Raw genomic sequence first — 55,989 nt, forward strand, 5'->3', positions numbered from 1 at the left:
GATCGCGGCGTACCGTGTGCGCCATGACGTTCGATCCGAATGCCGACATCAGTGGTGGCAAGGTGCGCCGACGCGGGCGCACCGCCGGGATCGCGGCGGGAGGTGTCGGCCTCGGAGCGGTGGTCATCCTGCTCGTCTCGCAGCTGTTCGGCGTCGACCTGACCGGGATCGTCGGCGGGGATGCGGGCGGCAGCACCCAGCAGATCGGCACGGGCGACCAGGCGGTCGACTGCTCGACGGGCGCCGAGGCGAACGCCAGCGTCGACTGCCGCATGAAGGGGGCCGCGGCGTCGCTCGAGGCGTACTGGTCGAGCGAGCTTCCGGAGCTGGGCGCCACGTACTCGTCGCCCGAGTTCATCCTGTTCGAGGGCCAGACGGGAACGGGATGCGGCTCGGCGACGAGCGCGGTCGGCCCGTTCTACTGTCCGCCCGACCGCACACTGTACGTCGACACCGGCTTCTTCGACGAGCTGCGCTCGCGCTTCGGCGCGAGCGGCGGGCCGTTGGCCGAGATGTACGTGGTGGCGCACGAGTGGGGACACCACATCCAGAACATCGGCGGCATCATGGAGCAGCACAGCAGCAGGCAGACCGGTCCGGCGTCGGACAGCGTCCGCACCGAGTTGCAGGCCGACTGCTTCGCGGGCAGCTGGGCGGGCGCCGCATCCACCACCGACGACCCGAGCGGCCGGCCGTTCCTGGAGCCGATCACGGACGAGCAGATCGCCGACGCCCTGAGCGCCGCTGCAGCCGTGGGCGACGACCGCATCCAGCAGGCCTCGACCGGACGCGTCGACCCGGAGGGCTGGACGCACGGCTCGGCCGAGCAGCGGCAGCGCTGGTTCACCACCGGTTTCCGGCAGGGCGCGGCGGCGTGCGACACGTTCTCCGTCCCGGCGTCGCGGCTCTGAACCGCTACCCTCAAGCCATGCGGAGCCTGTACCCCGAGATCGAGCCGTACGACAGCGGAATGCTGGACGTCGGCGACGGCCAGCAGCTGTACTGGGAGGTCAGCGGCAATCCCGAGGGGAAACCGGTCGTGTTCCTGCACGGCGGCCCGGGCGGCGGCACGACGCCGGCCCACCGACGGCTGTTCGATCCGGAGCGCTACCGCATCGTGCTGTTCGATCAGCGAATGTGCGGCCGCAGCCTCCCGCATGCCAGCGAGCCGGAGGCCGACCTCAGCGTCAACACGACCTGGCACCTGGTGGACGACATCGAGCGTCTGCGCGAGCACCTCGGCGTCGACCGTTGGCAGGTGTTCGGCGGTTCGTGGGGCAGCACCCTGGCGCTGGCGTACGCGGAGACGCATCCCGAGCGGGTCACCGAACTCGTGCTGCGCGGCATCTTCACGCTGCGAGCGCACGAACTGGACTGGTTCTACGAGGGTGGCGCGTCCGCGCTGTTCCCGGATCTCTGGGAGGGGTTCCTGGAGCCGGTTCCCGAGAGCGAGCGGTCACGTCTGATGCGTGCGTACAACCGCCTGCTGTTCGACACCGACCCGGCCGTGCACCTGCCCGCCGCCGTCGCCTGGTCGCGCTGGGAGTCGTCCACGATCACCCTGTTGCCGCGGCCGGAGCTCGTCGAGGCGTTCACCGAGCCGACGCATGCCGTCGCGTTCGCGCGCATCGAGAACCACTTCTTCGTCAACGGCGGTTGGTTCGAGGAGGGGCAGTTGATCCGGGATGCGGAGAAGCTCGCCGGGATCCCGACCGTGATCGTGCAGGGCCGCTACGACGTGTGCACTCCGCCGATGACCGCGTGGGACCTGCATCGTGCGCTTCCGGAGGCGGACCTGCGGATGATCCCGGATGCCGGGCACGCGTTCGACGAGCCGGGCATCCTGGATGCGCTGATCGAGGCGACCGACCGCTTCGCCGACGAGGATGGGGACTCAGCCGGCTAGGACCGCGAGCGCCTTCCGCAGCTGGGTGGATGACGTGGTCATCGTGTACGGGAAGTACACGACCTCGACGCCGACGGCCGCGAACTCGCGCTCGAGCCGCATCCCCTTCTCGGTGCCGCGCCAGTCGTCGCCCTTGAAGAACACGTCGAACCGCAGTTCGCGCCAGGTGTCGAGCTTGTCGGGGACGGTCTCGGCGACCGCCTCGTCGACGTAGTCGATGCTCTGGACGATCTCCAGCCGCTCGGCGAGGGGGATGACCGGGGTGATGCCCTTGGTGAGCTCCAGCATCTCGTCGGAGACGACGCCCGCGATCAGGTAGTCGCACTGGCTCTTGGCGTGTTTCAGGATGTTCAGGTGTCCGATGTGGAACAGATCGAACGCCCCTGCGGCGTAGCCGACGCGTCGGGTCACGGGCTTCCCCCCTTGGTTTGAGATTTCCTCACCTATTCTGGCGGATTAGTGAGGATTTGTCACCAAGTGATCTCGGGGTGCGCTGAATGTGCCCTGTGCGGGTGTCAGGCGGTCTGTGCGGCCTCCAGGAGCGCAGGTGCGATGCGCTGTACCAGCGGGTCGATCTGGCCGAGTGCCGCCTGATACGCGGCCTCGCCCCGGCCGTACGGATCGAGGATGTCGCCCTCGTCGTATCCCCGGCGGGTAGGGGCGCCGAGGGAGCGGATGCGGAGGGCCGGACGGTGTGCCGCCGCCCACGCGACGAGCTCGCGCACGTCCGAGCCCTCCGGCGCCCCGACGATCGCGTCGGCGAACTCCGTGAGGGTGAACGCGCGGCGCACGATCCGCGGCTCGTGCTCGGTCACCCAGGCGAGATGCTGCTGCGTCGCGGTGAGGACCAGGTCGGACCCGGCGAGCAGCTGCCGATCCGCCTGCCGGGCGACGAACTCGGAGACGTCGATCCCGCGGTCCTCCAGCAGGCGGTCCATGGGCGGGTTCACCGGCCAGCCGCGCTCCGCGTGCGTCCCGGCGGAGTGCACGTGGAAGCGCGGATCGGACTCGAGCGCCTGAGCCAGCAGGAACTCCATCGCGGGGGAGCGGCAGATGTTTCCCGTGCAGACGGTGAGGATGCGGAAGGTGTCGGAGCCGGGCATACCGCCATTCTTCCGGAAAGGCCCGGGATGGGTCCGGCGGCCCCGAAGCGCCTGGCTGGGCCACCCGAAAGGGGGGGTGTATCGCCATAGCGTGTCGACAGGGACGCGCGATAGATTTAACGGTTTTGGTTCGCGGTCTTGCAGGAGCTCGTGCTAGCTTTCTTCTCAGCTCCGCGCAGAAGGCCTGGTCTCACCTCTGTGTTTTTCTGTTCGCGAACTATCAGTATTGGAAGACAGTCCATGGTCCGCAAGGCCAGACACCGCCTCACCAACACCCAAAAGTCCCCCGCTCCCCGCATCTTCACCCGCAACATCGTCGTCACCGCTGTGGCGACGGTCGCCACCGCCGGTATCGCCGTCTTCGGCCTGCCGGCGATCACGGCGTCGGCTGCACCCTCCAATTACGTCGTCGGCAGCCAGCTGGTCTCCGACGACTTCTCCCGCGTCACAGCGGGTGGATGGGGCAGCGCGCCGGTCGGCGGCGCCTACCGGACCACCGGCACGACGCCCTTCTCGGCGACCGGCGACGCCGGCAGCATGACACTGCCGCGTCCCGGCTCGTCGCTCACGGCGACCCTGCCGTCGGTCACCGCCGGTGACGTCACGACGTCGGCGACGATCGACGTCCCGCGCATCCCCTCCGGGGGCAACGGCATCTTCGCCGGTGTGCAGACCCGCGTCGCCGCCGGCTCGTACTATCAGGCCAACATCCGGGTGAACGCCGCAGGCGCCCTCACCCTCACGATCCTCCGCATCAACGGCTCCACGGCCGACCAGACGACGGTCGGCAAGGAGATCCGGGTCGCGACCGGCCTCAAGGCCGGGGCATCGGTGCACCTCGAGTTCCAGGCGACCGGGTCGAACCCCGTCCATCTGCAGGCTCGCGCCTGGCCCGAGGGCCAGGCGAAGCCGGACTGGCAGTCCGTCGCCGACGACTCCAGCGCGAAGCGGCTGACCTCCGCGGGCAGCCTCGCCGCCTGGTCGTACGTCTCCGGCTCGACCGCCGCTCAGCCTGTCGCGTTCGACACGCTCGCCGCGTCGACGCTGAAGCCGGTGGAGGAGACCCCGACGCCGACTCCGACGCCGACCACCACTCCGACGCAGACGCCGACCCCGACGCAGACGCCGACCCCCCAGCCGAGCGAGCCGACCGCACCGGTCGACCCCGCGCCGCCGGTCACCCCGCCGACGCAGCCGCAGCCCGCTCCGACCGGCGACCCGTCGATCGACACGTCCGGCACCCGCTTCCCGACGGGCGCGGCCGCCATCGGCAGCACCGCGTACGCGGTTCCCGCCGGCGCCCTGCTCGTGGCCCCGAACGGCTCCGACACCGGAGCGGGGACGGCATCCAGCCCGTTCCGCACCGTGCAGCACGCCATCGACGTCGCCGGGAACGGCGCGACGATCGTCCTGCGCGCGGGCAGCTACCACGAGTCGCTGACCGTGCCGGCGACGAAGAAGCTGACCATCCAGTCGTACCCGAAGGAGGCCGCCTACCTCGACGGCAGCTCCGTCGTGAAGGGCTGGACGCAGAGCGGCACCACCTGGGTCGCCGGAGGCTGGAACCACGTCTTCGACTCCAGCCCGACCTACACGCGCGGCGCCGGCGACGGCTCCACGCCGGGCTGGCAGTGGCTGAACCCGTCGTACCCGATGGCCGCGCACCCCGACCAGGTCTGGATCGGCAATGCCGCCCAGCAGCAGGTCGCGAGCCGGTCACAGGTCCGCCCGGGCACCTTCTACTACGACACCGCGGGCAAGACGCTCGTGCTCGGAACCAACCCGGGCAGCCAGGAGGTGCGCGCAAGCGACCTGCAGAAGGCGATCAGCGTCCAGTCCGCCGGCTTCGTCCTGAAGGGCGTCGGGGTGCGCCGCTACGCGCCTTCGGTCCCCGACATGGGTGCGGTCACCGCGTGGAAGGGCGGAGCGCTCTTCGAGAACGTCTCCTTCACCGACAACGCCACCACCGGTGTCTCGCTGGGCGGCGACGGCAACACGCTGCGCTCCGTCACGGCGGCCCGCAACGGCCTCCTCGGCGTCCACGCGAACTCGTCCGATCACCTCACCCTCGACGGCGTGCTGGCGGCGGACAACAACTCCGAGCACTTCAACACCTCGCCCGTCTCCGGAGGCGTGAAGATCACGCGGTCGCGGGTCATCGAGGTCCGCGACAGTGCGTTCCTCCGTAATCAGGCAGCCGGACTCTGGTTCGACGAGTCGGTCTACGGCATGACGATCGCGCACAACGACGCCATCGGCAACGCGGGCAACGGCATCTCGCTCGAGATCTCGTCGACCGCGACCCTGGTGGACAACGTCGCGTCGCGGAACACCTCCGCCGGCATCAAGCTGAACAACATCAGCTCGGCCAAGGTGTGGAACAACACGCTCAGCGACAACGCGCGCAACCTCGACATCACGCAGGACTCGCGTCGGGGCAACAACGCGTCGGACGCTGGTCACGACCCGCGCCAGGCGTTCCCGGACCCGACCATGACCTGGGTCACCGGGCCGGTCACCATCCGGAACAACGTCATCTCCGGCGGGACGGGCAACTGCCTGCTGTGCGTCGAGGACTACTCGCACCAGCTGTCCGCCGAGCGGATGCAGATCAGCAGCGATTACAACCTGTACCGCAGGGCCTCGGCTTCGTCCCCGTCGTGGGCCGTGATCTGGTCCCGCGGCGCCGGTGACCCGGCCGTGTACTCCACGTTCTCGGCGTTCACGTCGGCGACCGGGCAGGAGGCGCACAGCACGATCGCGGAGAACGCACCGTCGCTCGCGCCCTCGCAGCTGATCGCTTCGGTGGTCGGCGCGGCCACGGCCCTCCCCGGCGACATAGCGTCGCTCATCGGAAAGCCGGCCGGCACCGTCCACGTCGGCGCCTGGTAACACCGGGGCGCCCGCAGCGCGGGTTCCTCTAGAGCACGTCCTCTCGGCCGTCGTCGGGCACTTCCGCCCGACGGCGGCCGAGGTCGTGTGTGACGTACCAGAGGTTGGGCAGCACCTGGCAGACCAGGACGCTGATCGCGGAGCCGATGATCGGTCCGCCGGCACCGATGACGCCGATCAGCCACCAGGAGAGCACGAGGTTCAGGGGCACGCTGGCGAGGATCGGCCACACCTGGAAGGTGAGGCCGCGCTTGTCCGTCATGTACATCCCCGCCGGGTACTTGGCGGCCTGCAGGGCGACGAACACAACGAACCCGCCGACCAGCCACGGGTCGAGGGTGAACCTGTCGCCCGCGATGAAGTGGGTGAGCAGCGGCGAGAGCGCGGCGAGCAGGAGCCCCAGTCCGAGGCCGCCGGCGAGGAACCACATCGTCGGCTTCATCGGCGACTCGATGCGCGACTCCGACCGGGCCCTCGCGTAGATCGGCCAGAGCGCGACGCCCGCGGCGGCGATGGTCTGCACGACCAGGCCGAACAGCTGGGAGGCGAGGTTGTACTGCGCGAGCTCGGTGCCGGTGGTCAGGTGGCTGAGCAGGAGGCGGTCCGTCTGCATGGCGATCGGGAGGGCGACCATCTGCACGAGCATCGGCCACGCGACGCCCATGGCGGGAACGCCCGGGTAGCGCCGGGGGAACGGCACCTCGCGGAGGGCCTTCCCGATCTGCGGACGGATGAGGCGCGCTGCGACCAGGAGGCAGATCAGCGATGCGAGGCCGTTGGCGATGTACGAGAGAACCGCGAGGAAGCTGCCCGCCGGAGCCGACAGGGCCACCAGGGTCGCGAGCCCGAGGAACATCGCCGGGGCGACGACGGCCTGGCTGGCGGTCTGGGTGCTGGTCCGGCCGAGCCCGACGAGCACGCGCGAACCGACCGTGAGCGGCAGCACCAGCGCGAACGTGCCGAGGCACAGGAACGCGGCGAGGCTCCCGCCGTCCGGCAGCAGCGCACCGCCGAGGATGGCCGGCCACCAGCCGAGCAGCGAGATCACGAGGCCCACGCCGACGATGGCGGCGGCGGAGCACAGCAGTATGCGGAAGGCCGTCACGATCGTGCTGCGGACCAGGCGGTCGGATGCCGGTTTGTCGGAGCCGGCCACCGCGTTGATGACGACGGCCGCGATCCCGAGGTCCGCGAAGGGCAGCAGGGCGGGAAGTGCCGCGAGCAGGCCGTATTGGGCGTAGGCGTCGGTGCCGAAGTTCTGGATGATGAGCCGGCTGTTGACGATGCCGATGAGACCGGAGATGCCCATCACGACGACCTTGATGACCGCCGTCGACCCGACGGCGCGCACCATCCCGGTCCGCTGCGGCTTCAGGGTCGTCATGCCGGTACCTGCTCTTCGAACAGGGCGCGACCGGCGGCGATGCGGCCGTCGACGGCGGGGAGGGCGGAGCGGATGTCGGCGGCGGTGCGGTGGCGGGCGAGCGCCGCATCCACCCCGTCGGCGATGCGTGCGGCGTCGGCGTCCCCCGGAAGGACGAGGTGGCCGGCGTCGATGAGGAACTCGGCGATGCCGGTCTCCGACGTGGTGACGACCTCGCAGCCGTGGGCGAGCGCCTCCACCAGGGGAAGACCGATCTGCTCGCGCCAGTCGCCGACCCGTCGTGACGGCAGCACGAGGACGTGCGCGCGCAGCAGTTCGGTGTGGATGACGTCCCTGGGCGGATCGACGAGGAGCCGGATCGAGGGGTCGGCGTCGGCCGCGGCCCGTGCCTCGTCGAGCATCCCGCCCGACCCGATCAGCGTCAGCGTCGCCAGCGGGCGCCGGGAACGGATGGCCGGCCACGCGGCGAGCACGTCGCCGAATCCCTTGCGAGGCGAGAAGGCGCCGAGGAAGACGACGCCGTCGGGGTCGCGCTGGACCGTCCGCTCGGCGTCGCAGCGGCACGGGCTCGGGAGCGCTTCGACCGTCAGCTGGCGGCGGGGGCGGCGGGCGAAGGTCTCGCCGTAGAGGTCGCGGGCGCCGGGCGTCCCGTAGACGACGGTGTCGAGACGGTGCCAGACGTAGGCGCTCAGCATCCGCTCGACGGCGCGACGCAGGCGGCTGCGGAGGCGAGGCGGGCGGGCGGCGAAGGGGTCGAGGTTCTCGATCGCGTACGTAGCGACTTCGGCGCGTGGTGCACCGAACAGGCGCTTGAGCCCGAGCGCGGCGAGCACGGCGGCGGTCCGGGGGAGGGAGTCGAGGTAGAGCGGCTCGTCGACCTCGACCCGGGTGATCCTGCTGCGGAGGGCCATCCGTGCCGCCGCGATGCTGCCGGCCTGCGCCAGCTCGATACCGGACGCGAGCTCAGGATCGAAGTCGTAGCGCTTCACGCGGTACACGATCGCCGCAGGGTCGAGCTCGTGGGCGCGCTCGAGGTGCACGCTGCGCACCTGGTCGTACAGGCGGACGTGCTGGTGGTGAAGTGTTGGCGCTTCGCTGGCCACGGGCAGCTCCGGGGTCTGGTCGGGGCCCTCGAGTCGGGTGTCGGGCCTCTGCTGAGCGAGTCTAGACAGGCGGAGGCCAAATAACGAGATATTCTCAAAAATGCACCCAGTCTTGGGGGTCGGCGCTGGCTCTGACCGCGGAACGGCCCCTAGGGTGGATCGCACCATGACCGAGCCCGAGCGAATCGTCGTCCAGCAGTCCTTCCCGGATCCGCGGCCCACCACCAACCCGTACATCGTGATGCTGCGCGACGCGCTCACGTCGACGCCGGGACTCGAGGTGCGCACGTTCTCGTGGCGGCGCGCGCTGCTCGGCCGGTACGACGTGTTCCACGCGCACTGGCCCGAGATCCTGGTTTCGGGGCAGAGCCGGATGAAGGCGCTTGTCCGCCAGGCGCTGACGGTCGTGCTCATCCTCAAGCTCCGCGTGACGCGGACGCCGATCGTGCGGACGGTCCACAACCTGCACCTGCCGGACGGCATCTCCCGGCGCGAGCGCGCCATCCTCCGCTGGTTCGACCGGCGGACGACGCTGCGCATCCGGCTCAACCCCACCACACCGTTCCCGGACGGCACGGCTTACGAGACGATCCTGCACGGCGACTACCGGGAGTGGTTCGGCCGCTATCCGCGTCCGGCGCGCGAGCACGGCCGGCTGGGCTACTTCGGGCTCATCCGCCGCTACAAGGGGGTCGAGCAGCTGCTGGAGGTCTTCGCCCGGGTTCCAGGAGACGACCTGCGGCTGACCGTCGCGGGCAAGCCGTCCACCGAGGAGCTCGCCGAGACGATCCGCGCGCTCGCCGACCGCGACGAGCGTGTCCGGGTGCAGCTGAGCTTCCTGCAGGACTCCGAGCTGGCGGACCTGGTCGGACGCAGCGAGCTGATCGTGCTGCCCTATCGCGACATGCACAACTCGGGAGGGGTGCTCACCGCGCTGTCGCTCGATCGTCCGGTGCTCGTGCCCGACAACGAGACGACGGCGGCGCTCGCCGAGGAGGTCGGACCCGCGTGGGTGAGCCGGTACGCCGAGCTCACGCCGGAGGTGATCCGCGACGCCGCCGAGCACGCCCGCGGCGTCGAGGGCCGGCCCGACCTGAGCGCGCGTTCGTGGGCGGACGCGGGGCCGCAGCACGCGACCGCGTACCGCCGGGCGATCGACCTCGTGCGCGGCGGCCGGGGTCGGCGCCGCAGGCGGGAGCAGACGGTCAGCTCCTGAACCGGGCCTCCCGCACCAGGCGGCCGTTCGCGGCCGCTGCGCCGAGCGAGGTGAGTCGCAGCCCGCGCGCCGCGTAGCCGGCCACGACCTCGGGGAGCAGCGTGGCGTGGTCGACCGTGGGGGCGGGCCCGTCGTCGACGCCATCGACCGCATCCGCGTGCCCGTCGTGGCCGAGGATGATGGCGCCGCGTTCCGCCGACAGGGCAAGACGGAGCCGCTCGTCGTGCGGGGCGTCGCGCCAGTCCGCCAGCGTCGGTCCCCAGAGCACCGGCTCCATGCCTGCGGCCTTCACGGCACGCCAGGAGCGCAGACTCTGCGCGCCGTACGGCGGCCGGAACCAGTGGATCGGGCGCCCGGCGAGGTCCTCCAGCTCGGCGCGCGCGTCGCGCATCCGTCCGGCCAGTGCGTCGGGCGGCAGCGTGGTGAGGCGGCGGTGGTCGGGGCCGTGCAGGGCGAGCTCGTGGCCGCCGCCGAGGATGTCGTCGAGCAGGCCCGGATCGCGACGGGTGCGGCTCAGCAGCACGAAGAATGTCGCCGTTGCGCCCGCGTCCGCGAGGGCCGACAGCACCGTGGAGGTCCGGAACGACGGGCCGTCGTCGAACGTCGCGACGACCACCGGCTCCTCGGTGCGGACCCGCATGACGGACCCCACGGGAGCTCCGGCGCGGCGGACGAGGGCGATCGCCCGGTCGCGGACGCTCACTGCGGAGTGCCCTGCGTCGTCCGCGCGTACTCCTGGTAGACGCCGCCGAACGCCGCCCACACCATCCCGGCACCGCGGTAGGCGGCGCGGGATCCGCGCGCCTGGTGGCCGGGGGAGCGGAGGAGCAGACCGAGTGCCGTCCTGGCCACGCCGAGTACGACACGCGCGGCCCCGCCGACCGCAGCGCGGACCCGCGCGACGGCGCGACCGGTCGCGCCGCTCGCCAGGCGCACGCTGACGACAGCGGTCGAGTTGCCGTGACTCCACGCCCGTCGGAGCACCCAGCGGCGGCTGATCCGCGCGGACGGCACAAGGTCGGTGATCACCGACTCGTTGCACCACACCATCCGGTAGCCGGCATGGGCGAGCTGACGGCTGAACAGGGTGTCCTCCCCGCCGCTCAGACCGAGGTCGAGCGCGAACCGCACGCCGCTCTCGCGCACCTGGTCGAGGTCGAGCAGGAGGTTGCCGGCCGCGGCGACGTGGAGCGGCGTGCCCGTCGGCAGGGAGCGCCGCACGAAGAACCGGCCCTCCTCGATCCACCGTCCGGGCGGTCGCTCGAACTCCGCGACGACCCGGCCGGAGACCAGAGCCGGCTCCGAGATGCGCCACACCCGGACGAGCTCGCGCAACCAGCCGGCGTGGGGGTGCTCGTCGTCGTCGATGAAGGCGAGCAGCCGCGACCCTGTGCTCTCGTCGAGGGCGCGGTTGCGCGCGGCCGCGATGCCGGGCTGCGGCTCGACGACGTACCGGACACCGGCCTCCTCGGCCGCCGTGCGTCCGCTCGCACCGGGGTCGTTGTCGACCACCAGGACGTCCGTGGTCGTGGTGCCGGCGGCATCCAGATCGTCGGCCTGCGCCTTCAGCAGGGGCAGCAGCACCCGCAGTTCCTCGGGCCGATGGAACGTCGGAACGGCGATCGTCACGGGCAGGCGCTGGTCGGTCATCGAGTTCTGGTCCTCGCATCGGGTGGCGGAGTCACCATGCTCACACAGGTATAGGCTTCACGCCAGCGCCCGGACGGGGGCGGTCGGCAGGAGGGGAGCAGGATGGCGTTCGAGGGGTTGGCCGTGATCGTCGTCGGCTACGGCTCCTCCGGACTGCTCGCCGAGAACCTCGCCCCGCTGACCCGTCGGCTGGAGGGCGCGCGCACGTTCGTCGTCGACAACCGCACCTCCGACGCGGAGCGCGAGGCCATGCGCCGGCTCTCCGCGGCGGAGGGATGGGACCTGCTCGAGCCGGCGGAGAACCTGGGCTTCGGGCTCGGGATGAACGCGGCAGCGGAGCGCGCCATCGCCGCCGGCGCCGCCCACCTGCTGCTCCTGAACCCGGATGCGACGATCGAGCCGGCGGACATCTCGGCTCTGCTCGGCGCGGCCGGTGACGACCCGCTCGTCCTGCTCGCGCCGCGCGTGCTCCGGCCGGACGGGTCGGTGTGGTTCGACGGCTCCGACCTGCATCTCGGCGACGGGCGGATCACCGCGACCCGCAACCGCGAGCGCCTGGGCGTCCGCGACGCCGAGGAGTGGCTGAGCGGCGCGTGCCTGCTGGTGAGCGCGGAGCTGTGGACGCGGATCGGCGGGTTCGGCGACGGCTACTTCCTGTATTGGGAGGACGTCGAGCTGTCGTACCGCGCGCGACGCGCGGGAGGCCGCGTGGAGGTCGTGGAGGCCGCGACGGCGGTGCACGCCGAGGGCGGGACGCAGGGCGACGGCCACGCGACGAGCGGCGAGGCGAAGTCCACGACGTACTACTACTTCAATATCCGGAACCGCCTGGTCTTCGCGGCACGCAATCTCGACGCCGCGTCGGTGAAGCGGTGGCGGCGGGCCAGCATCCCGATCGCCTACGAGGTGCTGCTGCAGGGCGGGCGGCGCCAGTTCCTGCGGTCGGCGGCCCCGCTCGCGGCGGCGTTCCGGGGGGTGCGGGACGGTCTGCGGGCCTCCCGGCGTACACGCTCCCGGTGAAAGTCCCCCGAACAGGGGAGCAACAGTTGAGGATTTCTCGTCATAGACTGTGAGGGCAACAGAGACCCGACCCTGGTGCACACCGAAGACCGAGATATGCGGATTCTCGCCCGCCCGTCACGGTCGACGCTTCCGTCGTCGGGTTTCTCCGTACCGACCGACGAGAACGAGAGAAGCCGATGCAGAGCAAGGCGAGGCGATCAGGGGAACCGCTCAGCATCGCCATGGTCGGAACGCGTGGCGTGCCCGCCCGGTACGGCGGCTTCGAGACCGCCGTCGAGGAGGTCGGCTCCCGGCTGGCGGAGCGCGGTCACCGCGTCGTCGTCTACTGCCGTCCGGCCGACGGAGAGCGCCCCGACGAGTACCGCGGGATGGAGCTCGTCCACAAAGGCGCGATGCACCGCCGCTCGCTCGAGACGCTGAGCCACACCGGCCTCTCGGTCGCCCACCTCCTCCGCCACCGCACGGATGTCGCCCTGGTCTTCAACGCGGCCAACTCGCCGTACCTCCCGCTGATCCGCGCCGCGCGCATCCCGGTCGCCACCCATGTCGACGGCCTCGAGTGGAAGCGCGACAAGTGGAAGGGGACGGGCCGCCGCTACTACCGGCTCGCCGAATCCGCGGCCGTCCGCTGGTCCGACGGGCTCATCGCCGACGCGCAGGGCATCGCGGACTACTACCGCGACGAGTTCCACACGCCGACCCGGCTGATCGCCTACGGCGCTCCCCGCGTGGCCGACGAGTCCGACCTGCTGGCGGGTCTCGGACTGGAGCCGCAGGGTTACCACCTGCTGGTGGCCCGCTTCGAGCCGGAGAATCACGTCCACACCATCGTCGACGGGTATCGCCGCAGCGGCGCGCGGCTCCCGCTGATCGTCGTCGGGTCCGCCCCCTACGCGGACGCCTACACGGCCCGGGTCCACGAGCTCGCGGACGACCGCGTGCGGTTCCTCGGCGGGGTCTGGGACCAGCGCCTCCTCGACCAGCTCTACGCCAACGCCTTCAGCTACCTGCACGGACACTCGGTCGGCGGGACGAACCCGTCGCTGCTCCGCGCGATCGGCGCCGGAGCGCCGACGCTCGCCTACGACGTCGTCTTCAACCGCGAGGTGCTCGGCGACAGCGGCGCGTACTTCACCACCGAGGGGGATGTCGCCCGCGTCGTCGAGGCGGCGGAAGCCGACCCCGATGGGCACCCCGGCCGCCGAGCTGCCACCCGCGCCCGCGCCGCCGGATACGACTGGGACGACGTGGCCGACAAGTACGAACTCCTCTGCCGCGACCTCGCCGACCGCGTGCAGGTGCGCGCGAGGCGACCGCTCACCGTCCAGCGCGTCGGCTCCGCCCCGCGCCTCACCGGCGAGGCGGTGGAGTCGTGACCGGCGGAACGCTCGACGGCGCGACGACCCGCGAGACCTACGGCTCCGTCCTCCGCCGGCTCGCCGCCGCGCAGAAGCCGGCCGCCCGCAGCGCTCCCGCCTACTCCCGGTTCGTCAACCGCCGGCTCGGCCGGTACCTGACGGCCTGGGCGTACCGGGCCGGACTCACCCCGAACGGCGTCACGGCGATCAGCGCCGCGTGGACGTTCGCGGCCCTCATCCTGCTCGTCGTGTTCCCGCCGTCCTGGCTGCTGGGCATCGGCGTCGCGCTCATGCTCCTCATCGGCTACGCCTTCGACAGCGCCGACGGCCAGCTCTCGCGGCTGACCGGGCGCAGCAGCCCGGCCGGCGAGTGGCTCGACCACATGGTCGACGCCACGAAGGTCGTCAGCATGCCGCTGGCGCTCGGCCTCGGCCTCTACCTGCACGACGCGGTCCCGGTCGCCTGGCTCGTCGTCCCCCTGTTCTCCGCGGTGATCTCCTCCGTCCTGTTCTTCGGGATGATCCTCACCGAGCAACTGCGGCGCCAGCACGGCCGGGTCTCCCTGGCCGCCGATGCGCCCGGCCGTCCGTCCTGGATGCGCGCGGTGCTCGTCCTTCCCATGGACTACGGGGTGCTCTGCCTCTCGTTCGTCCTGCTCGGCTGGCTTCCCGGCTTCCTCGTGCTCTACACCCTCATCGTCCTCGCGACGACGCTCTTCCTGTTCGCCGCAGCCGTCACCTGGTTCCGCGAGCTCCGTTCCGAAGGAGGCCGGCCATGACGTCGGACGACAACACCACCCCGCTGCCCACGCCGGACGACCAGACCCCGGAGAACCAGACGCCGGAGCAGAAGGACCGCTGGACGCGCAAGCGCATCGGGCTCGTCGCGCTCGCCGCTGTCGGCGGTCTCGCCATCGTGGCCGCGATCGTCATCGCCTCCGTGTACTCGTTCTCGCGGCCCGCGGGCGGACCGGTGCCGGACGCGCTCAAGCCGGCGGCGACGCAGCTGCCGCGGCCAACGGACAGCGCGGACTCCGCGCCGTCCACCTCCACGCCGTCCGACGCACCGAAGGGGTCGCCGGCGACGGCCTCCCCGGCGAAGAAGGGCGAGATGGATGCGCGCTTCGGCGGCGTCGTCGCCCAGACCGCCGAGGTCAAGCAGGATGTGAAGACCCCGTCCGGTCTGACCGCGAACGTCGTCTCCGTCGAGTCCTACACGGCGACCGCCACCCGCCCCGGCGAGGTCAGCGGACCGGCCGTGAAGGTGACCCTGCGCCTGACCAACGGGACGGGCGGCGCATTCCCCCTCTCGACGGCGACCGTCAACGCCTACTACGGTTCGAGTGCGACGCCCGCAGCACCGGTCGCCGGCGACTCCGCCGCCAAGCCCTTCACCGGATCCCTCCAGCCCGGAGCATCCGCGACGGCGGTGTACGTCTTCACGGTGCCGGCGGACGACGACAAAGCGGTCACCGTGACCCTGAGCGACCAGGCGGGCGCCCAGCTCGTGGTGTTCCAGTGAGGGCGGCGGACGACCGGGTGACCGAGGGGGAGAATCGATGAGCTCCAAGCAGTACGCGCAGGCGTTCCGGCGATTCTGGTACGTCGTCGTCATCGCGACGATCGCCGGAGCGCTGCTGGGCTTCGGCCTGTCGCAACTGGCGGTCAAGAGCTACACCGCGACTTCCGGGCTGTACTTCTCGCTCAATTTCGGCGGGTCCGCGAACGACCTGAGCCAGGGGTCCACGTACACGCAGAACCAAATGCTGTCGTTCGCGCAGTTGGCCGAGTCGCCGGTCGTGCTCACACCGGTCGTCGACCAGCTGGACCTGTCCATCACGCCGAGCCAGCTCGCCGACTCGATCTCGGTGAGCACGCCGCAGAACACGGTCATCCTGGAGCTCGCCGTGACCGACACCAACCCGCGCCAGGCGGCGGACATCGCGAACGCGGTAGCGGCCAGCCTGTCGAGCACGGTCGAGCAGATCGCGCCGAAGACGGCGCAGGGCGCGGCGACGGTGTCCGTCCGCGTGATCGAGCACGCCGCCGTCCCGAAGTTCGCGTCGTCGCCGAACACGCGGCTGAACGTGCTCTCCGGCCTATTGCTGGGGCTCATCGTCGGCGCCCTCATCGTGGTGCTGCGCGCGACCTTCGATACGGGCGTTCACAACGCCGAGACCGCGACGGAGGTCGCGAAGGCTCCGCTCGTCGGGTCGATCCAGCGGGAACGGAACAAGGACGGCGTCCCCGTGCTCGTCTCGGCGCCGCTCTCCAATGCGGCGGAGGCGTATCGCCAGCTGCGGTCGAACCTGGAGTTCGTCACGCTCGGCTCGCCGACCCGGTCGTTCGTGATCACATCGTCGATCCCGTCGGAGGGCAAGTCCCTGATCTCGTCCAACCTGGCGCTCGCCCTCTCCGAGACCGGCCAGCGCGTCCTGCTGATCGACGCCGACCTGCGTCGCCCCGCCATCGCCGGGTACACGTCCCTGTCGGGCAACGCCGGGCTGACGTCCGTTCTCGCCGGCCGCGCCGACTTCGAGGACGTGGTGCAGCGCTGGGGCGCGGGCGACCTGGATGTGCTCGCCGCCGGTCCCATCCCGCCGAACCCGAGCGAGCTGCTCTCGTCGCGGGCCATGAGCGATCTCCTGGAGCGCCTGCGCGCCCGCTACGACGTGATCGTCATCGACACCGCGCCCCTCGGATCGGTCGCCGACGCATCCATCCTCGCCCGCCAGGTGGACGGCGCCCTCGTGGTCGTCGACCGCACGCGGGTGCGCAAGCAGCAGCTCGCGCAGACCGTCGACTCGCTGCAGAAGTCGGGTGCAGCCGTGCTCGGCATCGTGCTGAACCGCGTCGCGGCGGGCAAGGAGCGCAACGCGTACTACATGGCGGAGCAGCCGCCGCGCCGGCTCGGCCTGCCGGGTCGTCGTGGCGGAGCTGCAGCGGAGTCTGCCGACACGACGGAGGCTGGAAGCACGGCGAAGCGCTCCGCGAAGGGCAAGGCGGCGGAGGGCGAGCCGGCCGAGAACGCCGCCGCGCCCGATTCCCCCTCGGACGCGGCGCGCAGTCACAGCGCCTCCTGACCCATGAGCTTCCTCAGCGGCGCGCTCGTCGACCGGCTGCTCCTGCTGGCCGTCGCGCTGGGTGTCGCCGTGCTCGGCTTCCTCGTGCTGCGCCGCGCGCCGCGCCTGGCGGTCGCCACCTGGATCGTCGTGCTGTGCTTCGTGCCGATCTGGCTCGGGTTCGGCATCGGCTTCAACGGCAACTACTACCTGCCGCCCGCGACCGCGGCCGCCCTGCTGGTGGTCGCCGCGCTTCTCCCCGTCCGCCGCTTCCGGCTGAGCTGGATGGATGCGCTGATGACGCTCGTGGTCGTGGCGGCGCTCGCCTCCATCCTCGCCGGGAATGCGGGAATCGCCCTCGGCGCCGCGATCATCGTGGTCACGTACTTCGTCGCGGGCTACATCGTGGGCCGCGTCGCCCCGCTGCGCGTCGACCCGGCCTGGGTCCACGGCGCCATCGCGGTCTGCTTCACGATCGTCGCGGTCCTCGCCATCATCGAGGGGCTGACGCACTGGAACCCGTTCGTGCTGATCAAGTCCGGCAACTCGCTGTACTCGATCTGGGGCACCATCCAGGAGCGCGGCGGCGTGCCGCGGGCGGAGGGCGCTTTCGGGCACAGCATCGCGCTGGGAGCGAGCCTCGCGATGGCCGTCCCGATCACCCTGGCCGCCCCGTTCCGCCTCTGGGTGCGCGGCCTGATGGTGCTGACGATGCTCGTCGCGACGGTGTACACGTTCAGCCGGATCGGGATGATCTGCTCGCTGCTCGGCGTCGCCCTCTCGGTGCTCTTCATGCGGGATGCGATCTCGCGTCGCGCGCGCATCGCCATCACCACGATCGTGGTCGTGGCCTCGGCCATCGTCTTCCCGCTGGTCTCCGCCGTGTTCGACGACGCCGGTGCCGAGGCCTCTGACAGCGCGGACTACCGCGGCGACCTCGTCTCCCTGTTCGGGACGATGAACCTCGTGGGCGTCGCAGGCTCGGCTCAGAAGAACTCGGCCGGCTCCCTCTACTTCGGCAACTTCCGCTCGATCGACAGCCAGCTCATCCTGACCGGGCTGACGAACGGGATCATCGTGCTGATCGCGATCGCCGTCGCACTCGCCTTCGGCATCCTGCTCGTCCTGCGGGGGAAGGCTTCGCCGGCGACGATCGCCCTCGTGGCGCAGATCCCCGCGTTCGCGACGGTCGCTCTGATCACGCAGTACTCGATCTTCGTCTGGTTCGTCGCGGGCCTCGCGGCCACGACGCAGCTCGCGCCGGATGCCAGCAGGCCGCTCGTGCTCGGCCGGCCGACGCGTGTGCCGCAGCCGGAGCCGGATGCGCTCCCTGCCGGTCGCGGCTGATCGGCCGAGCGCCTGATCGGCCGAGTGCCTGATCGGCGCTGCAGGTGATCGGCGCTGCGCGTGATCGGCGCTGCGCGTGATTGGCGCTGCGCGTGATCGGCGCTACGCCTGATCGGCGCTACGCCTGATCGGCGCTACGCCTGATCGGCGCGACGCCTGATCGGCGCTACGCCTGATCGGCGCGACGCGTGATCAGTGCCGGGCGACGGCCCGGACGAGCTCCGCGATGCGGCGGCGGTACGACTCCGGGCTGTGCTTGCGCCGAGCGGTCTCGGCGTCGTCGTCGAGGAGCGGCGCCGACGTCTCCCACTCGGCGATGGTGCGCTCGAGCGCGTCGGCCAGCGACGTCGCGTCGCCCGGCTCGACGGTGACCGTGGTGCGGTAGCCGTCGGTCGCCTCCAGGAGCCCGCTGGTCGCGCTGGCGATCACCGGACGTCCGCTCAGGATGCCCTCGACCGCCGTGTTGCCGAACGGCTCGTCGGCGACCGACGGCACGAGGACGACATCACCCGTGCTCAGGAAGTCCCAGACGGACGGCTGAAAGCCGCGGAAGGAGACGCGCGACTGGAGGCGCTTGGCCTCCACCTTGTCGCGCAGGTCGCGCTCGTACCACTCGTAGCCGGGGAAGACCGCGCCGACGAGGTCGAGGCGGGCGGGGATCCCGCGGGCGTCGAGCTCGGCGATCGCGTCGATGGCGACGTCGACGCCCTTGCGGGGAGAGAGACGCCCGATGTACGTGACCCGGAGGTCGCCGTCGAGCTCCGGACGGGCCGGGCTGCGGGTCTCGGGACCCGGCACGGCGTTGTAGACGATGTGGGTGCGGCGGCCGAGAGCGGGGAAGGCGCTCTCGAGCACGCCGACGCTGAAGCGGCTGTTCGCGATGACGCTCCCCGCCAGCAGCAGCGGCGCCGAGAGGACGCGCTTCACCAGGCGGGATGCGGCGGCCTCGCCCTCGTGGACGTGCGCGACGACCGGCACGCGGGCCAGCCGGGCGAGCCCGATCCACAACGGGATGGTGACCGTGTTCACGTACACCGCCGCCGGCCGCTCACGGCGGAGCAGCGCGGAGCCGGATCGGATGCCGCGCACCGTCGTGGCAGCGAAGCGGAGGAAGCCCCGCGGCCGCAGGACGCTCTTGCGGAGGACGGGCGAGGCGCACAGCTCCACCCGTGCGCCCCTCCGCCGCAGTTCGGAGACGAGGGGGCCGTCACCGGGGACCGCCACCACGACGTCCCAGCCGTCGTCGACCAGCCCGCTCACGGACTCGAGGAGCACCCGGTCGGAGCCGTAAAGCTCCGAACCGGGGTGCGCCACGAGGATGGTGCGGCGAGCTCTGCTCGCTGCGCTCACGGGACCGGAACCACCGCGAAGTTGTCGAACCGGGTGGTGACGGGGATGTCGGTCGCGGTGCCCGAGACGTAGGTGCGCAGCCCGGTCGTACCGGCCACCTGGAGGGCGGCGGTCGTGTCGGTGGCGCTGAGCATCCAGTTCGCTGGCTCGGTTCCGCCTGCGGCCCACACCTTGGCGCGGATGGTGGTCGGCGAGGTGCCGAACACCTGGACCCGCACCTTGAGCTGGTCGCCCGCGAGAGCGGTCAGCCCGGTGATGTTCGCGGCCTGGAGGGTGGTGGAGCCCTGCAGCAGCTGAAGCTGCACGGCGCCTCCCGCCTTCACCCAGACACGGCCCTCGTAGTCCGTCGATCCGACCATGCGGCCGATCGCCGAGTAGTAGATGCCGCCGCCGGTCGCCGCCTTGTCGGCGGAGATGGTGACCGTGACATCCGACCGGGTCGAGGTGACCGAGTTGAGAAGTGCCGTCTTGGTGGTTCCCGCTGCCGCCACCTGCTGGCCGAGGCCGTTGGTGGTGTTGAAGCTGGTCGCGCCGCCCGAGAGCGTCCACGCCCCGCCGATGTCGGCGGTGCCCCATCCGTTGGCCGTCGTCCGCTCGAAGCCGTCCTGAGCGATCGCGTTGGGCGCCGGCGCGGTGGCCGTCACGGTCTTGGTGGCCGTGGCGGTCCCTCCGCGGTTGTCCGTCACCGTGAGCGTGATCGTGTAGGTGCCGGCCGCCGCGTAGGTGTGGCTGTCGGTGGCTCCGGTGCCGGTGGCGCCGTCACCGTACGCCCAGGCGTACGAGGCGATGGTGCCGTCCGGGTCGGCCGATGCGCTGCCGTTCACCGACACCTGCAGGTTGCTGGCCGTCGCCGTGAAGGAGGCGGTCGGCAGCTGGTTCGGCGGGACGGTGGTGGTGACCTGGTGCTGGACCTGGTTGGTCGCACCCTTGTCGTCCGTCACCGTCAGGGTCACGGTGAACGTGCCGGCCGCTGCGTAGGCGTGGGTCGTCGTCGCACCGGTTCCCGTCGCTCCGTCTCCGAAGTCCCAGGCGTAGGAGGCGATGGTGCCGTCCGAGTCGGTCGAGCCCGAGCCGTCGAACGCTGCCGACAGGTTGGTCACCGACGAGGTGAACGCGGCCGCGGGCGGCTGGTTCGGCGGCGGAGCCTGCACGGTGATGTCGTGCTGGACGCTCGTCGGCGTTCCCTTGTCGTCCGTCACCGTCAGCTTCACCGTGAAGGTGCCTGCGGCGGCATAGGCGTGGGTCGCGGTCGCGCCGGTCCCCGTCGCTCCGTCTCCGAAGTCCCAGGCGTAGGATGCGATGGTGCCGTCCGGGTCGGACGAGCCGGATGCGTCGAACGAAGCGTTCAGGAAGGTCGCGTTCGAGGTGAAGGCGGCCACCGGGGGCTGGTTCGGCGGCGGTGCGGTGACGCCGACGTTCTGCGTCGTCGCGTTGGTCGCGCCCTGGTTGTCGGTCACCGTGAGCGTCACGGCGTAGACGCCGGTTCCGCTGTAGGTGTGCGACGCGGTCGCTCCCGTGCCGGTCGAGCCGTCACCGAAGTCCCAGACGTAGGAGGCGATGGTGCCGTCCGGGTCGGACGACGCCGACGCATCCACGTTCACCGTCAGCACCGAGGTGCTCTGGGTGAACGAGGCCACCGGGGTCTGGTTCGGCAGGGTGCCGGTCGTGGCCAGGCTGTAGTGGTTGGCCACATCCTGAGCCGACAGGACCGTGGAGTACACCGCGGCCTCATCGAGCGTTCCGTTGAAGTACGGGCCGGTGGAACCCCAGGTGTTGTCGCCGCCGATGCGCCAGTATCCGTTGTAGGCCTGCGCGCCCGTCTGCGGGTTGGTGCCCACGAGCTGGCCGTCGATGTACAGCTTCATGCCGTCGGCGCCCTGCGAGGCGACCACCTGGTGCCACTGGTTGTTGTTCAGCGGATTCGGGGTGGTGATGGTGTTCGCCTGGCCGGTCCAGGTGCCGAACACGATCCGGCCGTCATCCTGCATGTAGACGTGACGGTCGTAGTTGCTCGACAGTCCGGTCTTGGCATCGCCGAACCCGATCAGCTTCCCGCCCTTGGTGGTGCTGGTCTTGAACCAGACCTCCTCGGTGTAGGTGGTGGGGTTCGCGAACTGCTGGTTGCTGGTGACGATGCCGCCGTTCGAACCGTTGATGTTCGTGTTGAACTTCACCGCCTTGTCCGCGGTGCCCGGGAGGACACCGGACTGGTTCTTCGTGGTGGCCGTGCCGGAGTACGTGCCGTTGTTCGTGTAGGCGTCGGCACTGTTGGCCGTCGATCCGCTGGTCTCGTCGAGACGCCAGAAGATGTCGGGGTTGCCGTTGTACACCGCGGCGCCGTAGGCGTCCGCCGGCGCCGGCGCCAGGGGCGACGGGCGTCCGGAGGCGACGTACTGGTTCACCACGGTGGTGCGGTCCAGCACGGTCGGGTAGATCGCGACCTGCCCGATGCTGCCGGCGAAGAAGTTGCTCGCCGGCTGGCTGGGCCAGCCTCCGATGTTGTCTCCGCCGACCCGCCAGTAGCCGGTGTAGCCCTGGCCGCTGGTGACGTCGGTGCGGGAGCCGGCCAGCTTGCCGTCGATGTACAGCCGCATGCCGTTGGCGCCGAGGGAGGCGGTCACCTGGTGCCACTGCCCGTCGTTGAGGCCGGCGGCACTGTTCAGCGTCTGGACCGATCCCGGGTAGACGCCGAAGTAGATGCGTCCGCTGTTGTCCATGTAGACGTGACGGTCGTAGCTGCCGGAGGTGCCCGTGTTGGCGTTGCCGAACCCGATGATCTTGCCGCCGCTGGTGGATGTGGTGTTGAACCAGGCCGAGACGGTGAACGTGTCCGGTCCGGTGATCGCGGTGGGCGTCACGGCCAGACTGGTGCTGCCGTTGAACGTGCTCGCCGTGACTCCGGAGATCGGTCCCGCGGCGCCCTGGGTGATCGCGGTCTCCTGCAGGTCGTTGAAGCCGATGTGGTCGAACGCGGTGGTGCCGCTCGCCTCATCCAGCGGCCAGTAGGCGGAGGCGCCCGCCTGCGTCACCGAGTCGGCGTAGGGTCCGCCGCTGTTGGTGGCGGCGACCGTGACCGCGTTGGTGTCACGCGATGTGGTGTTGTTGAACGGGTCGTAGACCTTCACGTGGTAGATCGGGTGACTGCCGGGCGTGAGGCCCTTGTCGGTGAATCCGATCATCGGCCGCGTGTAGAAGTTCGAGCGCACGGTCGTCTGGTAGACGGGCGTGGTGCCCGCGTCACGGTAGACCTTGTACGTCAGGTAGCCGTTGTCCATGTCGTAGGTGGCGGCGAAGCTGACGCGCACCTCTCCGGCGTTGAACGACGCTGCCGTCGGTGTCAGCGGGATGCCCTGCGGGCCGACCTTGTTCGGTGCGGACGACGGGACGGCGAAGCGGGCGAGGCCCTGCTGCGCGATGCCGTTCACGGTCGGGAACTCGCCGCCGTAGACGACGTACTTGCTGTTGCCCGAGACGCTCCAGGTGGCCTGGCTCTGACCGGTGAAGGTGCCGACGGTCCACTTCGGGAACCAGTCGAGCAGCGACGGGGACGGCGTGCCGGCCCAGTTGTAGTAGCCGTACGGGTCAGCGGTGATCGTGCCGGTCGCGGCCTTGCTGAACGCGATCGAGTTGTAGAACGTCCACTGCGGGCTGGTCTGCGGGAAGCCGCCGATGTTGCCGCAGTAGTGCGGGTGGCCGGCGACGTAGAGCGGACCGTTGTCGCCCTGCGGGTAGATGGAGTACGTGTCACCGTGGCAGTCCTCGACCCAGTTGATCGACCCGGTGTTCGGGTCGGCCGAGAAGCTGCCCTCGAGGTTGCCGCCCTGGCCGAAGACGTAACCGGAGCCGTAGATCCGGTCGCTTGTGGCGTAGAGGGCGGTGATGCTCGCCTGGGTTCCCGCGTTGCGCACCGTCTGGTTCGCAGCGAACGGGAGGATGGCGGCGGTGCTGGCGTCCACCGCGGCGAGGCCGTAGTTGGCGACGCCGCCGATGTTCTGGAAGCGGCCGCCGACGATCAGCTTGGAGCCGTCCTTGGTCAGCGTCAGCGCATCCACCGGGGCGTCCGCGTTGGCCTGCCAGTTGAGGGTCGATCCGTCGGTGGCGCTCACCGCTCCGACGTACGCACGGGCGACGCCGTTGATGGTGGATGCGTCGCCGCCGGTGTAGACCACCGTGTTGGACGCCGCGACAGCGCGCGTCTGCGACTCCATGATCGGCTTGAACGCGCTGATGATCGTGTTCGTCGCGGTGGAGAACGCGGCCAGGCGGTAGTAGCCCTTGCCGTCGATCGAGGTGAAGTCGCCCACCACGTAGATGCGGCTGCCGTCAGGCGATGCAGTGATGCCCAGCGCCTGCGCGTTCAGGTTCGGCGCGAACGGGAGGAGCGCGCCCGTGGTGATGTCGTACGCGAGGAGGTTGTTGCGGGGAACCTCGTTCGTCCCGGCCGGCGACCCTGCCGGACGGGCGGAGGTGAACTTGCCCGCAACGTAGACCGTGTTGCCCACGACCGTCTGCGCCCATGCGACGCCGTTGATCTGCGGCGTCGGGAGCACGTCGTCGCTGACGGTGATCGGCGTCGCCGGGTTCGTCGGGTCGGGTGGGGCCGTGTCCGCTGCGGCGGGCTGCGCGATGGCGAGTCCGCCGAAGACCAGGCCGATCGCCGTGAGGACGGCGGTCAGGATGCCCAGTGAGCGAGAGCGTGGGCGTTGTGTTGTGCTCATGACAACCTCGGTGTCTTTCGGTCGGGGGAGGGAGCGAGGAGGTTGGGCGTGAGGGCGCATCAGTACGCCCCCACGGGATGTGTCAGCACCTTCACGGTGCGCCACATGATGACGAGGTCGCCGGTCAGCGACCAGTTCTCCACGTAGTAGAGGTCCAGGCGGACGCTCTCCTCCCAGGAGAGATCGGATCGACCGTTCACCTGCCACATCCCGGTGAGTCCCGGCTTGATGTAGAGGCGGCGGTGGACGTGGTTCTCGTAGCCCGCGACTTCGGCGGGCAGCGGCGGACGCGGGCCCACCAGGCTCATGTCGCCGAGGAAGACGTTGACCAGCTGCGGAAGCTCGTCGAGCGAGAACTTGCGCAGGTAGTGGCCGACGCGGGTCACGCGGGGGTCGTTCTTCATCTTGAAGAGCAGTCCCTGGCCGTCGTTCTTCTCCTGCAGGGCGGCGAGGCGCGCCTCGGCGTCGGTGACCATGGAGCGGAACTTGTACATCGTGAAGCGCTCGCCGTTGCGGCCGACGCGCTCCTGCGCGAAGATGACCGGCCCGTTGTCGTCGAGCTTCACCAGCAGGGCGATCGCCAGGAAGAGCGGCGAGAGCAGCAACAGCGCGAGGCCGGAGGCGAAGAAGTCGAAGGCGCGCTTCAGCACGTGCTTGCCGCCCTCGAACTGCGGGATCTCCACGTGGATGAGCGGAAGGCCCTCGACGGGACGGAAGTGGATGCGCGGACCCGCGACATCGGTGAGCGGCGAGGCGAGCACCAGCTCAGTTGCCGTGCCCTCCAGCTTCCACGCCAGCTTGCGGACGAAGTCCCCGCTGCTGAGGGCGCGGCCGGCCACGATCACCGTGTCCGCGCCCAGCCGCGCCGCAGCGTCTGCGACCCCCGACAGGTCGGAGACGATCGGTACCTCACGCTCGGGGCCGGCGATCCGGCGCCGCATCTCGGCGTCCTTCTTCGCCCCCTTGCGCTTTCCTGTGTCGAGAGCGGCACCCACGACGTTGTAGGCCGCTCCCGACTTCTGGTGGATCTGGCGGACGACGTAGTCGACGTCGTCGAAGCGCCCGACCACGAGCGCACGCGAGAGGTAGTGGTCGAAGATGCGCTGGCGGATGAGCCAGTGGCGCCACAGCCAGCGCGAGAACAGGACGCCGGCGAGGCCGGCGGGCAGCGCGACGATGAAGTAGCCGCGCGCGATGTCGACCTTGGCGACGAGAAAGAGGATGGCCAGCAGGCCGAAGGTCGTCGCGGTCGCGGAGACGACGCGGCGGTATTCGGCGACGCCGAGCCCGACGACCCGCGCGTCGCGCGTGTGGTAGACGGAGAGCGTGAAGAGCCAGGTCGCGGCGATGATCAGCGACAGGTAGAGGTAGTCGATGTGGAACACCGACGTCGGCGCCGCCGCGTCGTCGAAGCCGAAGCGCACGAAGACCGCGCCGATCGTGGCGACCAGGATGATGGTCGTGTCGGTGGCGAGCAGACGGTAGCGGTAGAGACGGGCCCAGTTGCGCTCGGAGCTCAGTCCGCGCAGCGCGCTGGGGGCGACCGGCGCGTGGAGGCGCGGGCGGATGACAGTCATGCCAGGACCTCCACGAGACGGCCCACCGGGGAGCCGACGGCGGCTGGGGGGAAACCGTGGTCTCGAACGGCTTCACCGCCGCCGACTCCGCTCAGGGGGTGACGGTCGTGGAATCGCGCGCGCCGAGCGCTCCCCGTTCGGATGGGGTTGAGTGCGGGAAGCGCTCGGCGTGGCGAAATCGGGTACACGTTTGTCACCTGCGGGTCGGGTTGGTGCATCTTCGGGTGGTGTGGACGATCGGAGTTCGGGTACCGTTAAGTGACTGTTCCTCACCTATCCACAAAAGTGAGAATACATCGTTTTCTCAGCTTCGCGTCACCCGCTTTTGGGGGTGAAAATTCCTCAACTTCGGTCGGCGAACATCCTTTCGGGTCACATGTCGGTCGTCGCGCCTAAGCTGGCGGCATGTGCGGCAGGTTCGCGATGGACGACAAGGTCAACGCCGAGATCACGGAATTCGTGGAGGCGACCGGTCGCCGGCCCGAGGAGTGGACGGCGAACTGGGAGGCCGACTACAACATCGCGCCGACCGACGACATCCCCGTCCTCATCGATTCCCCGAAGACTCGGGAGCTGCGGTTCGAGCGCGCACACTGGTCGCTCGTGCCGTCCTGGTCCGACACCCTGAAGCTCAAGTTCCCGACGTTCAACGCCCGGGCGGAGGAGATCGCCGAGAAGTCGACGTGGAAGAAGCCGGTGCAGTCGCACCGCGCGATCGTCCTGGCGCGCGGCTACTACGAGTGGCAGGGGCCGAAGGGCAGCAAGACTCCGTTCTTCATCCGCTACCCGGAAGGCCGTCTGATGGGCTTCGCGGGGCTGTACTCCTGGTGGCGCGACCACAGCAAGGCCGACGACGACCCCGACCGCTGGGTGCTGACGGCCACGATCCTCACGTCGGACGCCGTGCAGACGCTCGCCGACATCCACGACCGCAACCCCGTCATCCTCCCCGAGGAGATGTGGCAGCACTGGATCGACCCGTCGATCGTCGGCGACCAGGCGCTCGTCGACGAAGCGGTCCGTGCGGGGGTCGCCGAGGCGGAGACGCTGCACTTCGACCAGGTCGCGCCGTTCAAGACGTCCGACGACGGGCCGCAGCTCATCCAGCCGGTCGACGCGGCCTAGGTCGATGGAGGAGATGCGGGCGATGGGGGAACTGCGGGCGGTGGAGGCGGGCTGGCTCCCGGGCCGGCCGGACGACGGCTCCGATCAGTGCGTCCACGGCACGGTGTCGTTGACGGTCGGGGACCAGACGCTCGTGGACCCGTCCGATGGCGAGTTCACGCTGTCGGCCGCGGGGCTGTATCTGCTGCGCACCCTCGGCGATGATCACCGTGCCGGAGATGCTCTCACCGACGGGAACTTCCTCTTCCCCTGCTGTGGACACACCGTGTTCGAGAGCGCCGGCCGCTGCATCGTCCTCGGCTGCCCCTCCGGTGTGGACGTGTCGGTGACGACGGCCGGCGAGACGGTCACCCTCGCCCGCGAGGGCCGCACGGCCGCACTGACCCGTTCGCGCTGGCGTGAGGCGGTCCTCGCGTTCGTGGGGCAGGTGGAGGCGGTGTACTCCCGCTCCGTGCCCCGGGCCGCGCCTTCGGACGCCGCGGATGCCGCCGGGTGGAGGCTGTTCTGGGAGGAGTGGCACGCGCGCGTTCGCGCTGCCGCGGAGGAGGACGGCGGAGCGGGCGCTACCGGGTCAGCTCGATGATCGCGCTCCGGTGCGTCTCGATCCGGCGTCCGGTCTCTGCGAAGCCGAGCGACTCCAATTCGCCCAGCCCCCAGGTGTCTTCGACGCCTTCGATGTCCACCTCGATCAGCCACACCCGTTCGACGCCGTCGAACCGGCCGCGCTTCGCCGCCTGGTCGACCGAGTAGGCGCGGTCCGCCCACCAGGTGTTGCGGTCGTACGGCACGTGGAGCGTCAGATCCTTGAGGCCGCGGAAGCCGTCGGGGTAGGTGCGCATCGCCAGGCGGGGCCGCTGGGACGGCTTGGCCGACTCGTCGAACACGACGGCGTCGCCCGGCCCCGCGTTCGCGGCCATCGCCGCACTGACCTCCGCCCAGTCGCTGTCGTTCTTGGCGTACGGCCCGCGCTGGAGGGCGTAGACCGGCGCGCACAACACCGCAAAGGCGATCGTGGCGCCCGCCGTCACCGCGACCGTCCGCCGCGCATCCCGCCCGAGCATCCGGCCGAGCACGAGGATGCCCTCGGCCACCAGGAGCGCGGCCGCGGGTGCGGCGAAGGTGGAGTAGCGCCCGGTGTACATCGGGAACGCCAGGTTCACGAGCAGCATCGCGCCGGTCGGCAGGAAGAGCCAGGTCGCGCCGACGAGTCGGGTCGACACAGCGCGGGGTCCGGGCGGGAGCGGGAGCGCGGCGCCGGAGGTGCGTAACCGCCACGCGCGCCAGGCGGGCCACAGGGCGAGCCCGATGAGCGGCCACGCGGCCACCGCGACCCACGGCATCCCGAACCAGAGGAAGAAGTACCAGGAGGACGCCTCCTCCGGCGCACCGCTGAGGTAGGCGATCTGCCCGCGCTCGAGGTACGCGACGACCGCCAGCGGTGCGACGGAGAGCAAGGCCGCGCCGGCGGAGACGGCCCACCTCCGCAGCGTGGCCCGGGGGGCGCGGGCGAACAGCAGGATGGCGGCGTGCGCCACGAGGAGTGTCACCGAATAGAGGAAGAGGTACGCCGCGGCCGCCGTTGCGACCGCGTACAGCAGCCACGCGAGCCGTCGCGCGCCGGGCGCGAGCCGTCGGCCGCCGCCGTCGACCAGCCACACCAGCAGGAAGGTGAGCCAGGCGGCTGCCGCGGCCGCGAACGCGTACGAACGCGCCTCTTCGCCGGCGTAGGTGAGCCGCGGGAGCACGCAGGCGACGACGCCGGCGACCACCGCGGCCCGTGCTCCGCCCCGGCGCCCGGCGAGCAGCGTCACCGCCGCAACCGCGGCGCCGACCGCGAGCGCGCTCGGCAACCGCAGGGCGAACGCGCTCTCGCCGGCCAACCGGATCCAGCCGTGCATGAAGAGGTAGTAGACGCCGTGCACCGCATCTACGTGCAGCAGCATCCCGAACAGGCTCCCGAGCGGGCGTTTCGCCGAGAGCAGGGTGGCCGCTTCGTCGCCCCACAGCGACGGCACCCAGCTGAACGCGGCGCACAGGATGGTCGCGACGAGGCCCGCGGCGACCGCGATCGTCCACGGCCGGACCGCGCGCAGCGGCTGGCCGGCGCGGAGATCCGGTTCGACGAGGACGGTCATATCTACAGCTTCTAATCGCCGGACGAGTACCCCGCCCAGATAAGCAGACAACGCTGGGCGAACCCCGGGCGAGCACTTCGGAAACTCATAGCCGGCCCCTCCCGGATACGTGCAGTACCGGACCCCGGGCGTTCCAGCAGCTCACGCCGGGCGCCCGGGGTCCGCCCCACACACGCCGGGAAACGTCGGACGCCTCGGGGGCGCCGCCAGCACATCCAGCGTGCTCGCTGAAGACGCTAGGCCCTCCGGGAACGGGTGGGCAGGGGATGACGGGGGTGGGATGCGGTGGTAATCGCTCTGTTCAGCGCCGACCGTTGTCGACGTCGTCCCGCCGGTTCTGGAGGAAGTCTTCGCGTTCGCGGGTGTGCTGTGCCGACAACTCGTCGAGTTCTTCTTCGAAGCCGGCGATCACGCGCGCGGCTTCTCGCACGTTCTCTTCGAATCCGTCGGAGACCCGTTGGAACTCCTCACGGAACCCCGGATCGTGGACGACGCCCTGCTGGGTGGCGAGGTTGTAGAAGTCTTCCTGCATGCGGTTCATCTGCATGCGGTAGTTCGTCACGTAGTCCTCGGCCTGTTGTACCCGCTCCCGGGCTGTGCGGATCGCGTCGTCGTGTGCCTGCTCGAGCTCGCCGAGCGTCCTGTGGTCGGTCATGCGATGCTGTTCACTCCGTGGGCGTAGTCGAGCTCGGAGGTGATCCGGCCGACACCTTCTTCGACCTTCTTGGCGACGAGTCCTGCCAGCGCGGCGTTGCTGACCGTCACGCCCGCGGCGCGCCCGGCGAGCTCCACCGTGCTCGCTTCGACCCCGACCCAGCCGGCAGCCCGGATGGCGGTGTACCTCCCGTGGACCATGAGCGGCAGGACCGCGTTCAGCAGGCGCACGGCGGCATCGTTGACGAGCGCGTCGATGCCGCCCTGGATGCCTTCCACGACGTCCTGGATGCCGCTCGCCAGCCCTCCGATCAGGTCGCCGAGGTTCGCGCCGGCGAGATCGGCGCTGTTCCAATCCATTTGGTACATCACGTCTTCCTTTCCGGGGGCCTAGTGCCCGAAGTAGCTCCGTGCCCACTGGGCGTCTTGTGCGTACGCGTTCTCGACGGCAGACCCGATGCCGGCCGCCAGTTGGCCCAGCAGGGTGAGGTGGTCGTCCACCCGCTGGTTCGCGGTGTCGACGGCGTGCTCGTCGATGTTGTTCTGCACCTGCAGCCGGTGGGTGGCGACACAGTTCTCGATGTCGCTCTCTCGGAGGAACGGGATCATCGCCACGGCGTCCTTCGCCTCGCGCAGACCGACCTCCATCTGAGCGGCGAGGCCGAGGTTCAGCGCTTTGATGTTGTTGAGCGGAGCCTGCATGTGGATGAACTCGGAGGCGAGGGCTGTGGCGGCGAGCGTGTCGACGAGCACCATCACTCCGGAGACCGCCATGCCATGGACCCCACCGATGTACGGATCTCGGAGCAGGCTCATGGTTCCGGCCATCGCCAGCGCTAGGGGGTGACGGAGATCCACGGGTAAGGCGAACAGCACGTTCTCGCTGATCTCGACGAAGTCTCGTCCCGAAACACCGGCGCCGATCACCTCACCGGACGTCGCGTCGAAGGAGAACCCGGTGGAGATGTTGTGGTAGTCGGGGAACCCGAGCCCTTTGATGCTCTTGACGTAGATTGCGGAGCCCGTGCCGTTGGCGATGGAGTTCCCGACCACGTCCCATTCGTTGATGAAATTACGGAGAGGGTTCTTGCCTTCGGCGATCTTCTTCAGAACCCAGGCCTTCGCCTGCGGCGACAGATGGTCCCAGGGGTCCGGGCCGTTGAACGTCGTGGACGACAAGTGCAGCTCGGCCGCCACAAACAGCGCCAGATACCCGCCGAGCGAATGTCCCACGGTCTCGAAGGTGGCTTCGGGATGCGCTTTGCCGAGCTGTGCGCGTACCTTCTGGGCATATTCGATCGCCTGCGTGGCCTGCGTACCCGACGCGATCTGACCACCGATCACCAGCTGAGCATCCGCGCCGATGTCGGCGCGATGACCCGGGTTGGTCCCGGCGTAGGAGATGTACACCTGCGAGTAGTCCGGCTTGCCGTTCACCACGGGAACCACGGTCATCGCCTGAAACCCGGTGACCGGGTCGCTCACCGGCGGCGGCGGGACAACCTCGAATTCCCTCTCAGGTCTGGCCGGAGGGCTGAAGCGCTTACCTGTGGCATAGGGCGAGTCTGTCCACAAGGGGTCTGCGCGGTAAGCCGCCTCCGCGATCGCAGCCGAATCTTCCGCCGTCGTCACTCGAGCACCTCCGATGTGCCGTCGCTGTAGGTGATGGGGACTGGAGAGGGTGTTGCGTGCGGGTCCGGGGGTGGCAGCGGATCCCCTCCCACCAGAGTCAGTCCCAGATCCTCTCGGTAATCTTTGCCCGCGATTGTGACGGTCGCGTACGCCGACCATGAACCCGCTCCGTTGAAGCTGCCTTCTTGGGTGTACCTGATGCGTTCCGTTTCGGGTCGGCCACTGATGAACAGGAGCGCTGCCTTCTTCTGATTCGCGAGGTTGGTCGCGGTCGAAGCCTGCTGGTTCATTACACTTCCTCCGAATATCGAGCATGACGTCAATGCGAAAACGACTGCTACGGCCACACTCACGCTCAAGAACAGGCGCGAGCGCCGACTCTTGGTACTCGTTTGCCCTGAAGCGAATGGCGGGTTGGTCCATAGGAGATCCGCGTTGTATGCCGCGTCCGCGATGGCAGCTGACCTTTCCGGCGTTGTCATCCCAAGACCTCCGAAGAGCCGTCGCTGTAGGTGACAGGGACCGGCGAGGGCGTCGACTCGGGGTCCGGAGCGGGGAGCGGGTCGCCTCCTACCATCTGTAGCCCGAGGTCTTCTTGATAGTTGTTGCCCGCTATGGTGACGATCGCATAGGCCGACCAGTAGCCCGCACCAGAAAAGCCGCCCTCTTCGGTGAATTCAATCCGTTGCGTCTCGGGTCGGTGACTGATGAATTTGAGCGCCGCCTCCTTCTGATTCGCAAGGTTCGTCGCTGTCGAAGCCTGCTGGTTCATTGCACTTCCTCCAAATAACGAGCACGACGTCAATGCGAAAACGACTGCTACGGCCACACTCACGCTCGTGAGTAGGCGCCTGCGTTGATCGTTTCGAGGTGGATTCTTCCTTCGGATATGAGTTCTCAAGGTCACACCTTCTCGAAAAGCGCTTGTCTTCGTAGCTGAGTCACCGGGCCCCCGCTCCCTTGTCGTATGTCAGCACTCCGCTTGTGACTTCATCGGCGGTCACCGCAATACCTCCGCGCTTCCGTCGCTATATGTGATGGCAACGGAGGCCGACGTCCCTGATCGCTTCACCGTCGGCATTGGTTCGCCGCCGTACGACCACTTCTCGAGCCCGAGGATTTCCTGGTATTCCAGGCAGTCGATCGTCACGACCGCGTTGACCGCCCACGAACCGCCGCCGCCGACCGCACCGTCCTGGGTGAACGTGATCGCTTCCACCCCCGGGTGAGTGGCGAGCAGTGCCAGGGCGACCGTCCCCTGGTTCGCGAGATTCGTCGCTCTTGTCGCCTCTCGAGTCGTTGCGCTTTCTCCGAATATCGAGCACGACGTCAACGCAAGAACGATCGCCGCAGTGAGACCCCGGCTCATCAAGAGTCGGGGGCGTTGACTGTTGCGGGGTGAACGTCGCGCCCCCACGGCCATAGTCGTCGCCTGGTAACTGGTCACAGAACGACCTCGGATGTGTCATCGCTGTAGTTGACGGTCACGTCTGTCGGAGCGGGAGCATCCGGATCGAACCGCGGCAGTGGATTCGACGAGGATGCGCGACGGTCGGGGCCGAGGATGGCGTCGTAGGTTCTGCCGTCGATTGTCACGATCGCGTTGGCCGCCCAAAATCCAGCACCGCCGACACTGCCCTCTTGGGTGAACGTGATCGACTCGACGGCGGGGTTGGGATAGTCGCTCAGGAAGGTGAGAGCCGCCTGCTTCTGATTCGCTCGCCCGTTTGCCTGCCCTTTCGCGCCCTCGTAGGACAACGAGCAAGCCGTCAGGAGGAGCCCGACGGCAACAAGACTGAGAGCGCCCGGCAGCCGCGCGCGCGACACTCTGAGCAGCGCAAGCCGACCGCCCGCGGCCGGGCGCCTCCGCTCGCGGCCGCTCTTCGATCCAGTGCGGCTGTGTACGGCAAGCATTCTGCCGCCTTCCATGAGTGACTCGTGTTCCTTGTCACGATATCTCAGGCGAAATTTCGCCGCTCATGGATGGCCGCAATTAGTGCATCACACCTCCCCGCGCCGCGCTCCCGCCCACAGGTCGACGCCGGCGTCGGTGGCGTGCTCGTCGATCTCCGCGAGCTCCTCCGGCGAGAACTCCAGGTTGCCCAGGGCCGCGACGTTCTGCTCCAGCTGGTCGACGCTGCTGGCGCCGATGACGAGAGAGGTCACGCGGTCGTCGCGCAGAGCCCAGGCGAGCGCCAGCTGCGCGAGGGTCTGCCCGCGCCGCTCCGCGATCCCGTTGAGCGCGCGCAGGCGTGCGACGGCGTCGTCGGTGAGCCAGTCGGAGTCGAAGGAGGTGCCCGCACTCGCCCGCGAACCCTCCGGGATGCCGTTCAGGTACTTACCGGTCAGCATGCCTTGCGCAAGCGCGGTGAAGCCGATGACGCCGACACCCAGCTCGCCGACGGTGTCGAGCAGCCCCTCGGTCTCGATCCAGCGGTTCAGCATCGAGTACGACGGCTGGTGGATGAGCAGGGGAGTGCCGAGGTCGCGCAGGATCTCGGCGGCGCGGCGGGTCTCCTCCGGTCCGTACGACGAGATGCCGACGTAGAGGGCCTTGCCGGACCGGACGGCGGTGTCCAGCGCCTGCATCGTCTCCTCCAGCGGCGTGGACGGGTCGGGCCGGTGCGAGTAGAAGATGTCGACGTAGTCGAGGCCGAGACGCTGCAGCGACTGGTCGAGGCTGGCCAGCATGTACTTGCGGCTTCCGCCGCCCTGGCCGTACGGGCCGGGCCACATGTCCCACCCGGCCTTGCTCGACACCACGATCTCGTCGCGGTACGGCCGGAGGTCCTCCGAGAGGATGCGGCCGAAGTTGATCTCGGCCGCGCCGTATGGCGGGCCGTAGTTGTTGGCCAGGTCGAAGTGGGTGATGCCCAGGTCGAAGGCGCGGCGGACGATGGCGCGCTGGGTCTCGAAGGGGCGGTCGTCGCCGAAGTTGTGCCACAGCCCGAGCGACAGAGCGGGCAGGTCGAGTCCGCTGCGCCCGGTGCGGCGGTAGATCATGTCGTCATAGCGGGAGGGGTTCGCAACGTAGGCCATGCATCCAGATTCGCGGACGCGGACCGTCGCTGTCCAACATCCCCTGCAGATCGGATCCATCGGCCGCGCTGCTCGATCAGGAGGGTGTCAACCCCTTGCCGCCCGGGATGGGTGCGGCGCTGGCTGGTGGCATGACCGATGAACTGACCCCCAGCGATGACGCGACCGCCGACGCGACCGCCCCCGGCCAGCCGCAGGGCGCCCCGGCGCCCACCGACACCCCGGTGCACGACCAGCCCACGGCGGCAGGCCGGGCACCTGCCGGCGGCGCACTGGACGGCGAGAACGAGCTCCCCGCCGACGACGAGACCGCCGGCACCCTCCAGAACGACGCCCTCCTCGACGAAGAACAGCCCTGACCCGGCCCGCGCGCCACACAAACGGAAGCGGCGGCCGCGCCGGAGGGCACGGCCGCCGCTTCGCGGTCGGGAGACGGGATCAGGTCCGGCTCGCACCTCGTCTGAGCCACCCGACGATCGCGGTGATGACGAAGAACACCAGTCCGAGGATCGCCAGCCAGAGCAGGCCCTTGATGGCGAACCCGAGGATGGCGAGCACCGCCCAGATCACCAGCAGAATAATGATGAGAGCTATCATGCCTTCATCTGACTCCGGTCCGGGCGTCTCGTCAACGTCGCCGGGCGGGCCTTGCGGCGCGGCCCGGTTCGTGGCAAGACGCGCGAGGATCGGCCGTCACCGCACCGGCAGCTTGGTGTCGTCCTGGTGGTACAGGAACTCCTCCAGCGGGTACGGCTTGTGCTCGATAGCCGCGGCGATCGCCAGCTGAGCGACCACCGTCTCGACGATCGCGCGCTCGAACACCCCGAGGCCCGCGGGCAGCGGGACGACGGTGAGGTTCGCGTGCCCGGCGGCCGGGATCGTCGCGGGATCGGCCGCCGTCACCAACACGACGGGCACGCCGGCATCGAGAACCGACGACGGGATGCTCGCCTCCCGGCCGTCGCCGAAGATCACGAGGGCGTCGTCGTCCGACAGCACCTCCATCGGCCCGTGCAGGTACTGGAACGTCTCGAAGGCGGCGCTCGGCGTGCGGAGCCCCTCCCGGACCATCAGCGACAGCTCGGCGGCGGCGGTCAGCGACGCACCGCGCCCCACGACGTCGATGGTCTTCGCCGTGGCGAGCACGCGCCCGATCGTCGCGGCCGCCTCGGCGTAGTCACGCAGCACGTCAGCCACCCGGCCCGGGATGCGGTCAGCCTCGGCCGCGCCCTCGTACACCCCGACATGGTCGAGGAGCAGGGCGTAGGCCAGGATGGTCGCCGTGAAGCCGCTGGTGTACACCGGCGAGTCGGGGAACCCGCCCAGGCCGAGAACCGCATCCACCTCGTCTCTGATCGGCTGGGCGGGGAAGTTGCTGATGCCGATCCGCGTCCCGGCGGGGAGCTTCCGCGCGGCCGCCAGGGGCTCAGGGCTGCGGCCCGACTCGGAGACGACGATGTTGTGGTCGGCGCGCACCACGGCGAGCCCGTCGGCGAGGTCGGAGGCGACGACGCCGGACGCCGGGTGCCCGGCGCCCGCGAGGGCGGCGACGAGCGCGTGAGACGAGTTGAGCGACGCGCCCATGGCGACGACGGCGACGCTGTCGCCCGCCTCCCAGCGGGGGAGGCCGGCGCTCGCGAGGTCGCGCAGGACGGTCTCCCGCGCGCGGCCGAGGTTCTCGGGCTGAGCGCGCATGGCGTCGACGAACGAGGCTGTGGGTTCCATGGAAGTCCTTCTGTCGGTGGTCGGAGGGATCGGGTCGCTGGGGTGGCGAGGCGGTTCAGCCCTTGACGGCGCCGGCGGCCATGCCGCTGACGACGTATCGCTGGAAGATGAGGGCGACGACGATGGGCGGCAACGCCGCGAGGATGCCGCCCGCCGCGACCAGCCCGAAGTCGGTCGTGTAGCGGCCGGCGAACTCGCTGATGGCCACCGGCAGGGTCTTCGCCGCGTTCGACGAGGTGAAGATCAGCGCATACATGAACTCGTCCCAGGCCAGCAGGAACGCGAACATGATGGCCGCGAAGATGCCCGGTCGGGCGGCCGGAAGCACCACACGGAACAGGGCGCCCAACCGGGAGGCGCCGTCGATGCGCGCCGCCTCCTCCAGCTCCTCCGGAATGGTCAGGAAGTAGTTGCTGAGGATCCAGAGCACGAACGGCACCACCAGCGAGCAGTCCACGATGATGAGCCCGATCACCGAGTCCAGCAGCCCGAGCGAGTTCAGGATGAGGTACAGCGGGATCAGCAGCGCGATCTGCGGCAGCATGTACGTCGCCAGGAACAGGATGAGCACCGCCTGCCGGAAGCGGAACCGCAGCCGGGCGAACGCGTACGCGCCCAGGATCCCGACGATCATCGACACGGCGACCGTGCCGACGGCGACGATCGTCGTGTTCGCCAGCGCCGCCCGGAAGGTCGCGCCGACGCTCTCGGCGCCGCCGCGGAAGATCAGCTCGTACCGGCTCCAGTCGAGCGTGTCCGGGATCCACTGCAGTGGGGTGGAGATGAGGATGCGCTGCGGCGTGACGCTGGCGATCACCATCCACCCGAAGGGCAGCAGGATCACCACGGCGACGACCAGTGCGGCCAGGTGGATGAGGATCGAGTTGCGGGTCGCGCGTTTCACAGCAGGCTCATCTCGGATCGGCGCAGCATGCGCAGGTAGACGAAGGTCAGCACCAGGATGACCAGCACGATGATGTACGAGAGCGCCGCTCCGACGCCGAAGTTCTGGTCCGAGAACGCCGTCGTGTAGGCGTAGTAGGCGACGGTCTGCGTACCGTTCACCGGGCCGCCGCGCGTCATCGCGTAGATGATGTCGAAGACCTTGAACGCCTCCACCGTGCGCAGCACCAGCACGATCGAGATGGAGGGCACGAGCATCGGGAGCACGATCGTGCGGAAGATGCGCGGCCAGCTGGCGCGGTCCATCTTCGCCGCCTCGTACAGCTCGTTCGGGATGGACGTCAACCCGGCGAGCAGGAAGAACGCCACCAGCGGGGTCGTCTTCCAGACGTCCGCGACGATCACCATGTTGAGGGCGAGCGTCGGGTCGCCGAGCCAGGCCTGGTACTGGTCGATGATCCCGAGCTGCGTGAGGGCCGCATTGAGCGCGCCGTACTGCGCGTTGAAGATGCCCTTCCACATCGCCGCGTTGACGATGGTGGGGATCGCCCAGGGGATGATCACCACGGCCCGAAAGAGCCACCGCGCCCGCAGCTTGGCGTTGAGGAGGCCGGCGACGATGAGGCCGAGGACGAGCTCCAGCGCCGTGGAGACGAGGGTGAAGTACAGCGTCCGCCCCATCGCCGCCCAGAAGCCGGGAGCGGTGAGGACGTCGATGTAGTTCTGCAGACCGACGAACGGGGTGTCGGTCGCCAGGGCCGAGTTCACCTCGAAGAACGAGATGAGGAGCGTGCGGAGGATCGGGTAGACGATCACCCCGAACACCGCGACCGCGGCCGGCAGCAGCAACCAGAAGGCGAGCCGCCCCTGGTTGTCGCGCCTGCGGCGGTCGCGGCGCCCGCGCGTGGTGGGCGCGCGCCGTTCCGTCTCGACTCCGGCGACCGACACGCCGCTCATCCGAGGGTCTCGTTCGCGGACTTCACCGCGTCGTCGAGGGCCTGCTGCGGCGACTTCTTGCCGAGCAGTGCGTTCTGCAGCTCGACCTGGATCGCCTGGGAGACGGTGTTGTAGTTCGGCACCGGCGGGCGCAGGATCATCGAGTCGTAGGCCTTTCCGGCGGCCGCGAAGACCTCCGGGTTGGTCTTGGTGATGTCCGGCTTGGTGTAGCTCGACTTCCAGTTCGTCATCGAGCTCTTGACGTACTTGTCCTGCACGGCCTCGCTGGTCATGTACTCGATGAACTTCCACGCGGCGAGCTGGTGCTTCGACTTCGCACCGATCGCCAGCGCCATGGAGCCGTTCACGCCCGGGTTGTCGCCGTTCGGGCCCGCGGGCGGCGGGGTGACGGCGATCTGGCCGACGACCTTCGAGATCGACGGGTCGTTCTGGTCGCGGAAGGTGGACTCCCAGTTGAGTTCCATGGCGGTCTTGCCCGCGGCCATGGACTTGTCGGTGTCGTCCTCGAGGAACGTGGTCGACGCCGGGTCGGTGAGCCCCTCATCCAGCGACTTCTTCATGAACTCGAGCGCCTGAACGCCCGCGCCCTTGTTGATGGAGAGCTTGCCGCTGGAGTCGGTGAACTGACCGCCGTAGGCGCCGAGCAGTTCGGCGTAGTCGCAGACGAGCGCCTCGGCCTGCGACCAGCTCCAGGCGATCGGGTACTGGACGACGCCCGCATCCTTCAGCTTCTTCGCCACGGCGAGGACGCCGTCCCACGTCTTAACGTCGTCCGCGGTCGCGCCGACCTTCGCGAGCATGTCCTTGTTGTAGAAGAACAGCTTGGTCGACGGACCCCACGGGACGCCGTAGTACTTGCCCTTGTACTCGGCGCTGGAGAGCGCGCCGCCGAGCATGTCGCTCTTCCACGAGTCGGGGAACCGCTTCGTGACGTCGGTGATGATGTTCTTGGAGGCGAACTCCGCCGGCCAGATCACGTCCAGGTGCACGACGTCGTAGGTGCCGGCGGGCGCAGAGGTGACGATCTTGTCGTGGAGCGCCTCGTACGCCACGAAGGTCGGCTTGACCGTGATCTTGGGGTTCTTCTCCTCGAACGCCTTGATCATCGCGTTGACGTCGGACTCCGAATAGCCGGCCTGCTTCATGAACAGTGCGTTGATCGTGCCGGTGCCGTCGCCTTCGCCTCCCGACGAGGTCCCGGCGCCCGTCACGCTGCACGCGCTCAGGGCGAGCGCCGCTGTCGCCGCGAGCGCGAGGCCCGCGAGCGTGCGGTGACGCCCGGTGGATGTGATTCTCATGACTTCCTCCGTGATGGTGTGGGTGGTGCCAAGGGGGCGACGGGGGCCGCCTCCGTGAGCCGCCGGGCGAGCGCGAGCGCGCCGCGCACCGGAGGGACATCCAGCAGGTGGATGGAGTGGGTGAGCCCGCGGGCGCGCAGGCGCTCGCCGAGGGCGTCGAAGAGCCGGGGCTGATGGCTGACCACGCCGCCCGCGCAGACGACATCGGTGCCGGCGGCGCCGCGGCGGTGGACCAGCTCGACGCTGCGGGCGAGCTCGTCGGCGGCCGCGTCGATGACGCGCGCCGCCCGGATGCTGCCGGCGTCGGCCGCGGCGAAGACCAGGGGAGCGGCCGCACCCCAGACGGTGACGCGCGGGTGGACGGTCAGCGCGTTGGAGAGGCCGACGATCTCCTCCACGCCGAAGTGTGCGTAGAGGGCGTCGGCCAGGGCGTCGCGCGGCTCTCCCTCGTCGACGGCCTCGAACAGGGAGCGGACGGCGTCGCGCACCAGCGCGGGCGCGCTGCCCGGGTCGTTGAGGATGTAGCCGTAGCCTCCCGCGCTCACCAGAGTCCCGTCGGCTCGGCGGCCGACGACCTTGCTGCCGGTGCCCGCGATGACGGCGATGGCCTCGTCGTATCCGGCGGCGGGGCCGACCAGCTCGACGTCGTTGACCGCGAGAGCGGGGCCGTCGTGGAGCGCGGCGAGCGTCTCGGAGAAGGCCAGGGTCTGGCCCTCGCTGTCGAGCCCGTGCGCGCCGACCACCAGGGGAGCGGAGGCGGCGCCGGATACGTCGTCGAGGAGTGCGAGGAGTCCACGCACGTTCTGCTCCGAGTGGAGGTCGCCGCCGTGCTGCCAGTCGGCGGTCTGCACCGACCGGTCGAGGAGCACGGCGCCGGCGTCGTCCTCGACGCACACGTGCGTCTTGGTGCCGCCGATGTCGATTCCGACGATCACGTCTGCTCCTCTGCGTCGCTGTAGGGATCACTCTTCTTTCCTATCGGAGTGAGAAGAAGTTGACGCCAAACCTAAGCGACGCTGCGCGCCCCCGTCAATACCCGCACCCCCCGCGTGCCCAGGTCAGGTTCGAGATTTGGCGCAAATCGTGGTTATGAGGGCGGCATAACCGAGATTTGGCGCAAATCTCGGCGGCGGGGAGGGGGAGGGTCAGAAGGCGAGGTAGGCGAAGCCGTTGACCTCGGCGGCGGCGAGCTCGGCCGCTCCCAGCAGCACCGCATCCTCTCGGTGGGTGGCCGGCTCGATGCGCGGAACCCGGATGATGCGGCCGCGCAGCCGCTCCTGGATGCCCGGGATGACCGTGTCGGAGCTGCCGACGAAACTGCTCCCCACCACCACCAGCTCCGGGTCGAGCACGATCACGAGGGCCGCCACCGCGATGGCCACCATGTCGAGGATCTCGTCCGCGAGCTCCTGCGCGTCGGCGTTGCCGTCGCGGGCCAGCTCGAACACGTCCTCGGCCGTCAGTGACCCGCCGTCCGGAATGGGGATGCCGCGCTCGCGTGCCCGCTGGGTGAGCGCGAGCGATCCGATGCGATCCTCCAGGTCGCCGCGCGCGTCGTACGAGCGCCCGAGCGAGGACCGCTCCATCAGCAGGTAGCCGATCTCGCCCGCCTCCGCGCGGGCGCCGCGGTGCAGTTCGCCGTTCGCCACGATCCCGGCGCCGAGGCCGTTCTCGAGGAACAGCGCGACCAGGCTCGAAAGGCCGCGACCCGCACCGGTGTGGAGTTCGCCGAAGGCCAGCGCGTTCGCGTCGTTCTCCACCACGACCGGCAGGTTCGTCCTCTGTCGGAGGAGCGTGCCGAACGGAACGCCCGTCCAGCCGAACTCCGGCATCGTGCCGACGACGCCATCCGGCTGTTGCACGACCCCCGGCACGGCGATCCCGACGGCGAGGCAGGGCGTGCCCATCGAGTCGGCCGTCGCGATCAGGTCGTCGAACAGCCGGAACACCTTGCGCAGCTGGCGCTCCTGGTCGGTCGCGCGTTCGGGCGATTCCGCGTCGGCCCGCGCGGGGTCGCCCGCTTGCCGTGCGCCCAGCGGAACCGAGCGCCGGAACACGATCTTGCCGTCGAAGTCCACGAGGATGCCGGTCACCGTCTCCGCGCGGAGCTGGATCGCGGCGACGAGCCGGGAACTCCCGGCGTATCGCAGGAGCACCGACGGCCGGCCGCCGGTCGACGGCTCCTGGCCGGCGGCGACGACGAGCCCGTCCTCGATGAGGGACGCCGTCAGCCGGTTGATGGTCGCCGGGCTCAGGCCCGTCTTGGCGCCGAGCTGCTGCCGGGACAGCGCGCCGGACTCGCGGAGGGCTTCGATGATGGCCGTCTGGTTGACGCGGGCCAGCGTGCTGGTGGTCGCTGTCGCGCGCGTCCGTTTGGCCACCGGCGCCTCCTCATCCCCAGTCCGAGTCGCGGCCGCCCAGCGCGGCCAGACCAAACTTTACTATCGCAGTGGATGGATCTGGCTAGCGCGATGACCGCATCGGGCGCGTCCCGCTCGCGGTCAGCATCCGACGTGGCCGCGGAGCGAAATGCCGCCGCCCATCAGGCCCGCGTCCTGGAGTGCTTTCGAGATATGGTCCGACAGCACGCCTGAGAGCATCTCGGCTTCGCTCTCGCCGCGGTCCTTCTCGACCTGACGCTCCTCGGCTCCCAGTTCGTCCAGCGAAACGGGCTCCGCCTCCCAGTTCGTGGAGAGCAGGAGTTTCCGGGCCGCCGCGATGCGCTCGTCCGTCTGAGCGTCCGCGGTCGCCTCGTCGCGCTCGACCGCGACCTGCACGCAGCCGGGCGCGGTGCTGCCGTCGCTGAGCAGGAACGTGCGGTGCACGTCGAGGTCGTACGTAATCGCCGGTGCGCTTCGGGCCGGGCTCGGCGTCGGTGGAGCGATCGAGGTGGCAGCGACGGACCGCCGGTCGAGATCGGCGCATCCGGCGAGCGCTGTCGCAATCCCGAGTGCGGTTGCGATCGTCACGGCTATCGCCGCACATCCCCGCTGTCGTCGGTACATCCGTCTCCCCCCTTCGGCCCCGTCGGGCCGTTCCCCGCGGGTCAGCATAGCGCTGGGCCGCTCGCTCTTCGGCCTCAGGCGTCGGCGCCGAATCCGCGCGCGAGGACATCGAACAGCGCGCCTACCCGTGCCCGCTGGGCCGCGGCGACGTCGTCGGCCGGTTCGCCCGCGATCAGCCGCTGAGCGGCATCGACGAGGAGCACCGCATAGCCTCCGACGAACATCGCGGCGAACAGGGCTGCGTCGCCGTCGAAAGCGGGATCCGCCTCGAGTTCGGTTGCGAGCCCCTGCTGCAATTCGCCGGCGAGCTCGCGGGCGCGGGCGACCAGTGCGGGGGAGCCGCCGACAGTGCGGAAGAACGGAACGGAGCGCGCGTCGAGGCCGGAGAGGGGATGACGCTCGTCGAGCAGCCGCAGTGTCGCCCCCCTCAGCGAGGCCAGCACGCCGGTGCCGTCCGCGCGGTCCCGGACCGCGATGCGCAGGAGGTCTTCGGCGTCGGCCGAGCGGTCGAGGTAGAGGTCCTCCTTGCGGGGGAAGTGCTTGAACACGGTCACGCTGGACACGCCGGCCTCGCGGGCGACGTCGGCCACGGTCACGGCGTCGAAGCCGCGTTCGGCGAAGAGCCCGGAGGCGATTGCGGCGATGCGGGCACGCGTCTGCGGGCCGCCGCGCTCGCTGGTTCTGGGCATGCGGGCGCCGTCCTTCCACGATTAGCTTGTGTCACTAAGTTTAGTCGCATAACCTAGTGACATGTCCTCTGAGCAGACCGCTCCCATTGTCCCCGAGCCGCCCGTCCGTGTCGGCCGCCACGCTCCGCGCTCCTTCCGCGATGCGTGGATGGCTCTCACCGGCCTGTCCGCCGTGTTCCTCTTCGAGATGCTCGACAACTCGATCCTCAACGTCGCACTGCCCACCATCGGCCGCGATCTCCACGCCTCGACCGCCGGTCTCCAGTGGGTGACAGGCGCGTACGCGGTCGTGTTCGGCGGCTCGATGCTCGCCTTCGGCGCCATCGCCGACCGGTACGGCCGCCGCCGGGTCATGCTCATCGGCCTCGTCCTGCTCGGCCTCGCCAGTCTCGCGACCGCGTTCGTCTCGACGACGGAAGAGCTGATCGCCGTGCGCGTCGGCATGGGAATCGCCGCCGCGATGACGACACCCGGCTCGATGGCGCTCGCGTTCCGGCTGTTCGCGGCGGACGACCTCCGCGTCAAGGCGATGACCGTCATCTCGACGGTCGGGCTCGTCGGACTCGCGATCGGACCGACGGCCGGCGGCTTCGTGCTCGCCATCGCGCCCTGGCAGGTGCTCCTGCTGGTGAACGTTCCCATCGCTGCGCTGGCAATCGTGGGCGTCCGGCTCGGCATCCCCGCTGACGACCCCGGCGGGCTGCATCGGGACCCCATCGACCTGGCGGGTGCGGCGCTGGGCACCGCCGCCATCGTGCTCGCGCTGATCGCCCCGACGCTGTTCGTGGAGCAGGGCATCGACGCGTGGATGCCCTGGCTGGTGACGGCCGCGGCCGTCGGCGCAGGGGTCCTCTTCGTCGTGCGGCAGCGGACCGCCCGCCATCCGCTCCTCGAGCTGTCGCTCATCGCGCATCCCCTCGTCTCCAGCGGTCTGGCGTTCAAGGCCGCCGCCGCGATCGCCACGGCGGGGCTGGGATACCTCGTCACGCTGCAGCTACAGTTCGACTGGGGGTGGCCTCCCGCGCTCGCGGCGCTCGGGATGCTGCCGCAGGTCGTCGTCCTGCTCGCGGGAGGGGCGGTCATCACCCCGTTCGTACGCCGGGTGGGGATGGAGCGGGCGGCCTGGATGAGCGCGACCGCCGTCGTCGCGGGCCTCGCCGTGTACGCCGTGCTCGGCAGCTTCGGATACGGCTGGATCGCCGTGGCCCTGGTGCTGGTCGCGGCGGGCATCCGGGTCGTCGGCGTCGTCGCAGGCACCAACGTCCTCCGCGGCCTCCCCGAGAGCCGGACCACCATCGGCGCGGCGCTCACCGACACCGCGTCCGAAGTCGCCTCAGGCGTCGGGCTCGCCGTCGCGGGGACGGTGCTCGCGGGACTCTTCGCGGGGAGCATCGCGACGGCGGGATGGACGGTGCAGCAGACGGCGGAGTTCCGCGAGGCCGTCACGGTCGCGGGGCTGGCGCTCACGGTGGGGGCGGGTGCGCTCGTGGTCTGGGGATTCTTGCGCGCACGGGGCGGCGCGGCAATGCCCGAGGCGCACGCCGCATCCTGACCCCGCCGCATCCTGACCCCGCCGCATCCTGACACCACCGCATCCTGACACCGCCGATCCTGACCACCGCCGCGGTGCCGCGCTGCGTCCCGCGAATACGGGCCACTCGTATTGGGGCGCGCAACACGGCGCAGGGGAGGTCTACCGTGGGCGGCATGTTCCGGTTCCCTCGTGAAGCGACGCGCCGGCGGCGGCCAGACCCCGCCGTCGGCTCGTTGCTCGCGGGCGCGATGGCGGGCGGCATCCGTGACATCTACGGTCACACCGTCACGTACGTCCCGGAGGACCTGGTCTATGTCGAGCGGCTGTTCACCGACCTGCGCACCGACGACGGCTTCGTCGGCGACGAGTTCACCCTGCAGAGCCTGGGCTGCCTGATCGGCGAGATCCTGGTGCGGACCGACGGTGGCCGATGGAGTAGCGCAGCGCCGCGGCGCGGAGTGCCGGAGGACGCCGGGCTCGCGGTGGTGCTCCCGAACGGGCGGACGGTGAACCCCATCCGCGCCGCCTACGACCGCGCCGACCACGGATCCGACTCGTCCGTCATCCGCTTCCGTCAGGTCGCCCTCGCCTCCTGACGTCCGCGCGATACTGCCTAGCCGACCCGCGCCGGCCGCGCTCATACTGGCGCCGTGACTCCAGCGCACCGACTTCGCCCCGCCACCGGACGCGCCATAAGCGCACGCGCCATCGCAGGCGCCTCGGCGCTCCTGCTGGCGCTCGCCGCTCTGGCCGGCTGCGCCCCGTCGAGCGCCTCCGACTACACCGGAACCTGGACCTCCGACCATCCGGCCGGCACCAGTCTCGACCTGAAGGACGGCGGCCAGCTCAGCGGCAACGACGGCTGCAACTCGCTGACCGGCACCTGGACCGAATCGAAGGGATCGATCACCTTCGGCGCGCTGGCCGCGACGAAGATGGCGTGCGCCGACGTGGATCCGTGGCTGTCGAAGGCTGCGAGCGCGCGCTCCGACGGCGACACCCTGAACGTCTACGACGAGGCCGGGACGCAGATCGGCGTGCTCGACCGCAAGTGATCCTCCGGGGTCATCCCTCGACGTGGATGCGCAGCCGCCCCAGCGCCGCATCCCACCGCGCCGATGCCTGCTGCAGCAACTCGCCGGCCGACGCGAGCGCGACCGGGTCGACCCGCCAGAGCCGTTCCCGGCCGCGGCGCTCACTCTGCACCAGCCCTGCAGCGTCCAGCACCGCGAGGTGCTTCTCGACCGCCTGCCGGGTCACCGGGCGTTCGGCCGCGAGCCGCGCCGCCGTCCTCGGGCCCGTCTCGCCGAGGGCGAGCACCAACCCCAGCCGGGTGGGGTCGCCGAGGGCGGCGAACACCGGCGCTGCCGCGTCGAGCGTCGCGATCACGCGCGTCCCAGGGGGGTGCGTTCGAGATATGCGCTGAGCAGCCGGGTCTGCGCCTCCCAGCCGCCGTCGTTGCTCTCGCGCGTCTGATCGCGGACGTCCTCGGACAGTGCCCCGAATCCGTCCTCCGTGATGGTGACGCGGACGCCGTCGCCCTCGGTCGCCAGGCGGAACTCGACGGTCGTCAGCACGTCGGAGCCCGGCGCCGGCTGCCAGCGGAACGCGAACCGCGTCGGCGGCTCGATCGCGATGACCTCGGCCGCGATCGGGGATCCGCGGTGCGGCTCCTGTGCGGCGGCGACCTCGGCGTCGACCGTTGTCGGGACGATCCGTCCGGTCGTCGTCCGGCCGACCTCGAACGGCCCGTCGAACTCCGCGCCGAACCACGCCCCGAACTCCCGGGAGTCGACGATGGCCGCCCACACCCGCTCCTGCGTCGCCCGCACCACGATGCTGCGCTCCACATCCACCATAATAAGCAACCTCCCGGTTGCCTTTCTACCACACCACCCCCACGCGCCCACACCCCCCACCGTCGAGTCCGCAAACTTTGCACGCTCGCCCGGCGCGGCGCGTGCAAAGTTTGCGGACTCGACGGTGGGGGGAGAGGGGTGGGCGACGGAGAGAGGTGCCGAGTAGGGTGTGGCCGAGGGAGGAGACCGCGTGCGGGTGACGTCCTGGCTCCGACGCCACGATCCGGGCTTGAGCGCGCTGCGGCGCGCGGCGCGCGCGGCCATCGCGGTGCCCCTGCTGTTCCTGCTCGGCAGCCGGGTCATCGGCAACCCCGAGGTCGCGCTGTTCGGCGCGTTCGGCGCGTTCGCCATGCTGCTCTTCGTCGACTTCGGCGGCCCGCTGCGCGAGCGGGTGCAGGCGCACGCAGCGCTCGCCGTCACGGGAGCGGTGCTCGTCTGCCTGGGAACGCTCGCCTCCTCGCCGATCTGGCTGTCCGCGCTCGCGATGGCCGTGGTCGCCCTCGTCGTGCTGTTCGCCGGTTCGGTGAGCTCCGTCATCGCGTCGGCCGGCACCTCCCTTCTCCTCTCCTTCGTGCTGCCCGTCACCCTGCCGGGGACGGTGGCCGACATCGGCCCGCGGCTGCTCGGCTGGGGCATCGCCGCGGCCGTCGGCCTCGTCGCGATCACCCTCCTCTGGCCGGCGCCCGCACGCGAGCCGCTGCGCCTCCCCGCCGTCGAGGCGTCCCGCGCGCTCGCCGCCCGCATCCGGGCCGAGCTCCCCGCGATGGGGGATGCCGCCGAGATCGCCGCCCTGCGCGAGCGGACCGCTGCGGCGGGAGAGGCCGCGGTCAGCGCACTGCAGAGCGTCTTCCTGGCCACCCCGTACCGCCCGACCGGGCTGAGCGCGCCGGCGCGGACGGTCGTCCGCCTGGTCGACGAGCTGAACTGGCTGAATGCGGTGATCGGCCAGATGGTCCGCCACCGTGCCGCGCCACACGACGAGGGGGATGCCGTCGGCCCGCGCTCGGCGACGGCCGCGGCAGCGCGACTGGGGGCGGCCGCAGCCGACGTGCTCGAAGAGGGCGCCCTCGTCCTCGCCCAGCATGCCGCGGATCCCGCAGCACTGGAGTCGGCACTCGACCGTCTCGCGGTCGAGCGGGCCGCCGTGGAGCAGACGACGCTCGCCGTCTCCCCGATGGGGCGGACCGCCGCCTCCGACGAGCAGGCCGAACGGTTCGTGGCCGCCCTCGACCCCGGCTTCCGCGCGCAGGAGCTCGCGTACGCCGTCGAGACCGTGGCGGGCAACATCGCCCTGACAGCACGGGCGGAGCGGCGCACCTGGTGGCAGCGGATGCTGGGTCGCCAGCCCGGTGATCTGAACGGTCCGCTGGCGGCGGCGACGGAGCGGGCGACCGGGTTCGTCGGCTGGAACTCGGTGTGGCTGCGCAACAGCATCCGCGGTGCGATCGGGCTCGGCCTCGCCGTCCTGCTCGCCAAGGCGACGGGCGTGCAGCACTCGTTCTGGGTGGTGCTCGGAACGATGTCCGTGCTGCGCTCCAGCGCCCTGAACACCGGGCAGACCGCCCTCCGCGGCGTGCTCGGCACGGTCGTCGGCGTCATCATCGGTGCGGCCGCCCTCTTCGTCATCGGCGACAACCCCGTCGCGCTCTGGCTGGTGCTCCCGGTCGCGATTCTCGTCGCGGGCGTCGCCCCTGCGGCGATCTCGTTCGCCGCAGGTCAGGCCGCGTTCACGGTCGTCCTCGTCCTGCTGTTCAACGTCATCGCGCCGACGGGATGGACGGTCGGTCTCATCCGGATCGAGGACATCGCCCTCGGCTGTGCCGTCAGCCTCGTCGTCGGCGCACTGTTCTGGCCGCGCGGCGCCTCCGCGTCACTGCGCACGGCGGTCGGGGATGCGTACCTGGCGGGCATCGACTACCTCCGTGCCGCCGTCGAGTTCGGGCTGGCGCGCTGCGACCCGGCGACACCGCGCGGCGCCGAGCCGCGCCAGCAGTCCCTGCGCGCCGCTGCGGCATCCCGTCGGCTGGACGATGCCTTCCGCACCTACCTGACGGAGCGCGGTGCCAAGCAGCGCCCGCTCGCAGAGGTGTCGGCGACGGTCACGGGCGTCGCCGGCATCCGGCTCGCCGCCGACGCCATCCTGGAGTTGTGGCGCGGTCAGGCGTCCGACGCGGCGGCCGCTCCCAGCGCGGCCGCCGCTCACACGACCCTCGACGGGCAGGTCGACCGCTTGGAGGAGTGGTACCGCGCCCTGGCCTCCGCCCTCACCGCACGCGCCGACCTGCCGACGCCGGCGCCCGCGGATCCCGCCGCCGACCGCTCCCTCGCCTCGTCGGTGCTCGGCGAGCTCGACCATTCGACCGCCGGGGCCGCGACGGCCGTCCGCATCATCTGGACGGCCGACTACCTGGAGGTCGTCCGCCGCCTGGAGCGCGCCATCGTCGAGCCCGCAGTCGCGCCGGTTCCGTCGACGGGCGAGCGCGGTCGGGTCTAGCCGCGGGCCGGTGCGCCGTTGCATCATCTCCGCGAGACCACCGCGACGAGGGGATGCAGCATGCAGCAGAACGATCCGGCTCCGTCCATCCGAGAGGCCCACCGGGCAGCGAGCGCAGCGCTCCCGTTCTCCGACGACGCGGACTTCGCGGCGGCCGAGCGCGGCTTCCTCGGCACCCTGGACGACCCGGCCATCCGCGACGCGTCCGGCGCGGTCGTCTGGGACACCTCCACCTTCGGCTTCCTCGACGGGGATGCGCCGCTCACGGTTCACCCGAGCCTGTGGCGCCAGGGGAAGCTCGTGCTGAAGAACGGCCTGTTCGAGGTGACGGAAGGTCTGTACCAGGTGCGCGGGCTGGACCTGTCCGTGATGTCGTTCATCGAGGGGGACTCCGGCGTCATCGTCGTCGATCCGCTTCTCACGAAGGAGACCGGAGCAGCCGCCCTCGGACTCTACCGGCGGCACCGCGGCGACCGCCCGATCGTCGCGGTGATCTTCACGCACAGCCACCTGGACCACTTCGGCGGCGTGCTCGGCATCGTCAGCGCGGAGGAGGTGGATGACGGCCGCGTCGAGATCGTCGCCCCGGCCGGGTTCATCGAGCACTCCATCTCGGAGAACGTCTACGCGGGAACGGCGATGGCGCGGAGGGCCGGCTACATGTACGGCGCCGCGCTCGACCGCGGCCCCTCCGGTCAGGTCGGCGCAGGCCTCGGCCTGACCCTGTCGACGGGTGAGACGACCCTGCTCGTGCCCACGATCGACGTCGCCGAGACCGGCGAGAGGCTCACCTTCGACGGGGTGGAGTTCGAGTTCCAGCTGGCCCCGAACACCGAGGCTCCGGCGGAGATGCACTTCTTCATCCCGCGCTACGACGCGCTGTGCATGGCCGAGAACGCGACCCACAACCTCCACAACCTGCTGACCCTCCGAGGTGCCCTCGTGCGCGACCCGCACGTGTGGTCGGAGTACCTCACCGAGGCGATCGAACGCTACGGCGACCGCGCCGACGTGCTGTTCACCTCCCACCACTGGCCCACCTGGGGGCGGGAGGAGCTGGTCGCCTTCCTGCGCGTCCAGCGCGATCTGTACGGGTACCTGCACGACCAGACGTTGCGGCTGCTGAACAGGGGGCTGACCGGCACGGAGATCGCGGAGGAGCTGACGCTGCCGCCCGCCTTGGAGCGAGAGTGGAGCACGCGCGGCTACTACGGGTCCGTCTCGCACAACGTCAAGGCGATCGCGCAGCGCTACCTCGGCTGGTTCGACGGCAATCCGGCGCGGCTCTGGCCGCATCCACCACAGGCGCTCGCCGAGCGGTACGTGACGGCACTCGGCGGCGTCGACCGCGTCGTCGAGCTGGCACAGGCGGCCTACGACGATGGCGACTTTCGCTGGGCGGCCACTTTGCTCGACCACGCCGTGTTCGCCGATCCGAACAGTTCGGCCGCGAAGTCCCTCTATGCCGACACTCTGGAGCAGCTCGCCTACGGCTCGGAGAACGCCACCTGGCGCAACTTCTTCCTCTCAGGAGCGACCGAACTGCGGGAGGGCAACTTCGGAACCCCGACCGCCGCGAACGCCCCGGCCGTGCTCGCCGAGCTGACCCCCGAGCAGATCTTCGACTCGATCGCCGTCACCGTCGACGGACCGCGTGCGTGGGATCTGGACCTGTCACTGGAGGTCGTCTTCAGCGACCTCGGCCGCACCTTCCATCTGACGCTGACGAACGGCGTGCTCATCCATGTCGAACGCCGGGCGCCGGGCGACGTGCCGCTGCGTCTGACGATCACCAAGCCGGACTTTTTGGCGCTGCTGGGCGGGAATCGGTCGCCGTCGAGCATGTCGCTGGAGGGCGATGCCGGGGTGCTGCAGCAGCTGACGGCCGTGTTGCAGCCCGGGGACCCCGACTTCCACATCGTCCTGCCGTAGAACCAGCGCGCGTCTCAGGTGCGGCGGGCCGACCGCCGTTCGGGCCGTGACGGCGTGGGCTCCGGCGACCCGCCGACGACCTCGCGGGGCAGGTTGCGCGAGAAGAACAGCGCGCCGCACGACACCAGGGCCAGCGCCGCGAAGGACAGTTCGAGCGACCGCAGCTGCGACGTCTCGTACAGCCCGGCCAGGGCTTTCGCGTCGTCGTCGCCGAGTCCGGCGTCGGTCGCGATCTTCGGCACGTCGGCGACGGCGACCGGAGTGATGCCCTCCTGGGTGCGCTCCTGCACCGTGCTCTTGACGTCGTCGGGCAGCGTGCTCTCTGCCACCGCCCCGGCGAACACGCTCGAGAGCGACGCGATCATGACCGAGCCGATCAGCGCTGTGCCGAGCGACGAGCCCAGGTTCTGGAAGACCCCCTGGATTCCGCCGGCCTCGCTCAGCTGGGTGGGCCCGACCGCCGACATCGTCACGTTGCCGAGCTGGGAGGCGAGCAGGCCGAGCGCGGCCCCGGCGATGAACATCCCGGTGGCGAAGAGCCAGTTGTTGAGCTCCACATCCACCGAGCCGAGCAGGATGAGGCTGGCCACCACAAGCGTCAGTTGGCCGATGCGCGCGATCAGGCGCGGCGAGAACCGTTTCGAGAACATCGTGCCGAGGACCGAGAAGAGGACGAGGGAGATCGAGAGCGGGAACACGCGGATCCCGGTCTCGAGAGCATCCAGCCCCAGGGTCAGCTGCAGGTAGATCGGGACGATGAAGAAGAGTCCGGCTGTCACGGTGTACTGGATCGCGAGACTGCCGACACCCGCGCGCAGCTGCGAGATCCTCAGCAGAGACACGTCGAGGAGCGGCGGCCGGCCGCTGGCCACGAGCCGGCGCTGCCGCACGAAGAACAGCCACAGCAGGACGCAGCCGGCCGCCACCAGATAGGGCACTGGCGACAGCCCGAGCAACGTGTACGGCGCTCCCGCCCCGGCGAGGATCCAGCCCCAGCTCTTGGTCTGCAGCAGGGCGTACACGATCAACACCAGGCCGGCGGCGGAAAGCAGGACGGAAAGGATGTCGATGCGGATGCGCGATCGCGTCCCGTGATCGCCGACGAGGAAGCTGAACAGCAGGACGACGGCCATGATGACGACCTCGCCGGCGAAGACGTACCGCCAGCTCGCGTAGGTGGTCAGGAAGCCGCCGATGAGCGGACCGGCGGCGACGGCAGCTCCCGACGACGCCCCGATCACGGCGAAGGCGGTGACCCGGGCGTGGCCCTGGTAGTTGTCCGCGATCAGCGCCGCGATCGCCGGGATGACCAGCACGGCGCCCAGCCCTTCGACGATCGACCAGCCGAGGAACAGCACGACGATGTTGGGGCTGAGAGCTGTCGTCAGCGACCCGATGGCGTACACGATCGATCCGATGATGAGGGCGCGCTTGCGGCCCCAGACATCACCGAGCTTTGCTCCGAGCAGCATGAACGCCGCCATCGTCAGTGTGTAGAAGGTGATCGCCGACTGCATGGCGGCGATCGTCGTATCAAGGTCAGCCACGACCGTCGAGATGGACACGTTCATGACGGTGCTGTCGAGCACCATGACGAACTGCGCCGCCCCCAGCACCGTCACCGCACCCCAGCGTCCCGCCATGGCTGCACCTCCCGTGCTCCCGGTGGCCGCATGCTAGCCCCGCGCGCCCGTCTCCGGACACCCACGGTTTCCGGCGACCGCATGGGCGTATCAGGCGCCGAAGGCCGAAAGACCCTTCCCGAGCCCCCGCTCGCCCCTCAGGATGTGGCCACGACGACGCAGACGGGAGATCGACATGGCTGACGGGGCGAACGCGAGGACGATCGTGCGGGACGGGCCGTGGGGGTTCTTCTTCCTGCTCGCGTACATCGGCGCGGCGATCTACTTCATCTCGGTGTCCGACGGCTCATTCTGGGGCATCGTCCTCGGGCTACTGCAGGCGATCGTCTGGCCGGCCTACGTGGTCTACCACCTGTTGGTGCTGCTCGGCGCCTGACCTCGAACGAGCTCAGGCGAGGTGAGCGGGACCCCGATTCAGGCGCGGACGGTGTTGTCGGGGAGCCGCCCCTGCGTCTGCTCCGTCGTTCCCGGCTGGGCCAGGAAGACGATCAGGACGATAAGTCCGGCGATCGGGAGCAGCAGCCAGAACAGGTTCGTCCACGACCTCCCGCTGTCGCGCAGTCGGCGGACGGTGACCGCCAGGTAGGGGAGTAGCACGGCCAGGCCGAACGCGGCCGACAGGCTGCTGCCCAGGTAGATGGTCCCCTGGGGCGTGATGAGGTTCAGCGCGTTGAGCGCCGCGCCGCCGAGATACACGAACAGCGCGAACCACCAGAACTCGGGCCGCGCCGCCGTGCCGGTGAACGTCGCGTACTTCTTGAACGCGACCGCGATCGCTTCGAAGAACGACATGGTCCCCACCCCTTCTCATTTCCCCTGTGGCTGCGAGCGTATGACGCCGGCCGGCTCCCGGGCGGGTCCAAAGTCCCGCCGCGAGACGGCGGTCGTCGTGAACAGCGACGCGGCCGTCGGGGCGGTGAGCGCGGCGATCGTGACGGCCATGAGCACGCCCGCGCAGAGGTAGGCCACGACGAAGAGGAGCGCCGGCGTGTGCTCGTCGATGATCGGCGACGGCGCGGCGGTCCAGAGGACCGCGGCCGCCCATGCGCCCATCGTGACCGGGATCCACCGCGTAGTGCGCCGACGGCGGAGCGCCAGCCACTGCGCCGTAGGGATGGATGCGAGCAGCAGGAGAGCACCGACGACCAGCGCCGCGATTCCCACGGGATTCCGCAGGTCGACCCCGAGTGTGCTCGGGAGCATCCCGAGCGACCACGCCAGGGCGGCTCCGCCGCTCGTCGCCACGACCCAGGCCGGCCCGAGCTGCGCCCTGCCCGCCGCCCACTGCTGCGCGAGCCCGAGGAGCGCCCCCTCGACCGCCCCGCCGGCCACGATCATGGCGTATGCGGTCCAGACGTCGATCGCCGGTCCGGCCGCGGTCACGGCGACGGCGACCGTCGCGGCAACGGCGAACCCCAGGGTCTCGCCGACCGTGACCGCGGCGATCCAGCGGACGACGAACGCCCGCCTCGGCGTGCCGCTCACGTGTTCGGGGTGCGAGTGCTCTGCACCCGCGCGTCCGTCGCATCCACGACCGCCGACTCCACGGGTGCCGTCGGGTGGGACGGTTCCGCTGCCACCGGCCGCGTCGAGTCCCACGGTCGCTGCCGACGGAACTCCAGGAGCTGCGCGCCGAGCCCGAAGGACACCATCCCGACCCAGACCAGGATGTTGAGCCACGGGATCTGCAGCCCGACGATCAGGATCAGACCGCCGAGGAACGACGTGAGAACCGGGTGGTGCCGGCCTCGGAGTACGAGCCGCCCGAGATAGTGGGCGCTGAACAGGAACGTCGCGAGCGTGAGCACGGTCCAGACGAGGATCCCCGCCAGCGCGAGCGGTGCGCCCGCGATGGTCACGAGCAGGAAGAGGAGCGCGAAGGGGACGACGATCGCCGCCACGAATCCCACGAGGAGGGCACGCCAGGGGGAGGGGAAGAGCTGGTCGGTCACCCTGTCCAGCCAGCGCGGGATGAGAAGTGCCGCTGCCACCGTGATGAGGCTGAGGGCGACGAGCGCATAGAGGAGGCCGAGCAGCCAGCCGATGACCACAGCCCACGGCGAGATCTCGACCGCCGGCGACCGTTGGGGCTGAACGTGCTGCACCGTGCCGCCGACTGCTCCGCTCGCGATCTCGGCCGTCCTGTCGCTGGAGTAGGTCACATCCCCGCCGACGGTTCCGTCGATGGTGAGTTTCGTGACGCTCGCCTGCAGGTCTCTGCCGACGTCCCCCGCGATGACGATGGAGCCGGCCCCCGCGACGATGTCCTTGCGGACGGATCCGCCGTCGGCGACGACGAGGCTGGAGGCGAAGATCGTGGCGCTGCGTGCGACATCGCCGGAGATGGTGACATCCTGGGCAGCCAGCCGGACGCTTCCGTCGACGGTGCCGCTGATCGTGATCGTCTGCGCCGCGGCGATGACGTCCCCGGTGATGTCGCCGCTGATGCTCACGGTCTGCCCGGCGGCATACACGTCACCGTCGACGGGGCCGGAGACGTCGACGGCCGTGCCGGTGTAGAAGTGCGGTCCGGCGTCGGCGCCCGTAGCCGCCGGGTACGCGGCAGCGCCGCCGAGGCCGAGCATCAGGAACCCGGCTATGACCGTCGCGGTGACGAGTCTGCCCGTGTGCGATCGAACGTTCATGTCAGGGCCTTCCCTCGCGTCACGTCTCTTGGGTGTGGCCGCCCTGCGGCGGCTCGCCGGTGGCGGTCAGGATGGCCTGCTCCACGCGGTCCTCGACGCGGTGCCGACGGTCGACCCCGAACAGGTACACCGCGTCCAGGACGCCGAGGGTGTTGGTGAGGAGGAGGGTGACGAACCAGGGTTTGCTCTGGTTTCGGGCGGCGCGCCAGAGCGACACGCCCTTCCAGGCGAGGCTCCACGCCACGATCGCGCCGAATGCCGCTGCGCGTGCGGGCGGGAGGTCGCGGCCGTGCATCCATGCCGTGTTCTGCTGCGTGGTCTTCATGTGCCGACTCAAGTCGTTTCTCCGGCGCGCGAGAAGGGTCGAAGGTCCTGGCGCGTGGACCTCCGCCCGCGGGAGGCTCGGAACATCAACGATGTGAGGAGCACCGATGCCTGTCGAACTGAGCCGCGATGAGATCGACGATCTGCTGGCGAATCAACTGGTCGGCCGCCTGGGCCTGATGGACGGCGAGGCGCCATACGTGGTGCCGATCTCGTACGCGTACCGCGACGGCGACATCTACGCCCACAGTGCGCAGGGCAAGAAGCTCGACGCTCTGAGGAGCCATCCCGAGGTCTGTTTCGAGGTGGATGACGTGGTCAGCGTGGACGAGTGGCGCAGCGTCATCGCCTGGGGCACCTTCGAGCAGTTGCTGGGCGCCGATGCCCGCGAGGGCCTGGACGTGCTCCTCGACCGGCTGCGCCCGGCGGCCGCGGGTGGGGCGAGCGATCATCCGGGAGCGCAAGTGGGGATGGTCCGTACCCTCGACATCCCGCGCATGGAGGAGGCGCACGCGGACCTCGGCCGTCCGAACGCCGCCGCCGCCGTCTTCCGGATCCGTCTGCACACGCTCACGGGTCGCGCGGAGTCCCGACGATGAGCGACGGCAGGACCGTCGTCGGATTCGACGGCACGTCGGCATCCTGGCGCGCGCTTGACTGGGCGCTCGATCGGGTCGAGCGACGTGGCGGTGCGCTGGAGATCGTGA

General features: G+C 70.1%; 55 protein-coding genes (1 of these 55 running past the window's edge). 21 read left to right on the forward strand and 34 right to left on the reverse strand.

Annotated elements, in window-relative coordinates:
* The first annotated feature begins 23 nt into the window (after positions 1-23).
* Entirely contained in the window at positions 24-911 is an 888-nt protein-coding gene (locus AXZ95_RS13865; protein ID WP_018192207.1) for a neutral zinc metallopeptidase, read from the forward strand.
* 17 nt (positions 912-928) lie between these two features.
* Complete coding sequence (gene pip, locus AXZ95_RS13870; protein ID WP_018192206.1) at positions 929-1,906, forward strand: prolyl aminopeptidase; 978 nt, start codon at positions 929-931, stop codon at positions 1,904-1,906.
* On the opposite strand, the gene AXZ95_RS13875 is transcribed toward pip, so the two are convergent.
* Complete coding sequence (locus tag AXZ95_RS13875; protein ID WP_018192205.1) at positions 1,895-2,317, reverse strand: adenylyltransferase/cytidyltransferase family protein; 423 nt, start codon at positions 2,315-2,317, stop codon at positions 1,895-1,897. The genes pip and AXZ95_RS13875 overlap by 12 nt on opposite strands.
* Before the next feature lie 104 nt (positions 2,318-2,421).
* Positions 2,422-3,009, reverse strand: a complete 588-nt coding sequence (locus tag AXZ95_RS13880) for a hypothetical protein (protein WP_018192204.1) — start codon at positions 3,007-3,009, stop codon at positions 2,422-2,424.
* A gap of 240 nt (positions 3,010-3,249) precedes the next feature.
* Here AXZ95_RS13880 and AXZ95_RS13885 point away from each other — a divergent pair, with 240 nt between their 5' ends.
* On the forward strand, positions 3,250-5,901 hold the full coding sequence (locus AXZ95_RS13885; protein WP_018192203.1) for a right-handed parallel beta-helix repeat-containing protein: 2,652 nt from the start codon (positions 3,250-3,252) through the stop codon (positions 5,899-5,901).
* A gap of 28 nt (positions 5,902-5,929) precedes the next feature.
* Here AXZ95_RS13885 and AXZ95_RS13890 read toward each other — a convergent pair whose 3' ends face one another.
* Positions 5,930-7,285: an oligosaccharide flippase family protein gene (locus AXZ95_RS13890; RefSeq protein WP_018192202.1), complete on the reverse strand. Its 1,356-nt coding sequence runs from the start codon at positions 7,283-7,285 to the stop codon at positions 5,930-5,932.
* On the reverse strand, positions 7,282-8,388 hold the full coding sequence (locus tag AXZ95_RS13895) for a glycosyltransferase family 4 protein (protein WP_231374475.1): 1,107 nt from the start codon (positions 8,386-8,388) through the stop codon (positions 7,282-7,284). The genes AXZ95_RS13890 and AXZ95_RS13895 overlap by 4 nt, the downstream gene beginning before the upstream one ends.
* Before the next feature lie 166 nt (positions 8,389-8,554).
* Between AXZ95_RS13895 and AXZ95_RS13900 the strand changes: the two genes are divergently transcribed.
* Positions 8,555-9,604: a glycosyltransferase gene (locus tag AXZ95_RS13900; protein WP_018192199.1), complete on the forward strand. Its 1,050-nt coding sequence runs from the start codon at positions 8,555-8,557 to the stop codon at positions 9,602-9,604.
* Here AXZ95_RS13900 and AXZ95_RS13905 read toward each other — a convergent pair.
* Both AXZ95_RS13905 and AXZ95_RS13910 read right to left on the reverse strand, forming a co-directional pair.
* Positions 9,594-10,307, reverse strand: a complete 714-nt coding sequence (locus AXZ95_RS13905; protein WP_018192198.1) for a polysaccharide deacetylase family protein — start codon at positions 10,305-10,307, stop codon at positions 9,594-9,596. The two genes, AXZ95_RS13900 and AXZ95_RS13905, sit on opposite strands and share 11 nt — an antisense overlap.
* The gene (locus AXZ95_RS13910) at positions 10,304-11,254 is read right to left on the reverse strand and encodes a glycosyltransferase (RefSeq protein WP_018192197.1); all 951 of its coding nucleotides are present in this window, start codon (positions 11,252-11,254) and stop codon (positions 10,304-10,306) included. Before AXZ95_RS13910 ends, AXZ95_RS13905 begins: the two co-directional genes overlap by 4 nt.
* A gap of 102 nt (positions 11,255-11,356) precedes the next feature.
* On the opposite strand from AXZ95_RS13910, the gene AXZ95_RS13915 reads away from it, so the two are divergent.
* The 6 genes from AXZ95_RS13915 (at position 11,357) to AXZ95_RS13940 (ending at position 18,044) form a co-directional block, all read left to right on the forward strand.
* Entirely contained in the window at positions 11,357-12,274 is a 918-nt protein-coding gene (locus AXZ95_RS13915) for a glycosyltransferase family 2 protein (protein ID WP_018192196.1), read from the forward strand.
* Positions 12,275-12,453: 179 nt separating this feature from the next.
* Entirely contained in the window at positions 12,454-13,653 is a 1,200-nt protein-coding gene (locus AXZ95_RS13920) for a DUF1972 domain-containing protein (protein ID WP_018192195.1), read from the forward strand.
* Positions 13,650-14,414, forward strand: coding sequence for a CDP-alcohol phosphatidyltransferase family protein (locus AXZ95_RS13925; RefSeq protein WP_018192194.1), 765 nt, complete (start codon positions 13,650-13,652; stop codon positions 14,412-14,414). Before AXZ95_RS13920 ends, AXZ95_RS13925 begins: the two co-directional genes overlap by 4 nt.
* Positions 14,411-15,157, forward strand: coding sequence for a hypothetical protein (locus AXZ95_RS13930; protein WP_018192193.1), 747 nt, complete (start codon positions 14,411-14,413; stop codon positions 15,155-15,157). The genes AXZ95_RS13925 and AXZ95_RS13930 overlap by 4 nt, the downstream gene beginning before the upstream one ends.
* A gap of 37 nt (positions 15,158-15,194) precedes the next feature.
* Positions 15,195-16,718, forward strand: a complete 1,524-nt coding sequence (locus AXZ95_RS13935) for a polysaccharide biosynthesis tyrosine autokinase (RefSeq protein ID WP_018192192.1) — start codon at positions 15,195-15,197, stop codon at positions 16,716-16,718.
* A gap of 3 nt (positions 16,719-16,721) precedes the next feature.
* Positions 16,722-18,044 (forward strand): hypothetical protein, encoded by a 1,323-nt coding sequence (locus AXZ95_RS13940; protein WP_018192191.1) that lies wholly within the window; start codon positions 16,722-16,724, stop codon positions 18,042-18,044.
* 192 nt (positions 18,045-18,236) lie between these two features.
* Here AXZ95_RS13940 and AXZ95_RS13945 read toward each other — a convergent pair whose 3' ends face one another.
* Genes AXZ95_RS13945 through AXZ95_RS13955 form a run of 3 tightly spaced genes read right to left on the reverse strand, consistent with a single transcriptional unit; the run spans position 18,237 to position 25,689 of the window.
* A complete protein-coding gene (locus AXZ95_RS13945) occupies positions 18,237-19,394 on the reverse strand; it encodes a glycosyltransferase (protein ID WP_018192190.1) in 1,158 nt (385 codons plus the stop codon).
* Positions 19,391-24,112 carry a PKD domain-containing protein gene (locus tag AXZ95_RS13950; RefSeq protein ID WP_018192189.1) on the reverse strand — a complete coding sequence of 1,574 codons (4,722 nt, stop codon included), beginning with the start codon at positions 24,110-24,112 and terminating at the stop codon, positions 19,391-19,393. The genes AXZ95_RS13945 and AXZ95_RS13950 overlap by 4 nt, the downstream gene beginning before the upstream one ends.
* A 59-nt stretch (positions 24,113-24,171) precedes the next feature.
* The gene (locus tag AXZ95_RS13955; protein WP_018192188.1) at positions 24,172-25,689 is read right to left on the reverse strand and encodes a sugar transferase; all 1,518 of its coding nucleotides are present in this window, start codon (positions 25,687-25,689) and stop codon (positions 24,172-24,174) included.
* 405 nt (positions 25,690-26,094) lie between these two features.
* On the opposite strand from AXZ95_RS13955, the gene AXZ95_RS13960 reads away from it, so the two are divergent.
* Positions 26,095-26,814: an SOS response-associated peptidase gene (locus AXZ95_RS13960; RefSeq protein ID WP_081626621.1), complete on the forward strand. Its 720-nt coding sequence runs from the start codon at positions 26,095-26,097 to the stop codon at positions 26,812-26,814.
* 22 nt (positions 26,815-26,836) lie between these two features.
* Entirely contained in the window at positions 26,837-27,397 is a 561-nt protein-coding gene (locus AXZ95_RS13965; protein ID WP_018192186.1) for a hypothetical protein, read from the forward strand.
* Here AXZ95_RS13965 and AXZ95_RS13970 read toward each other — a convergent pair.
* The 9 genes from AXZ95_RS13970 to mgrA form a co-directional block, all read right to left on the reverse strand.
* Positions 27,378-28,949: a glycosyltransferase family 39 protein gene (locus tag AXZ95_RS13970; protein WP_018192185.1), complete on the reverse strand. Its 1,572-nt coding sequence runs from the start codon at positions 28,947-28,949 to the stop codon at positions 27,378-27,380. The genes AXZ95_RS13965 and AXZ95_RS13970 overlap by 20 nt on opposite strands.
* A gap of 301 nt (positions 28,950-29,250) precedes the next feature.
* Positions 29,251-29,604, reverse strand: coding sequence for a hypothetical protein (locus AXZ95_RS13975; protein ID WP_018192184.1), 354 nt, complete (start codon positions 29,602-29,604; stop codon positions 29,251-29,253).
* Positions 29,601-29,972 carry a hypothetical protein gene (locus AXZ95_RS13980; protein ID WP_026307294.1) on the reverse strand — a complete coding sequence of 124 codons (372 nt, stop codon included), beginning with the start codon at positions 29,970-29,972 and terminating at the stop codon, positions 29,601-29,603. The genes AXZ95_RS13975 and AXZ95_RS13980 overlap by 4 nt, the downstream gene beginning before the upstream one ends.
* Positions 29,973-29,993: 21 nt before the next feature.
* Positions 29,994-31,235 (reverse strand): hypothetical protein, encoded by a 1,242-nt coding sequence (locus AXZ95_RS13985; protein WP_231374474.1) that lies wholly within the window; start codon positions 31,233-31,235, stop codon positions 29,994-29,996.
* On the reverse strand, positions 31,232-31,525 hold the full coding sequence (locus AXZ95_RS13990; RefSeq protein ID WP_018192181.1) for a hypothetical protein: 294 nt from the start codon (positions 31,523-31,525) through the stop codon (positions 31,232-31,234). Before AXZ95_RS13990 ends, AXZ95_RS13985 begins: the two co-directional genes overlap by 4 nt.
* A 188-nt stretch (positions 31,526-31,713) precedes the next feature.
* Positions 31,714-32,007 carry a hypothetical protein gene (locus tag AXZ95_RS13995; protein WP_018192180.1) on the reverse strand — a complete coding sequence of 98 codons (294 nt, stop codon included), beginning with the start codon at positions 32,005-32,007 and terminating at the stop codon, positions 31,714-31,716.
* A gap of 228 nt (positions 32,008-32,235) precedes the next feature.
* Positions 32,236-32,682 carry a hypothetical protein gene (locus AXZ95_RS14000; RefSeq protein ID WP_133638918.1) on the reverse strand — a complete coding sequence of 149 codons (447 nt, stop codon included), beginning with the start codon at positions 32,680-32,682 and terminating at the stop codon, positions 32,236-32,238.
* Positions 32,679-33,149, reverse strand: a complete 471-nt coding sequence (locus AXZ95_RS14005; protein WP_231374473.1) for a hypothetical protein — start codon at positions 33,147-33,149, stop codon at positions 32,679-32,681. Before AXZ95_RS14005 ends, AXZ95_RS14000 begins: the two co-directional genes overlap by 4 nt.
* Before the next feature lie 87 nt (positions 33,150-33,236).
* A complete protein-coding gene (gene mgrA, locus AXZ95_RS14010) occupies positions 33,237-34,274 on the reverse strand; it encodes an L-glyceraldehyde 3-phosphate reductase (protein WP_018192177.1) in 1,038 nt (345 codons plus the stop codon).
* 131 nt (positions 34,275-34,405) lie between these two features.
* Between mgrA and AXZ95_RS14015 the strand changes: the two genes are divergently transcribed.
* On the forward strand, positions 34,406-34,633 hold the full coding sequence (locus tag AXZ95_RS14015) for a hypothetical protein (protein WP_231374472.1): 228 nt from the start codon (positions 34,406-34,408) through the stop codon (positions 34,631-34,633).
* 79 nt (positions 34,634-34,712) lie between these two features.
* On the opposite strand, the gene AXZ95_RS19640 is transcribed toward AXZ95_RS14015, so the two are convergent.
* The 9 genes from AXZ95_RS19640 to AXZ95_RS14055 form a co-directional block, all read right to left on the reverse strand.
* Positions 34,713-34,871 carry a hypothetical protein gene (locus AXZ95_RS19640; RefSeq protein ID WP_020076764.1) on the reverse strand — a complete coding sequence of 53 codons (159 nt, stop codon included), beginning with the start codon at positions 34,869-34,871 and terminating at the stop codon, positions 34,713-34,715.
* A 96-nt stretch (positions 34,872-34,967) separates the two neighbouring features.
* Entirely contained in the window at positions 34,968-35,999 is a 1,032-nt protein-coding gene (locus tag AXZ95_RS14020; protein ID WP_018192174.1) for an SIS domain-containing protein, read from the reverse strand.
* Positions 36,000-36,054: 55 nt separating this feature from the next.
* Positions 36,055-36,903: a carbohydrate ABC transporter permease gene (locus AXZ95_RS14025; protein WP_018192173.1), complete on the reverse strand. Its 849-nt coding sequence runs from the start codon at positions 36,901-36,903 to the stop codon at positions 36,055-36,057.
* On the reverse strand, positions 36,900-37,859 hold the full coding sequence (locus tag AXZ95_RS14030; RefSeq protein WP_018192172.1) for a sugar ABC transporter permease: 960 nt from the start codon (positions 37,857-37,859) through the stop codon (positions 36,900-36,902). The genes AXZ95_RS14025 and AXZ95_RS14030 overlap by 4 nt, the downstream gene beginning before the upstream one ends.
* Complete coding sequence (locus AXZ95_RS14035) at positions 37,856-39,157, reverse strand: extracellular solute-binding protein (RefSeq protein ID WP_018192171.1); 1,302 nt, start codon at positions 39,155-39,157, stop codon at positions 37,856-37,858. Before AXZ95_RS14035 ends, AXZ95_RS14030 begins: the two co-directional genes overlap by 4 nt.
* Positions 39,154-40,092, reverse strand: a complete 939-nt coding sequence (locus tag AXZ95_RS14040) for a BadF/BadG/BcrA/BcrD ATPase family protein (RefSeq protein ID WP_018192170.1) — start codon at positions 40,090-40,092, stop codon at positions 39,154-39,156. Before AXZ95_RS14040 ends, AXZ95_RS14035 begins: the two co-directional genes overlap by 4 nt.
* 210 nt (positions 40,093-40,302) lie before the next feature.
* The gene (locus tag AXZ95_RS14045) at positions 40,303-41,538 is read right to left on the reverse strand and encodes an ROK family transcriptional regulator (RefSeq protein ID WP_018192169.1); all 1,236 of its coding nucleotides are present in this window, start codon (positions 41,536-41,538) and stop codon (positions 40,303-40,305) included.
* A 120-nt stretch (positions 41,539-41,658) separates the two neighbouring features.
* Complete coding sequence (locus AXZ95_RS14050; protein WP_018192168.1) at positions 41,659-42,126, reverse strand: hypothetical protein; 468 nt, start codon at positions 42,124-42,126, stop codon at positions 41,659-41,661.
* A gap of 110 nt (positions 42,127-42,236) precedes the next feature.
* The gene (locus tag AXZ95_RS14055) at positions 42,237-42,851 is read right to left on the reverse strand and encodes a TetR/AcrR family transcriptional regulator (RefSeq protein WP_018192167.1); all 615 of its coding nucleotides are present in this window, start codon (positions 42,849-42,851) and stop codon (positions 42,237-42,239) included.
* 61 nt (positions 42,852-42,912) lie between these two features.
* Between AXZ95_RS14055 and AXZ95_RS14060 the strand changes: the two genes are divergently transcribed.
* The 3 genes from AXZ95_RS14060 (at position 42,913) to AXZ95_RS14070 (ending at position 45,440) form a co-directional block, all read left to right on the forward strand.
* Entirely contained in the window at positions 42,913-44,403 is a 1,491-nt protein-coding gene (locus AXZ95_RS14060) for an MFS transporter (RefSeq protein WP_231374471.1), read from the forward strand.
* Between the two features lie 155 nt (positions 44,404-44,558).
* Positions 44,559-44,981 (forward strand): hypothetical protein, encoded by a 423-nt coding sequence (locus AXZ95_RS14065; RefSeq protein ID WP_231371245.1) that lies wholly within the window; start codon positions 44,559-44,561, stop codon positions 44,979-44,981.
* Between the two features lie 54 nt (positions 44,982-45,035).
* Entirely contained in the window at positions 45,036-45,440 is a 405-nt protein-coding gene (locus tag AXZ95_RS14070; RefSeq protein WP_018192164.1) for an META domain-containing protein, read from the forward strand.
* A 10-nt stretch (positions 45,441-45,450) separates the two neighbouring features.
* On the opposite strand, the gene AXZ95_RS14075 is transcribed toward AXZ95_RS14070, so the two are convergent.
* Positions 45,451-45,774 carry a metalloregulator ArsR/SmtB family transcription factor gene (locus AXZ95_RS14075; RefSeq protein WP_018192163.1) on the reverse strand — a complete coding sequence of 108 codons (324 nt, stop codon included), beginning with the start codon at positions 45,772-45,774 and terminating at the stop codon, positions 45,451-45,453.
* The gene (locus AXZ95_RS14080) at positions 45,771-46,244 is read right to left on the reverse strand and encodes an SRPBCC domain-containing protein (protein ID WP_018192162.1); all 474 of its coding nucleotides are present in this window, start codon (positions 46,242-46,244) and stop codon (positions 45,771-45,773) included. The genes AXZ95_RS14075 and AXZ95_RS14080 overlap by 4 nt, the downstream gene beginning before the upstream one ends.
* Before the next feature lie 229 nt (positions 46,245-46,473).
* On the opposite strand from AXZ95_RS14080, the gene AXZ95_RS14085 reads away from it, so the two are divergent.
* The gene (locus AXZ95_RS14085) at positions 46,474-48,738 is read left to right on the forward strand and encodes an FUSC family protein (RefSeq protein ID WP_231374470.1); all 2,265 of its coding nucleotides are present in this window, start codon (positions 46,474-46,476) and stop codon (positions 48,736-48,738) included.
* A gap of 60 nt (positions 48,739-48,798) precedes the next feature.
* The gene (locus tag AXZ95_RS14090) at positions 48,799-50,670 is read left to right on the forward strand and encodes an alkyl sulfatase dimerization domain-containing protein (RefSeq protein ID WP_018192160.1); all 1,872 of its coding nucleotides are present in this window, start codon (positions 48,799-48,801) and stop codon (positions 50,668-50,670) included.
* Between the two features lie 14 nt (positions 50,671-50,684).
* On the opposite strand, the gene AXZ95_RS14095 is transcribed toward AXZ95_RS14090, so the two are convergent.
* A complete protein-coding gene (locus AXZ95_RS14095) occupies positions 50,685-52,313 on the reverse strand; it encodes an MFS transporter (RefSeq protein ID WP_018192159.1) in 1,629 nt (542 codons plus the stop codon).
* A gap of 175 nt (positions 52,314-52,488) precedes the next feature.
* Here AXZ95_RS14095 and AXZ95_RS14100 point away from each other — a divergent pair, with 175 nt between their 5' ends.
* Entirely contained in the window at positions 52,489-52,689 is a 201-nt protein-coding gene (locus AXZ95_RS14100; protein ID WP_018192158.1) for a hypothetical protein, read from the forward strand.
* Between the two features lie 38 nt (positions 52,690-52,727).
* On the opposite strand, the gene AXZ95_RS14105 is transcribed toward AXZ95_RS14100, so the two are convergent.
* The 4 genes from AXZ95_RS14105 to AXZ95_RS14120 are packed head-to-tail and all read right to left on the reverse strand — an operon-like array spanning position 52,728 to position 55,283.
* Positions 52,728-53,105: a DUF805 domain-containing protein gene (locus AXZ95_RS14105; RefSeq protein ID WP_018192157.1), complete on the reverse strand. Its 378-nt coding sequence runs from the start codon at positions 53,103-53,105 to the stop codon at positions 52,728-52,730.
* 15 nt (positions 53,106-53,120) lie between these two features.
* Positions 53,121-53,798, reverse strand: coding sequence for a hypothetical protein (locus AXZ95_RS14110; protein WP_018192156.1), 678 nt, complete (start codon positions 53,796-53,798; stop codon positions 53,121-53,123).
* Complete coding sequence (locus tag AXZ95_RS14115; protein WP_018192155.1) at positions 53,795-54,958, reverse strand: polymer-forming cytoskeletal protein; 1,164 nt, start codon at positions 54,956-54,958, stop codon at positions 53,795-53,797. Before AXZ95_RS14115 ends, AXZ95_RS14110 begins: the two co-directional genes overlap by 4 nt.
* A gap of 19 nt (positions 54,959-54,977) precedes the next feature.
* A complete protein-coding gene (locus AXZ95_RS14120; protein WP_018192154.1) occupies positions 54,978-55,283 on the reverse strand; it encodes a DUF5652 family protein in 306 nt (101 codons plus the stop codon).
* 106 nt (positions 55,284-55,389) lie between these two features.
* Here AXZ95_RS14120 and AXZ95_RS14125 point away from each other — a divergent pair, with 106 nt between their 5' ends.
* Entirely contained in the window at positions 55,390-55,881 is a 492-nt protein-coding gene (locus AXZ95_RS14125) for a pyridoxamine 5'-phosphate oxidase family protein (RefSeq protein WP_018192153.1), read from the forward strand.
* Positions 55,878-55,989, forward strand: the beginning of a protein-coding gene (locus AXZ95_RS14130) for a universal stress protein (RefSeq protein ID WP_018192152.1). It continues 788 nt past the right edge of the window; the window shows 112 of its 900 coding nt (coding positions 1-112); its start codon is at positions 55,878-55,880; its stop codon lies off the right edge, out of view. The genes AXZ95_RS14125 and AXZ95_RS14130 overlap by 4 nt, the downstream gene beginning before the upstream one ends.

Origin of the sequence: Leifsonia sp. 115AMFTsu3.1 (assembly GCF_004362795.1) — a bacterium.
In the GTDB taxonomy this organism is placed as follows: domain Bacteria; phylum Actinomycetota; class Actinomycetes; order Actinomycetales; family Microbacteriaceae; genus Leifsonia.

Bases quoted from the DNA above. Each gene is read 5' to 3' on its own strand.
- AXZ95_RS13890 (WP_018192202.1), bottom strand. From the start codon at position 7,285: ATGACGACCCTGAAGCCGCAGCGGACCGGGATGGTGCGCGCCGTCGGG.
- AXZ95_RS14095 (WP_018192159.1), bottom strand. From the start codon at position 52,313: ATGGCGGGACGCTGGGGTGCGGTGACGGTGCTGGGGGCGGCGCAGTTC.
- AXZ95_RS14060 (WP_231374471.1), top strand. From the start codon at position 42,913: ATGTCCTCTGAGCAGACCGCTCCCATTGTCCCCGAGCCGCCCGTCCGT.
- AXZ95_RS13970 (WP_018192185.1), bottom strand. From the start codon at position 28,949: ATGACCGTCCTCGTCGAACCGGATCTCCGCGCCGGCCAGCCGCTGCGC.
- AXZ95_RS13910 (WP_018192197.1), bottom strand. From the start codon at position 11,254: ATGACCGACCAGCGCCTGCCCGTGACGATCGCCGTTCCGACGTTCCAT.
- AXZ95_RS13995 (WP_018192180.1), bottom strand. From the start codon at position 32,007: ATGAACCAGCAGGCTTCGACAGCGACGAACCTTGCGAATCAGAAGGAG.
- AXZ95_RS14100 (WP_018192158.1), top strand. From the start codon at position 52,489: ATGGCTGACGGGGCGAACGCGAGGACGATCGTGCGGGACGGGCCGTGG.
- AXZ95_RS13900 (WP_018192199.1), top strand. From the start codon at position 8,555: ATGACCGAGCCCGAGCGAATCGTCGTCCAGCAGTCCTTCCCGGATCCG.
- AXZ95_RS13930 (WP_018192193.1), top strand. From the start codon at position 14,411: ATGACGTCGGACGACAACACCACCCCGCTGCCCACGCCGGACGACCAG.
- AXZ95_RS14115 (WP_018192155.1), bottom strand. From the start codon at position 54,958: ATGAACGTTCGATCGCACACGGGCAGACTCGTCACCGCGACGGTCATA.
- AXZ95_RS13975 (WP_018192184.1), bottom strand. From the start codon at position 29,604: ATGACCGACCACAGGACGCTCGGCGAGCTCGAGCAGGCACACGACGAC.
- AXZ95_RS13965 (WP_018192186.1), top strand. From the start codon at position 26,837: ATGGGGGAACTGCGGGCGGTGGAGGCGGGCTGGCTCCCGGGCCGGCCG.
- pip (WP_018192206.1), top strand. From the start codon at position 929: ATGCGGAGCCTGTACCCCGAGATCGAGCCGTACGACAGCGGAATGCTG.
- AXZ95_RS13865 (WP_018192207.1), top strand. From the start codon at position 24: ATGACGTTCGATCCGAATGCCGACATCAGTGGTGGCAAGGTGCGCCGA.
- AXZ95_RS13960 (WP_081626621.1), top strand. From the start codon at position 26,095: ATGTGCGGCAGGTTCGCGATGGACGACAAGGTCAACGCCGAGATCACG.
- AXZ95_RS13990 (WP_018192181.1), bottom strand. From the start codon at position 31,525: ATGAACCAGCAGGCTTCGACCGCGACCAACCTCGCGAATCAGAAGAAG.
- AXZ95_RS14080 (WP_018192162.1), bottom strand. From the start codon at position 46,244: ATGGTGGATGTGGAGCGCAGCATCGTGGTGCGGGCGACGCAGGAGCGG.
- AXZ95_RS13880 (WP_018192204.1), bottom strand. From the start codon at position 3,009: ATGCCCGGCTCCGACACCTTCCGCATCCTCACCGTCTGCACGGGAAAC.
- AXZ95_RS14090 (WP_018192160.1), top strand. From the start codon at position 48,799: ATGCAGCAGAACGATCCGGCTCCGTCCATCCGAGAGGCCCACCGGGCA.
- AXZ95_RS14015 (WP_231374472.1), top strand. From the start codon at position 34,406: ATGACCGATGAACTGACCCCCAGCGATGACGCGACCGCCGACGCGACC.
- AXZ95_RS14020 (WP_018192174.1), bottom strand. From the start codon at position 35,999: ATGGAACCCACAGCCTCGTTCGTCGACGCCATGCGCGCTCAGCCCGAG.
- AXZ95_RS14030 (WP_018192172.1), bottom strand. From the start codon at position 37,859: ATGAGCGGCGTGTCGGTCGCCGGAGTCGAGACGGAACGGCGCGCGCCC.
- AXZ95_RS14005 (WP_231374473.1), bottom strand. From the start codon at position 33,149: ATGCTTGCCGTACACAGCCGCACTGGATCGAAGAGCGGCCGCGAGCGG.
- AXZ95_RS13950 (WP_018192189.1), bottom strand. From the start codon at position 24,112: ATGAGCACAACACAACGCCCACGCTCTCGCTCACTGGGCATCCTGACC.
- AXZ95_RS13920 (WP_018192195.1), top strand. From the start codon at position 12,454: ATGCAGAGCAAGGCGAGGCGATCAGGGGAACCGCTCAGCATCGCCATG.
- AXZ95_RS13955 (WP_018192188.1), bottom strand. From the start codon at position 25,689: ATGACTGTCATCCGCCCGCGCCTCCACGCGCCGGTCGCCCCCAGCGCG.
- AXZ95_RS14065 (WP_231371245.1), top strand. From the start codon at position 44,559: ATGTTCCGGTTCCCTCGTGAAGCGACGCGCCGGCGGCGGCCAGACCCC.
- AXZ95_RS13940 (WP_018192191.1), top strand. From the start codon at position 16,722: ATGAGCTTCCTCAGCGGCGCGCTCGTCGACCGGCTGCTCCTGCTGGCC.
- AXZ95_RS13935 (WP_018192192.1), top strand. From the start codon at position 15,195: ATGAGCTCCAAGCAGTACGCGCAGGCGTTCCGGCGATTCTGGTACGTC.
- AXZ95_RS14035 (WP_018192171.1), bottom strand. From the start codon at position 39,157: ATGAGAATCACATCCACCGGGCGTCACCGCACGCTCGCGGGCCTCGCG.
- AXZ95_RS14120 (WP_018192154.1), bottom strand. From the start codon at position 55,283: ATGAAGACCACGCAGCAGAACACGGCATGGATGCACGGCCGCGACCTC.
- AXZ95_RS14055 (WP_018192167.1), bottom strand. From the start codon at position 42,851: ATGCCCAGAACCAGCGAGCGCGGCGGCCCGCAGACGCGTGCCCGCATC.
- AXZ95_RS14125 (WP_018192153.1), top strand. From the start codon at position 55,390: ATGCCTGTCGAACTGAGCCGCGATGAGATCGACGATCTGCTGGCGAAT.
- AXZ95_RS14105 (WP_018192157.1), bottom strand. From the start codon at position 53,105: ATGTCGTTCTTCGAAGCGATCGCGGTCGCGTTCAAGAAGTACGCGACG.
- AXZ95_RS13980 (WP_026307294.1), bottom strand. From the start codon at position 29,972: ATGTACCAAATGGATTGGAACAGCGCCGATCTCGCCGGCGCGAACCTC.
- AXZ95_RS19640 (WP_020076764.1), bottom strand. From the start codon at position 34,871: ATGATAGCTCTCATCATTATTCTGCTGGTGATCTGGGCGGTGCTCGCC.
- AXZ95_RS13915 (WP_018192196.1), top strand. From the start codon at position 11,357: ATGGCGTTCGAGGGGTTGGCCGTGATCGTCGTCGGCTACGGCTCCTCC.
- mgrA (WP_018192177.1), bottom strand. From the start codon at position 34,274: ATGGCCTACGTTGCGAACCCCTCCCGCTATGACGACATGATCTACCGC.
- AXZ95_RS13885 (WP_018192203.1), top strand. From the start codon at position 3,250: ATGGTCCGCAAGGCCAGACACCGCCTCACCAACACCCAAAAGTCCCCC.